64 protein-coding genes and 2 tRNA genes are annotated in these 54,545 nt (G+C 32.1%); 30 read left to right on the forward strand and 36 right to left on the reverse strand.

Annotated features, from left to right (window positions below; all coding sequences use genetic code 11):
* Window positions 1–268 (forward strand): fructose 1,6-bisphosphatase (locus MR875_07630; protein MCI6994705.1); only part of this gene is annotated, 268 nt, incomplete at its 5' end.
* Between the two features lie 47 nt (window positions 269–315).
* On the opposite strand, the gene MR875_07635 is transcribed toward MR875_07630, so the two are convergent.
* Complete coding sequence (locus MR875_07635) at window positions 316–555, reverse strand: DUF3781 domain-containing protein (protein MCI6994706.1); 240 nt, start codon at window positions 553–555, stop codon at window positions 316–318.
* 73 nt (window positions 556–628) lie between these two features.
* On the opposite strand from MR875_07635, the gene MR875_07640 reads away from it, so the two are divergent.
* On the forward strand, window positions 629–1,738 hold the full coding sequence (locus MR875_07640; protein ID MCI6994707.1) for an ABC transporter permease: 1,110 nt from the start codon (window positions 629–631) through the stop codon (window positions 1,736–1,738).
* Between the two features lie 9 nt (window positions 1,739–1,747).
* Window positions 1,748–2,446, forward strand: a complete 699-nt coding sequence (locus MR875_07645) for an ABC transporter ATP-binding protein (protein ID MCI6994708.1) — start codon at window positions 1,748–1,750, stop codon at window positions 2,444–2,446.
* Here MR875_07645 and MR875_07650 read toward each other — a convergent pair.
* Entirely contained in the window at window positions 2,443–2,685 is a 243-nt protein-coding gene (locus MR875_07650; GenBank protein ID MCI6994709.1) for a DUF357 domain-containing protein, read from the reverse strand. The two genes, MR875_07645 and MR875_07650, sit on opposite strands and share 4 nt — an antisense overlap.
* Window positions 2,678–3,247, reverse strand: a complete 570-nt coding sequence (locus MR875_07655) for a CDP-alcohol phosphatidyltransferase family protein (protein ID MCI6994710.1) — start codon at window positions 3,245–3,247, stop codon at window positions 2,678–2,680. Before MR875_07655 ends, MR875_07650 begins: the two co-directional genes overlap by 8 nt.
* A 47-nt stretch (window positions 3,248–3,294) precedes the next feature.
* On the opposite strand from MR875_07655, the gene MR875_07660 reads away from it, so the two are divergent.
* The 5 genes from MR875_07660 to MR875_07680 are packed head-to-tail and all read left to right on the forward strand — an operon-like array spanning window position 3,295 to window position 6,975.
* Window positions 3,295–3,876 (forward strand): threonylcarbamoyl-AMP synthase, encoded by a 582-nt coding sequence (locus MR875_07660; protein ID MCI6994711.1) that lies wholly within the window; start codon window positions 3,295–3,297, stop codon window positions 3,874–3,876.
* Between the two features lie 50 nt (window positions 3,877–3,926).
* The gene (gene radB / locus MR875_07665; GenBank protein MCI6994712.1) at window positions 3,927–4,631 is read left to right on the forward strand and encodes a DNA repair and recombination protein RadB; all 705 of its coding nucleotides are present in this window, start codon (window positions 3,927–3,929) and stop codon (window positions 4,629–4,631) included.
* Window positions 4,632–4,688: 57 nt separating this feature from the next.
* Window positions 4,689–5,858: a pyridoxal phosphate-dependent aminotransferase gene (locus tag MR875_07670; protein ID MCI6994713.1), complete on the forward strand. Its 1,170-nt coding sequence runs from the start codon at window positions 4,689–4,691 to the stop codon at window positions 5,856–5,858.
* A gap of 14 nt (window positions 5,859–5,872) precedes the next feature.
* A complete protein-coding gene (locus MR875_07675; GenBank protein ID MCI6994714.1) occupies window positions 5,873–6,589 on the forward strand; it encodes a 4Fe-4S binding protein in 717 nt (238 codons plus the stop codon).
* A gap of 8 nt (window positions 6,590–6,597) precedes the next feature.
* Entirely contained in the window at window positions 6,598–6,975 is a 378-nt protein-coding gene (locus tag MR875_07680) for a putative zinc-binding protein (protein MCI6994715.1), read from the forward strand.
* 35 nt (window positions 6,976–7,010) lie between these two features.
* On the opposite strand, the gene MR875_07685 is transcribed toward MR875_07680, so the two are convergent.
* Window positions 7,011–8,789 (reverse strand): ribosome biogenesis/translation initiation ATPase RLI, encoded by a 1,779-nt coding sequence (locus MR875_07685; GenBank protein ID MCI6994716.1) that lies wholly within the window; start codon window positions 8,787–8,789, stop codon window positions 7,011–7,013.
* A 114-nt stretch (window positions 8,790–8,903) separates the two neighbouring features.
* Here MR875_07685 and pth2 point away from each other — a divergent pair, with 114 nt between their 5' ends.
* The 5 genes from pth2 (at window position 8,904) to MR875_07710 (ending at window position 11,915) form a co-directional block, all read left to right on the forward strand.
* Window positions 8,904–9,242 carry an aminoacyl-tRNA hydrolase gene (pth2, locus tag MR875_07690; protein MCI6994717.1) on the forward strand — a complete coding sequence of 113 codons (339 nt, stop codon included), beginning with the start codon at window positions 8,904–8,906 and terminating at the stop codon, window positions 9,240–9,242.
* Between the two features lie 79 nt (window positions 9,243–9,321).
* The gene (locus tag MR875_07695) at window positions 9,322–9,924 is read left to right on the forward strand and encodes a delta 1-pyrroline-5-carboxylate synthetase (GenBank protein MCI6994718.1); all 603 of its coding nucleotides are present in this window, start codon (window positions 9,322–9,324) and stop codon (window positions 9,922–9,924) included.
* 2 nt (window positions 9,925–9,926) lie between these two features.
* The gene (locus MR875_07700) at window positions 9,927–10,088 is read left to right on the forward strand and encodes a zinc finger domain-containing protein (GenBank protein ID MCI6994719.1); all 162 of its coding nucleotides are present in this window, start codon (window positions 9,927–9,929) and stop codon (window positions 10,086–10,088) included.
* Window positions 10,089–10,110: 22 nt separating this feature from the next.
* Complete coding sequence (locus MR875_07705; protein MCI6994720.1) at window positions 10,111–10,380, forward strand: elongation factor 1-beta; 270 nt, start codon at window positions 10,111–10,113, stop codon at window positions 10,378–10,380.
* Window positions 10,381–10,715: 335 nt separating this feature from the next.
* On the forward strand, window positions 10,716–11,915 hold the full coding sequence (locus MR875_07710) for an ATP-binding protein (protein ID MCI6994721.1): 1,200 nt from the start codon (window positions 10,716–10,718) through the stop codon (window positions 11,913–11,915).
* A gap of 133 nt (window positions 11,916–12,048) precedes the next feature.
* On the opposite strand, the gene MR875_07715 is transcribed toward MR875_07710, so the two are convergent.
* From MR875_07715 to MR875_07730, 4 genes are all read right to left on the reverse strand, one after another.
* On the reverse strand, window positions 12,049–13,032 hold the full coding sequence (locus tag MR875_07715; protein ID MCI6994722.1) for a sensor histidine kinase: 984 nt from the start codon (window positions 13,030–13,032) through the stop codon (window positions 12,049–12,051).
* Window positions 13,033–13,142: 110 nt separating this feature from the next.
* Window positions 13,143–13,565, reverse strand: coding sequence for a hypothetical protein (locus MR875_07720; protein ID MCI6994723.1), 423 nt, complete (start codon window positions 13,563–13,565; stop codon window positions 13,143–13,145).
* An 877-nt stretch (window positions 13,566–14,442) separates the two neighbouring features.
* On the reverse strand, window positions 14,443–15,090 hold the full coding sequence (locus tag MR875_07725; GenBank protein MCI6994724.1) for a type II secretion system F family protein: 648 nt from the start codon (window positions 15,088–15,090) through the stop codon (window positions 14,443–14,445).
* A 257-nt stretch (window positions 15,091–15,347) separates the two neighbouring features.
* Complete coding sequence (locus MR875_07730; protein MCI6994725.1) at window positions 15,348–16,772, reverse strand: CpaF family protein; 1,425 nt, start codon at window positions 16,770–16,772, stop codon at window positions 15,348–15,350.
* 132 nt (window positions 16,773–16,904) lie between these two features.
* Here MR875_07730 and MR875_07735 point away from each other — a divergent pair, with 132 nt between their 5' ends.
* The gene (locus MR875_07735) at window positions 16,905–17,801 is read left to right on the forward strand and encodes an SAM-dependent methyltransferase (protein ID MCI6994726.1); all 897 of its coding nucleotides are present in this window, start codon (window positions 16,905–16,907) and stop codon (window positions 17,799–17,801) included.
* Window positions 17,802–17,804: 3 nt separating this feature from the next.
* Here the strand turns inward: MR875_07735 and MR875_07740 are convergent, their stop codons facing one another.
* Together MR875_07740 and MR875_07745 are read right to left on the reverse strand one after the other, a co-directional pair.
* Window positions 17,805–19,058 carry a tripartite tricarboxylate transporter permease gene (locus MR875_07740; GenBank protein ID MCI6994727.1) on the reverse strand — a complete coding sequence of 418 codons (1,254 nt, stop codon included), beginning with the start codon at window positions 19,056–19,058 and terminating at the stop codon, window positions 17,805–17,807.
* Between the two features lie 142 nt (window positions 19,059–19,200).
* Window positions 19,201–19,662 (reverse strand): MarR family transcriptional regulator, encoded by a 462-nt coding sequence (locus tag MR875_07745; protein ID MCI6994728.1) that lies wholly within the window; start codon window positions 19,660–19,662, stop codon window positions 19,201–19,203.
* A 95-nt stretch (window positions 19,663–19,757) separates the two neighbouring features.
* On the opposite strand from MR875_07745, the gene MR875_07750 reads away from it, so the two are divergent.
* From MR875_07750 to MR875_07765, 4 genes are all read left to right on the forward strand, one after another.
* Window positions 19,758–20,255, forward strand: coding sequence for a hypothetical protein (locus tag MR875_07750; protein ID MCI6994729.1), 498 nt, complete (start codon window positions 19,758–19,760; stop codon window positions 20,253–20,255).
* Between the two features lie 777 nt (window positions 20,256–21,032).
* The gene (gene feoB / locus MR875_07755) at window positions 21,033–23,042 is read left to right on the forward strand and encodes a ferrous iron transport protein B (GenBank protein MCI6994730.1); all 2,010 of its coding nucleotides are present in this window, start codon (window positions 21,033–21,035) and stop codon (window positions 23,040–23,042) included.
* A gap of 269 nt (window positions 23,043–23,311) precedes the next feature.
* The gene (locus MR875_07760; GenBank protein MCI6994731.1) at window positions 23,312–23,539 is read left to right on the forward strand and encodes a ferrous iron transport protein A; all 228 of its coding nucleotides are present in this window, start codon (window positions 23,312–23,314) and stop codon (window positions 23,537–23,539) included.
* Between the two features lie 46 nt (window positions 23,540–23,585).
* Entirely contained in the window at window positions 23,586–23,783 is a 198-nt protein-coding gene (locus tag MR875_07765) for a hypothetical protein (protein ID MCI6994732.1), read from the forward strand.
* A gap of 2 nt (window positions 23,784–23,785) precedes the next feature.
* On the opposite strand, the gene MR875_07770 is transcribed toward MR875_07765, so the two are convergent.
* From MR875_07770 to MR875_07800, 7 genes are all read right to left on the reverse strand, one after another.
* Window positions 23,786–24,622, reverse strand: a complete 837-nt coding sequence (locus tag MR875_07770; protein ID MCI6994733.1) for an ATP-binding cassette domain-containing protein — start codon at window positions 24,620–24,622, stop codon at window positions 23,786–23,788.
* A gap of 8 nt (window positions 24,623–24,630) precedes the next feature.
* Complete coding sequence (gene cbiQ, locus MR875_07775; GenBank protein MCI6994734.1) at window positions 24,631–25,461, reverse strand: cobalt ECF transporter T component CbiQ; 831 nt, start codon at window positions 25,459–25,461, stop codon at window positions 24,631–24,633.
* Between the two features lie 78 nt (window positions 25,462–25,539).
* Complete coding sequence (locus MR875_07780) at window positions 25,540–25,845, reverse strand: PDGLE domain-containing protein (GenBank protein ID MCI6994735.1); 306 nt, start codon at window positions 25,843–25,845, stop codon at window positions 25,540–25,542.
* A gap of 1 nt (window position 25,846) precedes the next feature.
* Window positions 25,847–26,479, reverse strand: coding sequence for a cobalt transporter CbiM (cbiM, locus tag MR875_07785; GenBank protein ID MCI6994736.1), 633 nt, complete (start codon window positions 26,477–26,479; stop codon window positions 25,847–25,849).
* Window positions 26,480–26,740: 261 nt separating this feature from the next.
* Window positions 26,741–28,015 (reverse strand): oligosaccharide repeat unit polymerase family protein, encoded by a 1,275-nt coding sequence (locus tag MR875_07790; GenBank protein ID MCI6994737.1) that lies wholly within the window; start codon window positions 28,013–28,015, stop codon window positions 26,741–26,743.
* Window positions 28,016–28,027: 12 nt separating this feature from the next.
* The gene (locus MR875_07795) at window positions 28,028–28,798 is read right to left on the reverse strand and encodes an adhesin (GenBank protein ID MCI6994738.1); all 771 of its coding nucleotides are present in this window, start codon (window positions 28,796–28,798) and stop codon (window positions 28,028–28,030) included.
* A gap of 9 nt (window positions 28,799–28,807) precedes the next feature.
* Window positions 28,808–28,975: a 4Fe-4S binding protein gene (locus MR875_07800; protein ID MCI6994739.1), complete on the reverse strand. Its 168-nt coding sequence runs from the start codon at window positions 28,973–28,975 to the stop codon at window positions 28,808–28,810.
* Between the two features lie 182 nt (window positions 28,976–29,157).
* Between MR875_07800 and MR875_07805 the strand changes: the two genes are divergently transcribed.
* Window positions 29,158–29,240, forward strand: a tRNA-Leu gene (locus MR875_07805).
* Window positions 29,241–29,280: 40 nt separating this feature from the next.
* Window positions 29,281–29,353, forward strand: a tRNA-Thr gene (locus MR875_07810).
* Window positions 29,354–29,419: 66 nt separating this feature from the next.
* Here the strand turns inward: MR875_07810 and MR875_07815 are convergent.
* From MR875_07815 to hmd, 7 genes are all read right to left on the reverse strand, one after another.
* On the reverse strand, window positions 29,420–29,980 hold the full coding sequence (locus tag MR875_07815) for a FeGP cofactor biosynthesis protein HcgF family protein (GenBank protein MCI6994740.1): 561 nt from the start codon (window positions 29,978–29,980) through the stop codon (window positions 29,420–29,422).
* Window positions 29,958–30,623, reverse strand: coding sequence for a hypothetical protein (locus MR875_07820; GenBank protein MCI6994741.1), 666 nt, complete (start codon window positions 30,621–30,623; stop codon window positions 29,958–29,960). The genes MR875_07815 and MR875_07820 overlap by 23 nt, the downstream gene beginning before the upstream one ends.
* Window positions 30,620–31,321: a Nif3-like dinuclear metal center hexameric protein gene (locus tag MR875_07825; GenBank protein ID MCI6994742.1), complete on the reverse strand. Its 702-nt coding sequence runs from the start codon at window positions 31,319–31,321 to the stop codon at window positions 30,620–30,622. Before MR875_07825 ends, MR875_07820 begins: the two co-directional genes overlap by 4 nt.
* On the reverse strand, window positions 31,311–32,102 hold the full coding sequence (locus MR875_07830; GenBank protein MCI6994743.1) for a DUF1188 domain-containing protein: 792 nt from the start codon (window positions 32,100–32,102) through the stop codon (window positions 31,311–31,313). Before MR875_07830 ends, MR875_07825 begins: the two co-directional genes overlap by 11 nt.
* A gap of 3 nt (window positions 32,103–32,105) precedes the next feature.
* Window positions 32,106–32,585 (reverse strand): DUF3236 domain-containing protein, encoded by a 480-nt coding sequence (locus MR875_07835; GenBank protein MCI6994744.1) that lies wholly within the window; start codon window positions 32,583–32,585, stop codon window positions 32,106–32,108.
* 23 nt (window positions 32,586–32,608) lie between these two features.
* Window positions 32,609–33,607 (reverse strand): 5,10-methenyltetrahydromethanopterin hydrogenase cofactor biosynthesis protein HmdB, encoded by a 999-nt coding sequence (gene hmdB, locus MR875_07840; GenBank protein MCI6994745.1) that lies wholly within the window; start codon window positions 33,605–33,607, stop codon window positions 32,609–32,611.
* A gap of 127 nt (window positions 33,608–33,734) precedes the next feature.
* The gene (gene hmd, locus MR875_07845; GenBank protein ID MCI6994746.1) at window positions 33,735–34,748 is read right to left on the reverse strand and encodes a 5,10-methenyltetrahydromethanopterin hydrogenase; all 1,014 of its coding nucleotides are present in this window, start codon (window positions 34,746–34,748) and stop codon (window positions 33,735–33,737) included.
* Between the two features lie 330 nt (window positions 34,749–35,078).
* Between hmd and hmdC the strand changes: the two genes are divergently transcribed.
* The 3 genes from hmdC (at window position 35,079) to MR875_07860 (ending at window position 38,429) form a co-directional block, all read left to right on the forward strand.
* On the forward strand, window positions 35,079–36,575 hold the full coding sequence (hmdC, locus tag MR875_07850) for a 5,10-methenyltetrahydromethanopterin hydrogenase cofactor biosynthesis protein HmdC (GenBank protein MCI6994747.1): 1,497 nt from the start codon (window positions 35,079–35,081) through the stop codon (window positions 36,573–36,575).
* Between the two features lie 92 nt (window positions 36,576–36,667).
* Window positions 36,668–37,531 (forward strand): hypothetical protein, encoded by an 864-nt coding sequence (locus MR875_07855; GenBank protein MCI6994748.1) that lies wholly within the window; start codon window positions 36,668–36,670, stop codon window positions 37,529–37,531.
* A gap of 10 nt (window positions 37,532–37,541) precedes the next feature.
* Complete coding sequence (locus tag MR875_07860) at window positions 37,542–38,429, forward strand: winged helix-turn-helix transcriptional regulator (protein ID MCI6994749.1); 888 nt, start codon at window positions 37,542–37,544, stop codon at window positions 38,427–38,429.
* A gap of 23 nt (window positions 38,430–38,452) precedes the next feature.
* Here the strand turns inward: MR875_07860 and MR875_07865 are convergent, their stop codons facing one another.
* From MR875_07865 to MR875_07895, 7 genes are read right to left on the reverse strand one after another with little or no spacing between them, the layout of a single operon-like run.
* The gene (locus MR875_07865; GenBank protein MCI6994750.1) at window positions 38,453–39,295 is read right to left on the reverse strand and encodes a fumarate hydratase; all 843 of its coding nucleotides are present in this window, start codon (window positions 39,293–39,295) and stop codon (window positions 38,453–38,455) included.
* A 50-nt stretch (window positions 39,296–39,345) separates the two neighbouring features.
* Window positions 39,346–39,582: a 4Fe-4S binding protein gene (locus tag MR875_07870; GenBank protein MCI6994751.1), complete on the reverse strand. Its 237-nt coding sequence runs from the start codon at window positions 39,580–39,582 to the stop codon at window positions 39,346–39,348.
* Window positions 39,583–39,591: 9 nt separating this feature from the next.
* Window positions 39,592–40,092 carry a 4Fe-4S dicluster domain-containing protein gene (locus MR875_07875; protein ID MCI6994752.1) on the reverse strand — a complete coding sequence of 167 codons (501 nt, stop codon included), beginning with the start codon at window positions 40,090–40,092 and terminating at the stop codon, window positions 39,592–39,594.
* Between the two features lie 11 nt (window positions 40,093–40,103).
* Window positions 40,104–40,970, reverse strand: a complete 867-nt coding sequence (porB, locus tag MR875_07880) for a pyruvate synthase subunit PorB (GenBank protein ID MCI6994753.1) — start codon at window positions 40,968–40,970, stop codon at window positions 40,104–40,106.
* 2 nt (window positions 40,971–40,972) lie between these two features.
* Complete coding sequence (gene porA / locus MR875_07885) at window positions 40,973–42,118, reverse strand: pyruvate synthase subunit PorA (GenBank protein ID MCI6994754.1); 1,146 nt, start codon at window positions 42,116–42,118, stop codon at window positions 40,973–40,975.
* 13 nt (window positions 42,119–42,131) lie between these two features.
* Entirely contained in the window at window positions 42,132–42,374 is a 243-nt protein-coding gene (gene porD, locus MR875_07890) for a pyruvate synthase subunit PorD (GenBank protein ID MCI6994755.1), read from the reverse strand.
* Window positions 42,375–42,391: 17 nt separating this feature from the next.
* Window positions 42,392–42,913: a pyruvate ferredoxin oxidoreductase subunit gamma gene (locus tag MR875_07895; GenBank protein ID MCI6994756.1), complete on the reverse strand. Its 522-nt coding sequence runs from the start codon at window positions 42,911–42,913 to the stop codon at window positions 42,392–42,394.
* 175 nt (window positions 42,914–43,088) lie between these two features.
* On the opposite strand from MR875_07895, the gene MR875_07900 reads away from it, so the two are divergent.
* The gene (locus MR875_07900) at window positions 43,089–44,693 is read left to right on the forward strand and encodes a dihydropteroate synthase-like protein (GenBank protein MCI6994757.1); all 1,605 of its coding nucleotides are present in this window, start codon (window positions 43,089–43,091) and stop codon (window positions 44,691–44,693) included.
* 2 nt (window positions 44,694–44,695) lie between these two features.
* Here the strand turns inward: MR875_07900 and MR875_07905 are convergent, their stop codons facing one another.
* Window positions 44,696–45,145 (reverse strand): hypothetical protein, encoded by a 450-nt coding sequence (locus MR875_07905; GenBank protein ID MCI6994758.1) that lies wholly within the window; start codon window positions 45,143–45,145, stop codon window positions 44,696–44,698.
* Between the two features lie 116 nt (window positions 45,146–45,261).
* Here MR875_07905 and MR875_07910 point away from each other — a divergent pair, with 116 nt between their 5' ends.
* Genes MR875_07910 through MR875_07935 form a run of 6 tightly spaced genes read left to right on the forward strand, consistent with a single transcriptional unit; the run spans window position 45,262 to window position 50,012 of the window.
* Complete coding sequence (locus MR875_07910) at window positions 45,262–46,116, forward strand: MoxR family ATPase (GenBank protein ID MCI6994759.1); 855 nt, start codon at window positions 45,262–45,264, stop codon at window positions 46,114–46,116.
* Window position 46,117: 1 nt separating this feature from the next.
* Complete coding sequence (locus MR875_07915; protein MCI6994760.1) at window positions 46,118–47,272, forward strand: VWA domain-containing protein; 1,155 nt, start codon at window positions 46,118–46,120, stop codon at window positions 47,270–47,272.
* Between the two features lie 8 nt (window positions 47,273–47,280).
* Window positions 47,281–48,198, forward strand: a complete 918-nt coding sequence (locus MR875_07920; GenBank protein MCI6994761.1) for a TIGR00269 family protein — start codon at window positions 47,281–47,283, stop codon at window positions 48,196–48,198.
* 4 nt (window positions 48,199–48,202) lie between these two features.
* Window positions 48,203–48,403, forward strand: a complete 201-nt coding sequence (locus tag MR875_07925) for a MoaD/ThiS family protein (protein MCI6994762.1) — start codon at window positions 48,203–48,205, stop codon at window positions 48,401–48,403.
* 1 nt (window position 48,404) lies between these two features.
* On the forward strand, window positions 48,405–49,265 hold the full coding sequence (locus tag MR875_07930) for an ARMT1-like domain-containing protein (protein ID MCI6994763.1): 861 nt from the start codon (window positions 48,405–48,407) through the stop codon (window positions 49,263–49,265).
* Window positions 49,266–49,277: 12 nt separating this feature from the next.
* Window positions 49,278–50,012, forward strand: coding sequence for an NAD(P)-dependent oxidoreductase (locus MR875_07935; GenBank protein ID MCI6994764.1), 735 nt, complete (start codon window positions 49,278–49,280; stop codon window positions 50,010–50,012).
* On the opposite strand, the gene MR875_07940 is transcribed toward MR875_07935, so the two are convergent.
* The 4 genes from MR875_07940 to mer form a co-directional block, all read right to left on the reverse strand.
* Window positions 50,002–51,270 carry an adenylyltransferase/cytidyltransferase family protein gene (locus MR875_07940; GenBank protein MCI6994765.1) on the reverse strand — a complete coding sequence of 423 codons (1,269 nt, stop codon included), beginning with the start codon at window positions 51,268–51,270 and terminating at the stop codon, window positions 50,002–50,004. The two genes, MR875_07935 and MR875_07940, sit on opposite strands and share 11 nt — an antisense overlap.
* A gap of 26 nt (window positions 51,271–51,296) precedes the next feature.
* On the reverse strand, window positions 51,297–51,779 hold the full coding sequence (locus tag MR875_07945) for a DUF308 domain-containing protein (GenBank protein MCI6994766.1): 483 nt from the start codon (window positions 51,777–51,779) through the stop codon (window positions 51,297–51,299).
* 38 nt (window positions 51,780–51,817) lie between these two features.
* Window positions 51,818–52,900 (reverse strand): archaeosine biosynthesis radical SAM protein RaSEA, encoded by a 1,083-nt coding sequence (locus MR875_07950; protein MCI6994767.1) that lies wholly within the window; start codon window positions 52,898–52,900, stop codon window positions 51,818–51,820.
* A gap of 142 nt (window positions 52,901–53,042) precedes the next feature.
* Entirely contained in the window at window positions 53,043–54,002 is a 960-nt protein-coding gene (gene mer, locus MR875_07955) for a 5,10-methylenetetrahydromethanopterin reductase (protein MCI6994768.1), read from the reverse strand.
* Window positions 54,003–54,545 lie beyond the last annotated feature (543 nt).

The following is a 54,545-nucleotide window of genomic DNA, read 5'->3' on the forward strand; positions in this document are numbered from 1 at the left end:
AGCAGAAGCAAACCCAATCAGATTTGACGGACCACCTAGAGTAGTTGGTTTAGGTTTCCAAGTAGCTAACGGTCAATTAATCGGTCCTGTAGACTTATTCGATGACCCTGCATTCGACCCTGCTCGTGAACAAGCAGCAAACATTGCAAGCTACCTCAGAAGACACGGTCCTTTCGAACCTCACAGATTACCTGCTGAGGAAATGGAATACACTTCATTACCTGGTGTAATGGAAAAATTAGAATCCAGATTCGAAGATATGGATTAAATTTAAAGAGATTTTAAATCTCTTCTTTTTTACTTTTTTTTAAAAAATTAGTTTTTATGAGCAGTTATTATTGTGAAACTGCTTGAATTAATAGTTATTTTACAATCATCAACTATTACATAATAGTTTTTTCCTTGTTTTTCAACAATTGACTCTTCTTTTTTTAGTTTTGAAATACAATAATTAACAGGTTCATCTGTTATTCCTAAGTTTTTCTGTATTCTTCCAATACCCATTTCTGTTGTATGAATTTTATCAATATTTTTCAATAGTTCTGATTTATGCATTTTAACACCTGATTTTTGCATCTTGGTTGATGGCATGAATAGTTATTTATATATTCTTGTTCTATTTATTATTATGTCATTTTTAAAATTTATTCTTAAAAATCCATTTAGGAGGAAAAATAGTGCAATCTTAGCTATTGTGGGAATTGCAATAGGTATTATTGTCATAGTTTCTCTTGGAGGAATTACAGATGGTCTGGTCAATACGTTTGAAGATACCATCCATGCAGGAGGTGCTGATTTTTCAATTTCAGGAAAGGAAACTGGAGATTCTGCATATGGAACAAACACAATAGATTCTGGCTGGACAGAAAAGATAGCTAATGTGTCTGGTGTGGATGAAGCTTATCCGATTTATGTTGTTTTGACTTCTGTTGGTGATGACTCTATGAATACTCTGATTGGTATTGATGCTGAAGGCAGTGAACTTGCAGACATATCAATGAAAGAAGGTAGGCTTTTTGAAAATAATGCTTCTGAAGTTATTTTAGGTGAAATCTACGCAGATGATAATGATTATTCTGTAGGAGATAACATCAAAATTAAAGATGAAACATTTGATGTAGTTGGTATTTATGAAACTGGTGATCAAAACATGGCTGGTGGAGTATTTACATCAATTTCCAAAGTAGGAGAAATAATGGATGATGAAGACTCAATTTCCAATATTTATGTTAAAGTAGAAAAAGGTGCAGATGCCCAAACAGTTGCTGATAGAATTGATGATAAATATGGAGATAATATTACTACAGTAACATCAGTTATGGAAATGACTCAAATGGCTAACATGTTAAATATGCTTCAGGCATCAACTTGGGCAATTTCACTTCTGGCAATTGTTGTTGGTGGCCTTGGTATCATTAACACAATGCTGATGTCAGTATTTGAGAGAACTCGTGAAATTGGTGTGTTGAAGGCAGTGGGTTGGTCAAATAAGAAGATTCTTACAATGATTGTCGGTGAATCATTGGTAATTACTATTGTATCTGCAATTATCGGCTCTTTGATAGGATTTGTAGCATGCACATTGTTAGGTCCTCAAATAGGAATAAGTCCATTATTTACACCAAAGATATTCATACAGGCATTTGCAATTGCAATAATTGTTGGAATAATCGGTGGAGTATATCCTGCAATTAAGGCAGTGCAGCTTCCACCAACTGAGGCATTGAGGTATGAGTGAGGTGACAAGATGAATGCTGTGGAAATAAAAGATTTGTATAAAAGCTATGAAAATGGAAAAATCAAAGCATTGAATGGGGTTGACCTCACAATTAAACAGGGTGAATTCGTATCAATTATAGGTCCATCAGGTTCTGGTAAGTCAACATTGTTAAATATGCTTGGAGCATTGGATGTGCCCGATTCAGGAAGTATTTATGTTGCTGGTGAGGACTTAAAAAGTTCTAAAAATCTAAACAAGTTCAGGGCAGAAAAAATTGGATTCATATTCCAGTTGCATAATTTGATTCCAAACATTTCTGTTGTTGAAAACATTGAAATTCCAATGTATACTCAAAAAATGTCATCAAAAGAAATGAGATCTCGTGCACTTAAGTTGTTGGATGATGTTGGCCTTGGAGATAAGGCAAAGATTTTGCCGAACAAATTGTCTGGTGGTGAACGTCAAAGAGTAGCTATTGCTCGTGCACTAGCAAACAACCCCTCAATAATATTGGCAGATGAACCAACAGGATCACTAGATTCTAAAACAAGTAGTAAAATTCTTAAGCAATTAATCAATTTACACGAAGATAAAAATGTAACATTAATAATTGTAACTCATGATATGGATGTAGCCAAACTAGCTGATAGAGTTATTGAAGTTTTGGATGGTGAAATAATCTCAACAGGTGATGATTCTTTAATAAATAGCAAAATTGATGTTTAGATGATTCCATGAATCATCCTTAAAGCATCAAGTAAACCGTGACTGTATTCAATACAACCGAATGCAGTCCTCATATCTTCTTTTTCGAGATAATATTTGGAATCATTCCAGTAATCAATAGCTCGGTCATAAACTTCTTTTTCTTTTCCTTCAAAAGTGATGTCAGCTACCTGATTTAAATTTCTCTCTAATTTTGCAATGTCTTTTGCTATCTTTTCAGGACTTTCAAGTTCAGTCATTTAATTGCCTCCAAACGTGTAATATTCTTTGTCCAACAGTAAAGTAAGATAATATTACTAATATGTAAATGATGTATGTAAAGTAGATATCTCCTGCGAAGTATCCGATTATTGCCCCGACCATTAATATAATCATACGAACGGCACGTTCTGCAATTCCAATATTGCATTCAGCCCCCTGTGATTCTGCTCTTGCTCTTACATAACTCACACATATTGCGGAATGAATTGCGAGAACTCCAACAAACCAGTCACAGTATCCACCAAATATTATTCCAATGTAGATTATTGCATCTGCAAACCTGTCCATTGTAGAGTCAAGGAAAGCACCAAATTTGGAAGATCTATTATGATATCTTGCAACAGCACCGTCAACAACATCTAAAAATCCGGAAAGTAAAATTGCCACGGTTCCTAAAATCAATAATTTATTTGCAAATCCATAAGCTGCAAGAAGAGCAACAAATGGTGAAATTACTGTCACAATATTTGGATTTACATTTAATCTCTTAGCGACAGGGTTCAATATTCTTGTTAATAATGGTCTTAAACTTTGAAGCATAATTTATATATAAAGATTTTATCTAATATAATTGTTAGGTAGTTTAAATGAAAATTTTAAAAACAAGTATTGACTGTATTGATGAAAAAATAATTAATGAAGCTATTAATGTATTGGCTGATGGTGGGGTGGTATTATATCCTACAGATACTGTTTATGGTTTGGGAGCTAATATTTTTGATAAAAAAGCAGTTAGAAGAGTTTATGACATTAAACAGAGAAGTTTTCTAAAGCCTTTTTCAATACTTGTTAAAGACATTGAAGCTATTGATTTGGTTGCAAAGGTCTCATTAAATCAAAAAAAACTTTTTTATAAATACTTGCCGGGACCATATACATTTATTTTAGGCAAACGCAGCATAGTTCCACGTTCAGTTACAAGTGGATTGAATAATGTTGGTGTTAGGGTTCCTGATTGTGGAATCGCATGTAATTTAGCAAGAATTTTCCCAATTACCACAACCAGTGCAAATCTTTCTGATGATGAAATGTTATCAAATCCTAAAGAGATATTGGAACAGTTGGATTGTGATGTTGATTTGGTGATTGATGTTGGAGATTTGGATTCAAATGACCCGTCATCTATTGTTGATTTATCCGGATTCAAGCCAAGAATCATCAGAAAATAAAAATAAATTTATTCTTAAATTATATATTTTATAAAATACAACATTGTATTATGAAAGTATTAGCTAATTTTGAAGATAATCACAAAATTCCATCAAATTCTGCTCTTGATGTAATGTTAAGTGGTGGATTTGAAAAAGGAACAATTACTCAGATATTTGGACCACCTAGCTCAGGTAAAAGTAATATAAGTTTATCTGTAGCAGTTAATGTTGCCAAATCTCATAAAAAAGTGATTTATATTGATACTGAAGGGGGAATCTCAATTGATAGGATCAAACAAATTTCAGGTGATGACTTTTCAAATGTTGCTAATAATATAATTGTTTTTGAACCGACAAGCTTTTTGGAACAGAATGATACTGTCAAGTCAATTGAAGTATGGCTTAGAAAAAACCATCGGGATGTCGATTTAATTGTTTTGGACTCTGCTGTTGCATTATATAGGGTAGATGATATGAAATCATCAAGATTAAATAAGGAATTAGGTAAGCAGATGGGTCTTTTATCCAAAATCGCCAGACAATATGATGTTGCAGTAATTTTGACAAATCAGATTTATAGTTCCTTTGATGATGAAGGAAACAATGATGTTAAAGCAGTTGGTGGAACTATTCTACAGTATTGGAGTAAAGTAATAATTCAACTTGAACGTGGTGATGAAATCAATCAAAGAATTGCCACATTAAAACGTCATAGAAGCATTCCTGAAGGAAAACAAGCAATTTTTTCAATTACTTCAAGAGGGATTATTTAGGTACTTTTATTAATAATTAATAATATATATTTATTTTGGAATTGTTGAGTGGTATTTATGAGGACTAATTTTGATATTAAAAACCCAAAGAAAAAGTTTAAAAAAACTGAAAGGGTGCCTCCAAAAGGTTATGATAACGCAAATGACTTTTTTGAAGATATGTATATGGACGAAGATATGATTTGGATGGGTCAAAACACCAACCATTTACATGATGATACAATAGCTAATGCTATGATTGATGCTATTCGTATGAAAACCTATTGCAGATATCCTGCCCCAGAAGGATTTTCAGAACTCAAAAAATTAGTTTTAGAAGACTTAGGTTTTGAAGGTAAAGAAGTTTTATTAACATCTGGTGCAACTGAATCATTATACTTATGTATGCAAGCGTTACTCGCACCTGAAGATAATGTGGTTTTATCAGATCCGGGATACTTTATTATTGGGGACTTTGCAAACAGATTTGCAAATGAAGTAAGATATGTCCCTATTTATGATGAAAAATACAATTATAAATTAACTCCTGATCTCTTAAGAGAAAATATGGATGAAAATACTCGTATGGTTATTTTAATCGATCCATTAAATCCTTTAGGTTCCTCATACACTGAAGATGAATTAAAAGAATTTGCAGAAATCGCAAAGGAAAATGATATTTACCTTTTACATGATGTTACTTACAAAGACTTTGCAAGAGAACATTTCTTAGTTGAAAATTATGCTCCTGGCCAAACCTTGACCATTTACAGTTTCTCAAAAATATTTGGAATGGCTGGTTTAAGAATTGGCGGAGTTATTTCTTCAAAACCAATAATTGATGCTATTAAAAATGCTGTTGTAAACGATTTAGGTGTAAACATTATTTCTCAATATGGTGCTATTGCAGGTCTCAAATCAAAAGATGCTTGGTTTGAAGACATGAGACAAACCTGTTTTGAGAATCAAAGATTAATCAAAGAAATGGTTGATACAGTTGATGGTATTTTCTTACCAGTATATCCGTCTGATGCAAACATGATGGTTATTGATGTTTACGAAACTGGAATCAATCCAAAAGATTTATCAAATTATCTAATTAAAAAAGGACTTTTCACAAGAGAAGGAGAATACACTTCTGATGAATATGGTGACAGATACTTACGTATAAGTTTCTCCATTCCAACAGAAGAAATTGAAGTATTCTGTGAAGAGTTCCCTAAAGCTATTGAAACTTTAAGAAAATGATTAATGTAGATTTTATGGGGTTTAAATATCATAAACCTCTTCCTAATTTTTATAAAACTGATAATCCAACTAATCCTAAAAGAGAAATATCAGATGAACTGCTTTTTGAATTAAATGAACTGGCTAAAAAATATAATTTTACTGGAATTAGCTATTCTAAATTGTCTGATAATTTTAAAAAGGATTTGAATATAAATTTTGATAATGTAATTATTTTTAAATTTCTCATTGGGGAAGAATTAATAAATATGGAACCTTCTCAAAAGAAAGGAAAATTGATGGATAAGGAATTCCAGAACTATGGAGTTCATGTTTATGAGTTTGCAGATTTTTTAAGGGAAAATGGATTTCAAGCAGATTTGTTGCATCCTTTAGATGACAACTTAAGTTTAAGGGCAATAGCTATGCAGTCAAGAGATTGTATAATTACTAGAAGCAACATATGTTTATTTAAAGATGGGTTGAACAACAGTTTTTTCATGGTTCATACTTCAATCGATAATCTTCCTGTCAAGGATGAAAATGATATGTTGTGGGTTAAAGAATTCTGTTCAACCTGTGGTGTTTGCATCGAACGATGTCCTAATGATGCATTTGATGATAATGAAAAAATTTTAAGGAAAGTTTGCACTGCCCATAGGGAAGGCTGTAATGAATGTATTCTAAAATGTCCTTTCTTTAAAAGAGGTTATGATAAAGTTAAAAGAAGATATGATCGGATGAATAAGTAGGTGTAAAAATGAGTGATAAAATAGCTTTAGTTTCATGTAGTGGTTTAAGTCCATTAGGATTAGTTGTAAGAGCTGCAAGTGTTGAGCTTGCTTTAGAAAATGATAATATTGTTGCAGCATGCATTACTGAATATTCTGCTCAACCAAACAATTGTTCTCCAATTTTGGATGATGCAAAAATTGTTACAATAACTGGTTGTGCTGATGACTGTGCTTCTGTTATATTGAAAGAAAAAGAAGTGGATTCAGTTAAAAATATTTCAGCAGATTCTGTTGTAAAAGCTTATGATTTAAATCCATTGGATGCGGTTCGTTTAGATGAAGATGGTGAAAAAGCAGTTATTGTTTTGAAAAAATACATCTTAAAAGAACTTGAAAACATCTAAAAATTTTTAAAAAAATAAATAAAAAAAGAGAATATTTAATCAGATAAGTAATAATATTCTCCTTTCTCTTTTTGTTCACGATCTTTATAACTGTCAAGTTTGTTTACTCTTGGTCTTTTTGTTTCTTTATCTCTTCTGAATGTAATGTTGAGATTTCCTAAGAATTCGTTCATTGCATTTCTAAGGTCTGTTGGTTTTGATGCATGACCGTTTAAACCAGGAGTTCCGTTGAATACCATTGCCCTATCTGAAATGTAATCGATAAATACGATATCGTGGTCAACAATAAGTGAAGCAGCATTTCTACTTTCAACCATCTTACGGATAACTCTTGCAGCAATCAATCTTTGTTCTACATCTAAGAATGCTGTAGGTTCGTCGAAAAGATAGATTTCAGCATCTTTTGATAATGTTGCAGCAATAGCTAATCTTTGAAGTTCTCCACCACTCAATCCTTTAACTGGTTTATCTAACATTTCATCCAATGTTAATGGTTTCATGATTTCACTTTCAAAGATTTTACTACCAAAACTAGGAGCATTCATATATAAGAAGTCACTTACAGTTCCTTCAAAGTTGGAAACTATGTATTGTGGTTTGTATGCAATTTTAACTTCTTCATCAACTTCTCCGTTGGTTGGTTCTTCAACTCCTGCGAGTATTTTAGCAAAAGTGGTTTTACCAATACCGTTTGAACCGAATGCAGTTACGATTTCATCATAGAATATTTCACCAGCATCTGCAGATAATTTAAATCCGTCATAATCTTTGTTTAAATCGGAATAGCTTGCAAGTGCATCTCCTTCATCTTCAGGAGTTGGTGGTCTTATAGTAAATTCAATAGGGTTTCTTCTGATTCTTACATTTTCTTCAGCTAAGAAACCATTGATGTAAGCATTAATTCCTAAACGAACACCTTTTCTTCCAGATACGACTCCATATCCTCCAGGTTGGCCATATAAAATATGGATGTTGTCGGATAATGCATCTAATGTAGCAAGGTCGTGCTCAATAACAAGAACGCTTTTTCCTTCTTCTGCAAGTGAACGGATTACTTTTACAGCATTTAATCTTTGAGATACGTCAAGCCAGGAAGTAGGTTCGTCGAAGTAATAGAAATCTCCTTCTCTTAAAACAGTTGCAGCTATTGCAACTCTTTGAAGTTCCCCACCACTTAGGTTTTCCATTTTTCTGTCCAATACATTTTCAAGCTGTAATTCTTCGGTAACATACTCGAGTTTGTCTCTTTCATTTACTTGAGTGAGCAAGTCTCTTACTTTTCCTTTTACAACTTTTGGAAGCTGGTCGACCATTTGTGGTTTGAGGATTGTTTTGATGTTTCCTTCAGATAAATCCTTGAAGTATTTTTGAAGGGATGATCCTTTGTAGAATTCAATTACATCGTCCCAGTTTTCAGGTTTGTTTTCATAATCTCCGAAGTTAGGAATTAAGTTTCCTGATAAAATATTCATGATTGTGGATTTACCAATACCGTTTTGCCCAAGAAGACCTAAAACTGTTCCTTCTTCAAGGGTTGGAATTCCAAACAATTCGAATTGGTTTTGACCAAATCTGTGAATTGGTTCTCCTGCAGCTTCTGGTAAGTTGATAATTGTAATAGCATCGAAAGGACATCTATTTGTACAAATACCGCATCCTTCACATAATTCTTCAGATATCAACGGTTTTTTGGTATCTTCGTCAATTATGATGGTGTCTTCATCCATTCTAACACCTGGACAGTAATTGATACAAAGATAATCACATTTTTTTGGTTGACATCTATCTTTGTCTAAAATTGAAATACGAGTCATTATAATCACATAATAAATATAATCATTAATAGTTTTGTATATTATTATAATTAAATTTTACAATAAATAGGTTAATTTTTTAATATACAAATTAAATATTTAATATTGATATTTATGAAACAAGTGATGATTGTAAGAACTGATTTAAAAATGGGTAAAGGAAAAATAGCTGCTCAATGTTGTCATGGGTCTATTGGTTCATATAAAAAAGCTTCTCCTGAAAAGATTAGAAAATGGGAGAGTGAAGCTTATGCTAAGGTTGTTTTAAAGGTTAAAACTTTGGATGAAATAACTGAGCTTAAAAAATTGGCGGATATCAATAAAATTCCTAATTATTTGGTTGTTGATGCTGGAAGAACTCAGATACCTTCGTCAAGTGTTACAGTTTTAGCGCTTGGTCCTGATGAAGATGAAAAGATTGATAAGATAACTGGTGATTTGAAACTATTATAGTTTTTAGAAGGTTGTAATCATGAGTATAAAACAGGTTGTTAAGATTGGTGGGAGTTTATTTCCGAATTATGCAATAGATTTGGCAAAACAGCTAAAAGGAACAGATTCTCTCATTGTTCTTGGTGGAGGAGAATTTGCAAACCTTATTCGTAAATATGACTCTGAAATTAGTTTTTCACAAGAAACTAATCACTGGACTGCTATTGACTGTATGGATATAATAGCTAAACTTGTCAATGATAAGGTGGACTCTACAAAATTGGCATATAGTATAGATGAGGCTAAAAAGATTTCTGATGATGGTTTTACACCAATATTCATTGTTTCAGAATTTTTAAGAAGTGAAGATCCATTTGAATGTTCATGGGATGTAACTTCAGATTCCATTGCAGCTTATGTTTCTCACCTTCTAAATGCAAACCTTTTAATAGTAACAAATGTAAATGGTATATATACCCAAGAACCTAAAGAGCCAGGTTCAACATTCATAAGTAAAATCGATGCAAAAACTATGCTAAATTTTCAAGAGTCATCGATTGATGTAATGTTACCATCTCTTTTATTGAAGTTCGGGACTAATTGTTATGTTGTGAATGGGAAGTGCCCTGAAAGGGTTTTATCTTTAATAGATGATAATATAAATGATTATAACTTCGATTACACACAAATAATAGGTGATTAAAAATGAAAACTGTAGAATGCATTTCATGTAAACAAGAAATTCCATTAACTGGTACATTTGTTGAATTCGAATGTCCTATTTGTGGAGCAAAAATCGCAAGATGTGAAAAATGTCGTACCTTTGGTCACGCTTACAAATGTGAATGTGGTTTCGAAGGACCATAGATTTTAAATTGGAGGAATTAGAATGGGTGAAGTATTAACTACTATGAAAATCATGCCTGACAGTCCAGATGTAGATTTAGATGCTATTAAAGCTACTATCGAAAGTTCCATGCCTGAAGGAGCAAAACTCCACAGTATGGCTGAAGAACCTATCGCTTTTGGTTTAGTTGCTATTATCTTACAATTCATCACTGATGATGGTGAAGGTGGATCTGAACCTGTTGAAGAAATGGTTCAAGCTATCGAAGGCGTAGCTAGTATCGAAATTACTGGTGTCGGAAGATTAATGTAGAGATAAAACTGTGTTATGGGAAGATAAAGTTAATTTTCCCATTTTAATAATTTTAATTACTAATCGCTACATTAATTTCAAGTTATTTGTTCGATAATTCTCATTACTTATTTTTTAATTAGTTTACTTTTAATATCGGTTTTTATTGATTCATTTTTTCAAGTATTGCTTTGTTTATATTGGATTTTTCATGTTTTCATTGGGGTGATATTTTTTATTAATTTTTTATTTACTTTTCATTTAAATGAAAACAATATTCATTTTTAAGTATAGTTTTTAGTTAACTGAAAATATTTATATTGAAGTTCAGATAAAAGTTGTATTAAGTGATTTTAATGATTATTCAAAGACAGGATTATATTGAAAAGATCAAGCCATTTATTAATAAGCATATTATTAAAGTTTTAATTGGAACCAGGCGTTCCGGAAAATCAACAATGCTAAAACAAATAATTGATTTATTATTAAATGATGGAATTCCTCAAGAAAATATTGTATGGATAAACTTTGAATTAAGTGATTATTTTGAAATAACTGATATTGAAAAGCTTGAGGAGTATATTTCTTGCCAAATTGAAAATGTGGTTGGTAAAATTTATCTTTTCTTTGATGAAATACAGGTTGTTCCTCAATGGGAGAAATTGATTAATTCCTATTTTGCGAAAGAAAATTTTGACATATATATAACTGGATCAAATTCAAAATTGTTATCAGGTGAATTTGCAACTTATTTGTCTGGCAGGTATGTTGAATTAAATATTTATCCATTCTCTTTTCGAGAATATATTGAATATAATGGAATAACTGATGATTTCAGATCTCATTTTTATAAGTATCTGGAGGATGGGGGAATGCCTTCAACTTATGATTATGGGGGTGATGGCAAAAAATTGATTATAATGGATTTATATAATTCTATTGTTTTAAAAGATATTATTCAAAGGAATAATATTAAGAATGTTGATTTGTTGGATCGAATCATGAGATTTGTAATGTATAATATCAGTCAATCCTTTTCAGCTAATAAGGTCTATAAAAGATTAAAACAGAATATGGTGAATTTATCGGTTAATACTATCTATAACTATTTGAAATTCTTTGAAAATGCATGTCTGATTTATCAGGTAAAACGTGAAGATTTACAAGGTAAAAAAATACTTAAATATGATGAAAAATACTATTTATGTGATTTAGGATTTCGCCAGGCAATAATTGGAAATAATCAAAGGGACATTACTCGTGTAATTGAGAATATTGTTTACATGGAGCTTTTAAGAAGAGGTTATGAAATCACAATAGGTAAAGTGGGCGATTTAGAAGTTGATTTTGTATGTAAAAAACAAAATAAGCCAATTTATATTCAGGTATCTTATTTGTTGACTAATGAGGAAACAATTGAAAGGGAATTCAGACCATTAAAGAATATTTTAGATAATTATCCTAAGTATGTAGTTACTATGGATGATGTGGACATGTCTCATGATGGAATAGAACATTTAAATCTTGTTGATTTCTTGTTGGGTGATGAAATTTAAATTGTTTTAAAAAATAAATATCTTTTTTCATTTTCCCAATGTATAATATGAGATTAATGTAATTTTTTTAGTAGGATTTTGATTTAATTATTTATTTTTACTATTTTTTGAATTTTATTGTTGTTTTTTTTAACTAGTTTATTGGAAATATTAAAATAAATCCAATGCCCTTTTTATTAGTTATTTCATAGTTTCCATCCATTTGGTTTACTAAGGAATTAATTATTTGCCAACCCAATCCTTTGCTATTTAAAATTTTTTCAATGTTTTCTACTCCTGTTCTATTGTCTTTATATTCGAAACGACAAAATATTTTATGGTTTTTCTGGAATGTGTTTAAAGATTTATAAATAGTTTTATGATCTATATTTTCATCAAATGCATGTTTGATTGTGTTTACTGTCAGTTCATTGATAATTAAAGATAATGGGGTTACAATATTGATGGAGAAAGTTAAGTCATCATCAAGTTTTCGAATAAATTCAATATCCTTAACTGATGAATGATTGATTAATTGCTTGTCTAAATCAGCTAAAAACTTTGCAATATTCATATAATTCATATTTTCATCTTTATAAATTCGCTCATGGATTAAAGCAAGGGATGTGATTCGTCTTTCAGTAATATCAAGAATTTTTTCATATTCTCCTTTATGGAATCTTTTTTCTAAATTAATGAAACTCATGATAAGTTGAAGATTATTTTTCACGCGATGATGAATTTCTTGCAGTAAAACTGTTTTTTCACGGTCAGTTTTTATCAAATGGTTGGTGTAATCTTTTTCTGTTGTAATATCTTGTGCAGACATACTTAAACGAAGGTATTTATTGTTATTGTCATAGATTTTACGTGCTGTGCCTCGTAAATGTTTGACTGTGTTGTTTTCAGTTTTAATTGTAAATTCCCACATGATGAATTCATTAGCTTTTAAATTATTAAGTTCCTCCTTGATATTTTCTCTTGTATTTATAGTCACCTCCTCGAATATGTTATGGTCAATGTCAGTTAAGCGGGGTTTGCGTTCTAAAATCCTATATGCTTCTTCAAACCAGTGATAGTTTCCCCCAGCATCTTTATAATAAATGGATAAGGATGTTGAACGTTTTACATCTTTCACTACTGAATTAAGAACTTTTAATTCTTGATTTTTAACTGTGTCTTCAGTGATATCTTCACAAATTAATAAATGGCCAATTAGCTTATCTTTTCTGTATACTGTACTTTTATTTAATTTATACCAATGATTTTAGATTCATATAAGTATTTTATTTCATATTTGTCTGAATAAAAGAAATTCAATAATTCCCGGTGGTTATTTAACATGTCTTCTACTTTTTGGCCAATATATGTTTCATTAATTGTAGATGTCGTTTCTACAAATTTATTGAATTCAATTAGTTTATTTTCTTCATTGAAAAATAACATTCCTACATTTGCAGAATCAATAAATTCTTGATGGATGATGGTTGAATCTAAAAGATCATAGCCTGAAATGGCCCACCAAACTAAAATTAAGTCAAACATGTATATTAAGGGAATAAATGATGTGTCGATAAATAAGATTCCAATGGATGTAATAAGATATGCAAAAAATAATAAAATGTATGGCTTGATTGAATTTTTGTGGTTGGCCATTCCAATAACAAGCAATACTGTGGAACCTCCGATAATTAGATATTGGTAAATTAAAAAGGATGTGTAAATTGGTGTGTAAGTAAATTCACTAAATCCATTAGGTAATATTGTTATTGTATATAAAATTGGAATAACAATTTAGGAAGAATCCAATTGTCATAACTGTGGGGATAATGAGAAATAAATGCATATGTTTTGATTTTATGTATTTTTCCCCGGCTAATAAATATAATGAAAAATTTAAAGCAATAACAGGCATTATTGTATATGTCATTTCTGATACTGCTGAAGCAAATAAACGATAATGTAGGTCTATTGTAAAAATTTGTAATGCTTCAGATAAAAACAACAGTAGGTATATGAAAATATTGAATGAAAGTAATCTATAACCTAAGTTTTGTGTTTTAATGTGGAAACAAAAAATTCCACTGAAATAAACAAGAATATTACTAAAATTAATCCGTAAATTAACGATTCGTTAAACATAAAATCCCCTCAAATTCAATAAAAATGTATTTGGATGACTTTGTATTTTCCAGTTATTTTTTATAGTGTAATGTAACTTTAAGCATAGTTTAAATCTTAAAATAATGTGTATGGAATTATCAATTTGGATTCTAATACTTATTAACAAATATTAAACAATTTATAAATTTATTGTATAAATTTAAGATATTTATATAGTATGTTGTAGAATATATTGATGTAATTAAAAATTAGGTTCACCTAAATTTTTAATATTTGGATTAATTTATTGCTACAGGAGGTTATAATCATGGCAAATAAATCTGAATGTTGTGAAGTTAATGATAAAAAAGAGAAAAAAAGCATTCTTAAAAGATTATGGTGCTTTTTTCGGATGTAATTGTCATTAAACACTTTTTTCTTTTTTTTAAATCTTAGGCTCTAATTTTTTAATAAATGCTCCCATAAAAATTACAATTGATGGGAAGAACAAACCATAGATTACAAACAGTAGGCTTGATGAAACCACATCACCCATAACGGTTGACCCTGCCATCAGCATTATAAGTCCAATTACTGGTGTTAAAATGGCAATGAATGTATAAATCAAAATGAATGAGTTTAGTTTTTGAGAATATTCTTTTAATTTGATTTGCATATCAAAAGAAATATCTTTGGCTATTATATCTAAACTGTTGGACAGGTTGCCTCCTACTCTTAATGTGCTGATGATTTGATGTATTGCTCTTGTTAGACCTTCGGATTTGACTCTTTCGGACATTTCAAGTAAGGATTCTTCAGTTGAACTTCCAAATTTGATTTCTTCCAAAACTCTATTAAATTCTTGTGAAATGGATCCGTAATTTGCATTCTTGATTGTAACTAATGTGTCATGAAGCCCTTTTCCTGATTTCAATTCAATTCCCATGTGTCTTAATGCATGGGGCAGTTCCTGATTTATATCTGAGTAATTTCTCTTCTGTTTGATTTGAGGATAATAAAATACAAATATGTATGTCATTAAAACAGATACAAAAAATATTCCAGAAAGCTCTAAACTTGTTAAAATTGTCAAGGATATGAAAACCAAAACCAGGAATGCTATTGTAGGTTTTGATATTAAATGGGGAATTAAAAATTCTCTAAGTTCATTAATATGGTTATATTCACTTTTTGGGATTTTTACATTAGATTGTAAATTTAATTTTTTAGCTATTTCTGCATTTATTTCAGGTGTTTTTTTAATTTCATTAAATGAAATATATCTAAATGAATTGAGGAAATTTAGTGTTATTTCACCTATTGCTATAAAAAAGTTTCTTAAAATAAAAATCACCTGCTTAGGATTTTACTTAAAACTTCTTCTGGACTTTTATAATATGATTCTAAAACAAAATTGACATCTTCAACGGATCTAATGCCATTTTCATGCATATATCTTAAAACTAATTCTCTTTTTTCAATTTCATGATATAATTCGTTAATGGAATTTCCACTTAAATTTGCAATTTGAGATAGTGTTCTGCTGCTTATGCTGATATTTTCAATTGTATCTGTTTCAGGATTCCATTGGAAAATCTTGTTTAACTGAACAACTCCATCTTCCATTCCAACCACTTCTGCCACTTCACTGATTCTTCTAAATGATACTCCTGATGAAGTATAAATCCTGTTTTGCATTATGATAAAATCAATTGCTTGAATCATTATTTCTGGTACGGACATGGGTTTATTTGTTAATCTTGTTATGGTTTCTCTTGCATCATTTGAATGTAATGTTCCAAATCCTGAATGTCCTGTATTTAATGCGGTAAATAATGTTATTGCCTCTTCGGCTCTTACTTCACCAACAATTATTCTGTCTGGACGTTGCCTAAGTGAATTCTTAACCAGATCATTCATTGTCAATTCTCCTTTGTTTTCAACATTTGCTGGTCTGGTTTCCATTCTAATTACATGTTCATGGGGTATTTGCAGTTCTAATGTGTCTTCAATGGTGATTATTCTCTCGGATGGGTTGATGAAGGCTGAAAGAGCATTGAGTGTTGTGGTTTTTCCTGAACTTGTTCCTCCAGATATGATTGCATTGGCAGATTTGACTCCTAATCCGTCAAAACATAACCAGAAGAATGCTGCAAGTTCAATGGATATTGTTTTTGAATTTATCAAATCAATAATCGTAAAGGGGTCTTTTCTAAATTTTCGTATTGTAAGTGATGGGCCATCTGCTGAGATTGGGGGTATTGTGGCGTTTATTCTGGATCCGTCAAGTAATCTACCATCTAAAATCGGAGATTCCTGATCAATACGTCTGTTTATTTGTCTTGCAATTCCATCTATCAGGTCAATTAACTCTTGTTCATCTTTAAATGTTATGTTTGTTTTCATCATTCCATATTTGCGATGATAGACAAACACTGGTTTATTTATTCCAATTATCATGATTTCCTCAAGGTCGTCATCTTGAATTAATGGATCAATTTCTCCATATCCTGTTATATCTCTGAGTAGCTTTCGAGATAAGTTATCTAAATATTCATTTGAGACATCATTATTCTCTAAAGTTTCTTCAATTCTTTCAAATAAAAAGCTCTTGATGTTATTTAATAACTTCTCATCATTTTCCTGAAATGTTTCTCCAGTTGATATAGCTAAATCAACTAAGTTTTCCCTAATTTCTTTAAGAAGTATTTTTTCTTCAGATGTGTAATTTTGATTTATGATTTCGTATTGTGGTATTATGTCATTATTGTTCATATTTTCACCAATGGCGATTTTAGTTACAGTTAGTGATTAGTAATACTAATTAATATAGTTTTTATTACTTTTGATGTCAAAATAGTTATTAAAAAGCAATAATAAAACATTAGTATAACTGTGGTGTTTTATATGATTGATTTAGATGAGCAAATTAAGACATTGGACTACTGTGAAAACTGTAGGGATATTCAAATAAAAAAATTCAATCCTCTAAAAGAATTAATAGACTTCGATGAGCTTGATGGGGAATATATGAAATGTGACTGTGGAAAAAGACCATTGGACATTGTAATGAGCCATATCTTAAAAATAATGATTGAAGGAAAAATTGTTCCTGAAAAAGCATCTCTAAGACGTAATTCTCCGGTGCCATTGTCAAGTTTCTATTACAGTAATCTTAATCATCAATTCATTGGTGAAAATGAATTGATATTGCTTCATCCAGATTTTACTTCTGAAGTGGCTTTAAGATTATTCGAAGATGTTCCTGAAGTTAAATGTGTGCTAAAAGGAAGTCCTCAAAGTCATATTGGTCAATTTGACAAAGATGCTCAAATTAATCATTTTGAAATACTTGTTGGGGATGATGAACAGATTAATGTGATGAGAACATTGATTCAGGATAAAATTGTTTTAATTAAAAACCAATCTAAACACCATATTGAAGTGGCAATGACCACAGAACAGAAATTATTGAGATTGCATAATTACCTTGACAATAATGGAATCGAAAAAGGCATAGCTATTGATGGTATGTGTGGTCTTGGAGCTTTGGGAATCTATTTGCTTAAATATGGGTTTGAAAAAGTAATATTCAATGATATAAATCCTGAAATGATTGAAAACTTAAGAAAAAATTTGGACCTTAATGGTATAACTGATGGATTTGAAATATTCAATGAATCATTTGAAGATTTGGATATTGAACATGTGGATTTATGTGTAATTGATGCATTTCCTGGTGTAGATACATCAGAAATCATTAAAAAAGCAGAAAAAATAGCTGATAATGTGGTAATTATCTAGCTACTAAATAAACATCTTCATATATATCACAATTGCTGGAATTATTAAAACACCCATCAGATGGGACTTTCCAACACCAATGTAATGGGGTAGCATCCCGAGGGCTGTTGAGGTAATAAGTGCTATTGTCATATATGCAATTGGGGCTTTATAATAAAATATGAATATGTACAATATTAAAATTTGAAGTAAAATTACTCCAATTGATAATTTTTTATAATCAACCATCCCCATTAGTCTGGAAAATGAATCTCCTAATTTTAATGACACTGCCAGTGAAACTGATACTGCAAGCAATGATGCAAATATAAAAATTATCAGATGATTCATGTTCATTTCTGAAATTAGATAAGACATGTAAACTGCAATTCCACTTCTGGGATTTCCAATAATGTATATTGCCATTAGTGAAAATAGGCAATCTGAAATATTGAGTCCTGATGTTGCAAGCAGGAAATTAACTGTATCATCATCATTATTGTCGTTAGTTCCACTTACTGCTTGCGCTATAACTGTTCCCTGTGCTGGTCCAAAGCCTGGAAGAAAACCTAAAATTGCTCCTGTTATTCCTCCTGCAAAGATGCTCTTGAACTTATTGTAATCTATGTTTAGTTCATAAAATGGGTTTTGGTGAGGTAGTGTGGAGGAGTCATTTAAACTAAATAATATTGTGCTTATTCCAAAAAGTCCTGAGAATGTGCACATTAATGTAACTCCTGAGGTGATGGGTGTCTGAAACAAGATCCATCCTAGAATTCCGGATAGTATAAATAAAAGCATTGACCACAGGAAATCTCTAAAATTTGCTGTTAAACTATATGTTAAGTAAACTGATGCAACAAGAAGAATCATCCATGTGTACGGTTTTATTGTATCATGAAGAATGGGTAGGGCTATTGAAAAGAGTGGAAGCATTATGATTGTCACAATTATTGCTCCAAAACCTCCGACAGATACTATTCTTATAACTTCCTTTGCTCTACCTTCCAATACCATTCGGTGTCCTGGAAGTATTGATGTTGCTGTTCCTTCCTGTGGAACTCCTAAAAGCATTGAGGGTACAAATTCAATCAATGCATGTGCAATTGACATGGAAACCATCAACACACAAAGAAATTCTGGTGAAACTTGGGTTAACAATGCTCCTGACGATGCAAACAATATTGCTCCTGCAGTATTGACATGGATTCCGGGAATAATTCCTGTTGTTGTTCCAATTAATATGCCTATAAAACATGCTATAACTAATTCTATCATAGCTATTCATTAATCAAACTATAATTTAAACTTTGTTTAAGTAATTGCCCAATATTGTTGTATTTTTTAAATATTTATTTTGTTCTAATTAGTTTAAACATAATTATTATGTTGATGATGATTGAGAATCTGAATGTTATGGTTAGAACTGATTTCTATTGAATTCTAATGATTTCAAGGACACTTTTGATAATATTTTTAACAAATCTTCACGGGATATGTCCAGCTCTTCACAAATCATATTGTCCCATTCTTTTTCTTTCTGGATTAAAAACTCAGCAGTTTCGATGCCTTTTTCAGTTAATTTTATCTTATATGCTCTTTTGTTGTCTTCGTTAACCTTTCTTTCAATAAGTCCTTTGCATTCAAAATCTTTAAAAGCTCTTGAAACTCCGCTTCTATCCATCAAACAAGCTTTTGCAATATCTGATTGTGTGGTTCCCATTTCATAATATAAGAACATTAGCATATAATATTGGCTTGGTAATATTTCAGTTCCATTTTTAATGTGTTTATTCATGTAAAAATCATGAGTTTTATTCAATGTAATTAAATGATTTGCGAGAAATGGTGACTCTTTAATTATATCGTCATATTCAATCATTGTTTTCACCTAAAATAATTACTAATATTTTTATGGTTAATATTTAAATAGTATTTGTAACAAATTATACACAAAAATATTATTTGTGTGGTATCATGAATAAGAAACAGATTATAATTATTTTGTCGATTATTGTTGTTTGTTTTGTATTGGCAGGACCTGCATTTGCAAAAGAAAAGGTTAAAGTAAAGATTACTACTGATGATTATCCATTGAATAATAAGGGTTTTATTGTTATATCTCTTGTAGACAGTCATGATAATGAAATCAAAAGTAAAGGAACTATTCATTATAACATTACTGATGAATATGGAAATTATAATTGGGCATATAAGTCTTATGATGGTGAACTTAGGCTAAAATACACTGTTGGAAAATATAAAGTTAAAGTTAAGTTTGATGGTGATTCCAAGTATAAATCAGCTAAAAAGACCAAATCAGTGCTGGTAAAAACTGAGAAGTTTGATCCTTATACTTATTATGATGACCATAATTGGGGTTTAAATCAGGAAATCGATGATTATATTGAATATAATTATTGGGATGAAGATATTTATGATGATCCTTATACTTATGATGGGGAAGGACCTTGAAAATAAGTTTTTAAGAAAAGAGAGATAATTGGTGTTAATTGAGGTTGAAAACACCAATTCGTTTTTTTTAGAAAATTTTGGCAGATAAATTTTCTATGTATTAAATTAGAAAATTGTGTAAAGCTAATTTAATACGGAAAGATATGTATTTTTTTGGAGATTACATTATTTTTTGGCTAATAATGTTTTGAAGTGATGAATTTAGTCTTACCTAAATGTATGTCATTTGTATTAAACTTTGTTTTTATAGTATATAATGGTTTGTATTTTTTTAGGTAAACCTAAAATTTACTATTTCATTAAAATAATTTTTTTTAAAAAAGAGAGATAATTGGTGTTTGGCTATAACACCAATCAGTTTTTCAGGGAATTTTTTGGCAGAATAAATTCCATGTGTATTAAATTAGAAAATTGTGTAAAGCTAATTCAATACGAGATATATATTTTTGGAGATTTCATTATTATTTGGATAATAATGTTTTGAAGTGATGAATTTAGTCTTACCTAAATGTATGTCACTTGTATTAAAGTTTGTTTTTATAGTATATAAAGGTTTGTATTTTTTTAGGTAAACCTAAACTTTTACTCTCCATTGTTTTTGAGTGAGAAATAGATATATAACGATTGTTATTATTTATATATAAATGTTTTGGTATGGATAAATATTTAAATACAATGAAATATTGATAGATTAGTGTTAAGGTTAGCCTAAATTAGCATTTGATAAAATTTTTTAGGCTAACATAAAAATATGTTATTTAATTAAGGAGTTTGTTAATGAAAAAATTAATTGTGGGATTAGCAGGGAACCCTAATGTGGGTAAAACTACTGTTTTCAATCAATTAACTGGTATGCGTCAACATGTAGGTAACTGGCCGGGTAAAACTGTTGAAAGAGCAGAAGGTCACTTTGAACATGGTGATTATGGATATGATCTTGTTGACTTGCCAGGGAATTATGCATTGAGTGCTCATACTATGGAAGAAATCGTCTCAAGAGATTTCATTGTAGATGATGACTCTGATGTGATTGTTAATGTGGTTGATGCTGCAAATCTTGAACGTAATTTATATTTAACAGTTCAAATGATGGAATTAGGTGCTAACTTAGTTTTAGCAGTTAATATGAATGATTTTGCAAGAAAAAAGGATCACATCATTGATATGGAATTGATGAGTGAGCTTTTAGGATTTCCGGTTATTGAAATTAATGCTAAAACAAAGGATGGTTTTGAAGAATTATTGAATACTGTCGAAGAAGTAGCTGAAAATCCTAATGATTCAAGTGAAAAACTGTCATACAGTAATGATATTAAGGGCCATTTAGCAGAACTTCAGGAAGTCATTGAACAGGATGATGACTTATTGAAGGTTCCTTCAGTTTGGACTGCTGTTAAATTATTAGAAAAAGATACAATAGTCATAGACAAAGTTCAACATTCTCCTCAAGGATCAAAAATCATGGTTGAAGTTGATAAGGTAAGTAAACATTTGTATGATGTTTACAGAGATGGTCCTGAGGAAGTTATTGCAAGTGCAAGATATGCATTCATTGATGGTTTGGTGGCTGAAGCAGTTAGCAAGCCGGCTGTTGAAAAAGAAACTATGACTGATAAAATTGATAAAGTTGTAACCGATCGTATTTTGGCTCCATTTATATTTCTTATAATAATGTGGTTAATGTTTCAGGTAACATTTACTGTTGGAGCTCCATTCCAAGATTTGATTAGTCAATTGTTTGATTCATTGAGTGCATGGGTAGGTACATTCCTTGGCGGTGGCCTACTTGAATCATTTGTATGTGATGGTATCATTGGGGGAGTAGGTGGTGTTCTTACTTTCTTGCCGATTATTATTTTAATGTTCTTGTTCCTAAGTATATTGGAGGACTGTGGTTATCTTGCAAGAGCTGCATTTACATTGGATAAGATTATGCACAAGATTGTCGGTCTTCATGGTAAGGCATTCATTCCTATGATTTTAGGATTTGGGTGTGGTGTACCTGCTATTATGGCAACAAGAACCATGGAAAATGAAGGGGACCGTATGCTTGCTATGATGCTTGTTCCATTCATGTCATGTACTGCAAGATTACCTATTTATGCAATATTTGTTGCAGCATTCTTCTCAGATAATGGTGGTAACGTATTGCTTGCAATTTACTTGTTGGGTATTGTTGTAGCACTTGTTGTGGCAGCTATTCTTAAAAGAACAATGTTTAAAGGATTGTCAACTCCATTTGTTATGGAACTTCCGACATACAAAGTGCCTTCCGTAAAAGGAGCATTATTGCATACTTGGGAAAAGGTAAAAGGATTCTTAAGAAAAGCAGGAACAATCATTCTTGTCTGTTCCATCATATTGTGGGCATTGCAGAACATATATCCTTGGGGAGGAAACGATCCTCAAATGAGTCTTTTGGGAATGATTGGTACAACAATCGCTCCAATATTTGCACCATTAGGATTTGGAACATGGCAAGCTGCTGTGGCTATTCTCGCAGGATTATCTGCTAAAGAAGTGGTTGTATCTACATTCGGTACTCTTGCAGGAATGGAAGGGGATGATGAGGCAGGAATCACTCATTTGATTCAAAATTCATTTACACCATTGTCCGGATTTTCATTCATGGCTTTTACTTTGCTTTATACTCCATGTATTGCAGTTATCGGTGCGATTAAAAATGAAACCAATGGTTACAGATGGGCGTTAACTATGTGCGGTATTACTGTAGTGACTGCTTATATTGTTTCATTCCTGATTTACAACATTGGTCTTTTCAAATAATTAGAATTTGATTGCTGAAATCTAAAAATAATGATTATTTTATTATTTTTTTTAAAAATTTTAAATATTTATGTATGCCTAAATTAAAAACAGTATGTTGGAATCATGAGCAGTGCAATGGATTTTTCTGTGGTTTGTGTTCCTAAAGTATGGATGGAATTATAAAAGTAAATTTTTAGACGCAACTAAAAATATTTATATATTCCTTATGATAAAATATCAATTAAGAAATTTTTAGTATGCCTAAAAATTATCATTTTGGTGAGATTATGAAAACCTTAAAAGATGCAAAACCTGGTGAAACAGTAACTTTAGTTAGATACCATAACACTGGGGATGTAGATTTAAGAAGACATTTATTAGGTATGGGTTTCGTTAAAGGAGCTAAGATTACCCTTAAAAAAGTAGCTACTTTAGGTGATCCTATTGAAATGAGTATCAAAGGCTATGATATATGTCTTCGTAAAGAAGAAGCTGCAAATATTGAAGTTGAATAGCTTCAATGTTTCTTATTTTTTATAACTTTTTTTTATGGTGTTTTTTATGAAATGTCGAATGTGTGGTTTTGAATTCGATGAAACTCAACTTGAAAACAGAGGATGTACTAGTTGTGGAAAACATAATTGTAATCAAATTCACTGTCCAAATTGTGGATTTGGCAATTCTCCAGAATTAGATCAGGAATTTGAGTTTATAACAAAACTTAAAAATAGATTTAAAAAGAAAGAATCAAGAGATTGATTCTATTTTATTTTATTTAATATTTCTTCAACTGTCTCATCGACGGTTATCTTATGTGTATCAACATCAAATCCATTTTCTTTTAATTTATAAAGAATTTCAGTTGTTATTGGTGCTTTTAGGTGGGCTGTTTTTAATAATTCTTTATCGGAAAAAATTTCGTGTTTATCTCCTTGAGCAATTATCTCTCCATGATGTAGAACAAATATTTTGTCTGCAAAATGGTTTACCATTTCAATATCGTGTGATGAAATTACAATACTCATTCCTTTGGAGTTGAGGTCATTTAAAATATTTAATACTTTATCAACACCTTCAGGGTCAAGACCTGCAGTTGGTTCATCTAGAATCATTATTTCGGGCCTCATTGCAATAATTCCTGCAATAGCCACTCTTTTTTGTTGACCTCCACTTAAATGGTGTGGTGTTTTCTCTTCAAAACCGCTCATTCCAACCATTTCAAGTGCTTCTGTAATTCTGTTTTTGACTTCATCATAATCAAGGCCTAAATTCATGGGTCCAAAGGCAACATCTTCTTTAACAGTTGGTGCAAATAACTGATCATTAGGGTCCTGAAATACGATTCCTACTTTTTGTCTTACTTTAAGTAGTTCTTCACGGTTATAAACTATCTTTTCTCCATCAATTTCAATGTGTCCTGATGTAGGTTCTGTTAAACCGTTAAAATGTGAAAAGAGTGTTGATTTACCGGCACCGTTAGCACCTATGATTGCAATTTTTTCTCCTTTTTTAATTTGAATATTGACATTTTTTAAAGCTTTAGTTCCATCAGGATAAGTAAAAGATAAGTTTTTTGTCTCTAAATGAATTTGTTCCATTTTGCCACCTAATTAATTGATAAATTTTGACCAATGTAACCTAATTGACCACTATATTTGAATAAGATAATTTCGAGTATTATTACTATAATTATGATTGAAATAATAAATATATAATCGCTTTTCTCAGGGGATTTCTTTTCATTGAACATTTCTGATGCATCTGAAAATCCACGGCTCACCATACTTTTATGAACACGTTCTCCTTGTTCGTAAGATTTTAAAAACATCATTCCTATTGTGTATCCGACCTGTTTTACTCTCCATTTGTAAGGTGTGTTATCTGAATGGATGCTGAAGTTTCTTGATTTTTGGCTTTTTCTGATTGCTGCGAGTTCATCAACAAACAAAAATAAAAATCTGACCATGATTGAAAGAATCATTGCAAGATCTCTTGGCATTTTTAACTTTCTAAATGAACTGGCCATTTCCTGCAATGGTGTTGTTGATGAGTATATGATAATTGCAGTTAAACATACAATCATACGAACAAGCAATAATATTGCCCAATTGAGTCCAAAATCAGTAATATGTAACCATGAATAACTCCAGATTATAGTTCCTGGTTGTATAAATGGTTGAAATATGATTATTGCTCCTCCAAATGGAAGTAACATTAATAATCTTTTTGCAGAATCAATATATGATAAATTGGCCATTTTTAAGATAAATAATAACATTATTTCTAAGATTATTGGTATAAAAAGTTCTTTTGAAATAACACATGCAAGAATAATAAAAATAGTTGCGATTAATTTAATACGTCCTCCTAGATTATGTATGGGACTATCCTTTGATGCTAATTCATCAAATCTCATAATTTGTGTTATGTCTACCATATTAATTCACTATTATAATATTAAAAAAAGTAAGTTATATATTTTGTTTATAAGGGAAAAAGAAGAAATTAAAATGATTTAATTTCTACTTCTTAAAATTGCTGCAACTCCATATCCTACACCGAGAGTTACAATGGCACCTATTACTAGGGCAACAACTTGTAATGCTTGGTTGTCTGGAGCGCTTGCAAATGCGTAATCTGGGAAGATTGCATCAGGAATTCCATTAATTTCTTCAATTTGGAAGTCTTCTGCAAGTCCAGAATCTTCTGCAGATTTTTCAAGTCCGTCTGGGTTACCAGATGCAATGTATGGTGAAAGACAACTGATCACGATACAAATGACTACTGCAACAACGATTAAAGACATGTCTTTTTTATCCATATTATGCATCTCCTTTGTTCCATGCGAGTAAGTCTGGTCTGAATTTGTCTAATGCTGCAAGAACGATTACAGTTAAAACAGCTTCGATTACTCCAATGAAGAAGTGGTATAATACCATTGATGGGATACCAATGTTCACTGGGAATGTACCAGCAATACCCATTTCAATAGCACATGCTAATGCAGCAAGTACTGTTGCTAACCATGCAGCAATTCCTGCTGCTGGGTAATTTCCTATTTTTCCGTTTAATGCTTTAAATGTGTATAAACCTGTAAAACCTCCAACTATAGCCATGTTTAATACGTTTGCTCCTAAAGCAGTAATTCCTCCGTCTCCGAAGATTAATGCTTGGATGAGTAAAACAACGGTAAATACTAAAACAGCAGCTTCAGGTGCTAAGAATACGATAGCAACTAATGCACCTCCAACCATGTGTCCACTGGTACCAAATGGGATTGGCATGTTCATGGACATGATTGCGAAGATACCTGCTGCAAGTACTGCTAAAAGAGGTATACGTTTTTCATCTAAATTGGATCTAGCCCATTTTACAGAGAAGTATAATGCAACAATTAAAATTACATAGTATATGAGGCATTGTACGATTGGGATAAATCCGTCAGGTATATGCAAATTAATTCCTCCAATAATTAAAAGTAATACTTTTTTGTATTTCATTTATATGGTGTGTATTACTTAAAGTGTATTTTATTTGTTTAATTTAATAAATATCAAGGTTTTATGGATGTTTATTAAGTATGAAGATTAATAAATCCTTTTTTTACCTTGACATTTTATAATTTAGGTTAAAATTAATATATAAATGTTATTAAAGTAATACTTTTTTGTATTATTTTTTAATTTTTGTAATACTTAATGTAAAAAAAGTTGTCACTATGTGGATTTTTTCATGTTAATTAAATAGATGAAAAGGGCTATTGCAAAGTATAATAAAACTTGAATATCCAAAATTCCAGTTTCTATGCCTAAAATTGCATATGTTAAAATCAATGAGTAAATAGCAATATAGAAATAATTTTTAGTCTTTTGCATTATTTTAAATCCAATGCCCAAAATGAATCCTAATATGCACATTTCCACTGCCACACCTATCTTACCGAAGTCAACTACCATCTGTCCAATCAGGGTAGGAGTCACTGTAACTTCTGTTCTCCATGCTATGAGCTTTCCAACAAGCATTCTTGGTCCTAAATCGCTTCCTGGAATTGAACTTGCCAGTAACTGTCCGTGGGTTAGACCGAAAGTGCCTCCAATAAAATCAAGCAGATTTAGAACATGCAATGTAAAGTCTGCTCTGGATTGTAATGTGTAGAGGGGGTTTGTTGATGATGTTATTGTCATCTCACTAAGTGATCTAAAATAACCAATTCCTATAATTGCACCTACACCAATTAATCCTCCCATCACAACTTCCCAAAGAGAAATGATATTTCCATAGAAACCTATGATAATTATGATAAGAAATACGGCAAGTAGTGGTGTCCTATAACCTAGAAGCAATAATAATGCACTGTCCATTGCAAGCAAAAATAGGAATCTGAATCTTGTCTGTGAACGGGTGATGTTTTTTGATTGAAAATCGTTTAGGTAAGCACTAGCAACTAAACATGTTCCAGGAATTATCAAAAACACAGGCATTGTAAATATTGGTTTCAATAAATATCTTATTGATGGTTTTAAAAGAGGAATTCCTCCAACAGATGCAATACATATTCCAAAAAACACTATGCTGACTAAAATTAAACAGAATCCGATGGAATAAATGTCTTTTCTGTTAAATTCAACAAGTTTGATGTTTTTATTTAGGAATCTTCTTGGGATTATTGTTGATCCTATAAAAAATGCAATAAATCCGATGAGTAATGTAATAACCAAACTTGTAGAGGGATTGTTCATTGATAAAATTAAAAAGAATGAAAATAATACAATCACAATTAATGGGTTGAACAAATGATTTTTTAGAATGTTGCTTTTATTTAAAAAGTTTAAAAAGTCTTCATCTGGGTATAACTTCTTGAAATAACTGTTGACCCACTGGTTTTCAATAAATGATAAAATTGAAAAAATTGTGGTAAACAGGAATGATTTGTGAAACTCATCACTAATCTTGTTTATCACTGAAGTTAACTTGGAATAAATAACGCTCATTATTTACACAACTTAAAAGGTTCTTATGTTTGTAACATTGTAGTTATTCTTAATTTGGTCTAATTGACTTTCACTGCAATTGTATATCCTAATGGTAATTTCATCTGTAATTCCATTAATGTTTCCCAAAACTGAATTCGCATCATCAAGGCTCTGTTGGTTAGCATATTCTAATATTAAGCTATTTCCAAGACCTGTAGTAGGTGTCTTAATGGCTACTCTTTTATCATGGGAATTTATTTTGTTTGTTATTTCCTGAATTTTCATTAAATCAAATGAATCGAGTGAGATTGTGGTGGATATTTCAAAATCTCCAGATAAATTCTTATTTAAATCATTTATTGATGAAATGTTTTCTGGATTTACTTTAATTTCCACTAAATTTGGATATTTGCTGCCATTTGTTTCAAGTGAAATCTTATCTATGTAAACATCTGCTTCTGGAATGCTTTTGTATAAACCAACAAGATAATTTGTGTTGTTTGATTCAATCAATATCTTAACGTCGGTTCCACCATCATTTCCAATCCATTTTACAGTACCGTTCAATGATGTTTCATTGCCTGTTGTTGCATTAAAACCCTCAACACTGGCTTTTACAATATATCCGTCTTTATAATAGTTAGAATAAGTATCTGGAATTTTATTGATTGTTGATGCATCAAATGCGGTTTTCTGTATTTCTGAAGAATCATCAGTTGTGATGTGTATGAATGCAAATGCAATTGCACACACAACTAAAATGATTATTATATAGTCAACTAAAGTAAATTTTATTTTCATAATTTATACCTATTCGTCGTAGATAGCGCCCACTGGGCAGACATCAACACATTCACCGCAGTTATCGCATTTTTCAGGATCAATAGTTACAGTATAAGCTTTTCTTTGAATTGCTTCTTCTACACATACGTCAATACAGTCTTCACAAACTCCGCATTCTTCCATATCAATTTTCAATTATTACACCAGTTTTAATTAATTTTAAAAAATATATTTTATTAGTATTATTTAATATAATATGTAATATTTAAATAGTTTGTTGACAAATATTATTTTGTAGTTTTAAAATTTTCGATAGTGTTTGGTCAAAAAAACATAATATTTATATACTATGAAGACTAACATTATTATTGTTGTATGCAAGGGTGCCCGAGCGGCCAAAGGGGGAGGACTTAAGATCCTCTGGTATAGGCCTTCGAGGGTTCGAATCCCTTCCCTTGCACTATTTTATGATTTTTTCAAATTATTAGTTTCCTGACAATGCCTTAGTGGCTCAGCCGGTAGAGCGCCACCTTGGTAAGGTGGAAGTCGGGGGTTCGAATCCCCCCTAAGGCTTTCTAACTATTTTTATATAATTTTAACATCTTTAAAGATATTATTTCATTTAAAAAAAGAATTTTCTTATATTTTTTTAATTTCAACATTTTCTAAAGAGTTTATTCTGTTGAAATCATTATTTAAAAGAAACATTAGTATTTCTAAAGCTTTTTTAATTCCAGCTTCTGATCGTTCATACAATTTATCACTGTCTAGTTCATTTAAATCTGCATAAACATTTGTGGTGGTGGTTATTTCATATTCATTATTAATGATTGTTATTCCTCCACGACCAACACCGGCAGTAGTTCCGATTGCTATATCGCAATCACTTAAATGTTTAACGGCTTTGGCCATTATTTTACTAACTTCTTTATCTCCAGGTTCATCATAAACCTTTATTCCCTTAATTAAAGTGTTAGGTTTGGGAGGATTCTTAACATTCAATATTTTTTTAACAGCTTCAATGGTGGGAATAAATAGGCTACATGTCACACTAAGTTGATTGTAATCAAAATCACTGTATTCATTAAGGTTTTCAATGTAATCAAATCCAAAGTCACCTTCGTAACTTTGTGCTAATGCATGTAGTTCTCTGCCTATTTTTCCCTGAGTAAAACACTCAGCAGTCGCTATTTTTATCATTTATATCTCTTAATTCCTTTAATGCAGTCATGGTTATGATTTTTGCAACTTCATCTAAAGTATATGGGGTTACAGGTTCTCTATCTCTAATTAATTTATTTGTTGTAATTACTAAATGATCTTTTGTAATTCCTTGTGCCCTTAATTCTTCAACAGCAGGATTGTTGTCATCATATTCAGAAATGTCTTTTATTTCAATATTTTCGTTTCCAAATCCAAATATTCCTGCAGTTCCGATTGTCACTGCTCCTCTTTCCTGTGCCTTTTTAATGATTTTTGCTGCAGTAGGTATTGTATTTCCTCCAGCTATAACGATGATTACTACATCTCCTTGAACTAAATCCAAGTTATTTTCATCAATGTATTCAGTATAACTGTCCACACGTCTGAATTCTTCATTGTGAGTACATAGTTGTTTTAAGAAATCGGTTTTGTTTTGGCCAATCTCAGCACCTAACATTGTGAATATTACGTCTCCACCATCAATTTTTTGCCCATCAAATGCACCAATGATTTTTGGTCCTCCTCTATGAGCCTGCATTATGTTTATTCCAATTCTTAATCCTAATCTTCCGCATCCTATTAAATCAATTCTACCTTTAGGGACTCTGCTGTCTTCTATTTTTTGTATTTCATCAGTCATTTTATCACTGTTTTTATAGGTTTTATGTTTATAATTTCAACATCTATGTCTAATTCTTCTACGAGGTTGCTAAGTCTGATTAAACCTGGAACTTCACTTTCATGATGCCCTAAATCTATGAGAGTTATTTGTAAATTTTTTGCAAGAATTGCTGTCTCTTGACATAAATCTCCTGAAATTAGCGCATCTAGTTTTTTTTCTTTAGCTAATTCTATATATTCTGGATTTTTTAAACCAAAACCTGATATTACGCCGATATCTTCAAGTTTTTTTTCAGAATCTAATCTATTAACTATTTTAATTTCTTCAAAATTATCTAAGATGATTTCTTCTAGTTCTTTGAAGGTATATTCTGATTTACAAATTCTCCCAATCTTTGTAGTAGTATCAAAATAATCGTTAACTTCTAATTTTAATATTTCTGCTAATGTTTCATTAGCTCCACCATCAATTATGTCCCAATTTGAATGAATTGTATATGTTGGGGTTTTTGGAGTGAATAATGGTGGATGATGAGTAATTATTAATGTATTTTCATTAAATGAATCATATTCAGGTAACAAATCCATAAAAATTTTAATTGAGTTGATGTCTGAATCTAAATTGTAATTTCCCATTAATCCAACTTTGTCAAATTCTAAAGCTAGATTAACAGGTATTTTTTCTTCTAAAAATGCAATAATCTTTTTAAGTTTCATTTAAATCAGTTTTTATTTTTGAAATTTCAGTTGCAATCAGCTCATCGCAGTTGAATGGTTCAATTGTTGATATTTTAAGTGCTTGCTTATCAACTAATTTTATGAATTTGGCAATGTTTTGTTCTTTAAAAATCACTTCTTCAAAGAATCCCATTTCACATGCACTATAAAGGACTCCTTCTCTTTCAAGACATTTATTCAATACATTTGTTAAAATACCAATAGTCAGGGTCATTGTTCCTGATGTTTTTGTATTTATGCCTTTTGTTTTAATGATTGCCTTATTTTTGGCTTTAACTGCATTCAATCTTTCATAAATATTATTTTTGTTTGATAAAATCTTATCATTGTCTTCTGCAACAGGATCTTCAATAATGAATGTATCAACATCAAATTCTGAGGATTGTTTGATATTGATGCCTCCAAAACCAGTAGTGTCAATGACAACTTCACCTGTATAGATTAAATCCAAGTCAGATGAAAAACTAATTGTATTTTTAACAGTTCCTCCAATTTGTGTATCTAACAATTCTTTTAAGTGTGGATAAATGTCTATTAATAAAATATTTTCATATTCTTCACTTAATTTTTTCACAATGCCTATTCCTGTAAAGTAAGTTCCAATAACAACTATTTTTGCATCTTTCCTGATGTCTAGTTTATTAATGTAATTAAAAACTGCATTGGACTTTTCATTTATTATTTTATTAAAAATATCTATTAATTTAGTTTTAGATTTTATTGTAAGTACTTCAGATGTGATTCCAGTATCAATATCCATTATTCAACCTTCTTTGTTAAATCCAATCTTTTCAAGTGCTTCACATGCTTCTTCATATACTGCTTCTTCAATACTTTTTTTATGAATTGCGTGAGATGGTGAAGTTCCACAAGTCAATATTCTTCCTTTGTTATCTATAAAAATAAGCAATGATCCTGAACCTGGAATTCCTAATCTACCTCTTGCTATGATTAAATCGGCATCACTTTGGTCTAATGCCATGTAAGCCTTTGCAAGAGCAGGTATTCTGCTTGTATCTGCAGTATTTGTATTAATTTGAAGTATTTCTGCTTGATGTAAATTATATTCTCTTAAAACTTTATTCAATACTTCTACTTTGATACCATTCTTATTTGGAACACATACTTTTTTAGCATTATTTATGTATTCCTGAATTTCATGTATTTCTTCAAGAGTATCTCCAAATCTACAGTTATTTCTAGATTCTTCAAATGCATTATGTATCATCTTTTCAAATGCCATAATATCATATTCTTAAATGAAAATTAAATAGTTTGAGGTATTAATCCTAATTTTTCAATTACATTAACTACTTCATTATAATTACCATATTCTGGTGATCCAACCCCTTTTACTTCATGAGGGTAATTATCTGCAATTACAGTAGCTAAATTATTTGCCCCTGCTTTTAATGAGAATTCAACGTTTTCAGGTCCAACTGTTGGTGTTGGCATTGTAATTCTAATTGTAGGATACATTATGCGTGTAACTGCAACAATTTTCAATTGTTCTTTTAATGGGAATGGGGGATAATCTGCCATTGCAGTATCAGGGTATGGATTAAAGCCCATTATAGGAATTTCTTCAAGTGTTTTGAAGTTAGATAAAAAGCGTAAATGTTTTAATCTGTCTTCAATACTTTCTCCAATTCCCAAAAGTAGTCCTGAGGATAGGCCGATTCCAGCTTCACTTACTCTTTTACAAGTTAAAATTCTCTGTTCAAGTGAATCTCCTGGTTTTCTTTCATAAAATATTTCTTCGTTGATGGTTTCAAGGTTACAGCATACTGTATCTGCACCTAATTCTGCTAGCTCATTAACGGATTTTTCGGTTAAGTCTCCACCAACATTAACTAATATCTCTAAATTAGAATACTCTTTTACGATTCTGCAGGCATTTACAGCCTGTTTGCCTTTATAACCATATCCTCCTGAACAACTTACTCGAGGAATATGTGCTTCTTCAATGGAGGTAACTGCATTTAAAATCTCTTCATTTGATTTATAAAATGCATTATAGTATCCATTTCTAGAAGTTTTTTCTGCAAAACCACAGTATTCGCATCTAGGTTGAATTTGGCATTTATTTGTGATGTGGACTGTTGATGTTAATTTTATTTCTTTGGATTGATTGTCTCGGATATAACGAGCTATTGAAAACAATTTCTCTAAATCTTCATCATTATTTATCTTTAATAATTCTAAAAATTCTTCGTCAGTTAATTCTTTTCCTAATTTTGCTTTGTTTAAAATATTATCAATCATGTAACATCAATCCTCATTGCTTTTTTTGAAAATTAGTTTAACTTATTTTTTAATAGCTACTTTTGATAATTATTAAGAAATAAGTTAAAAATTGTTGGATTAATCCAACAATTGTTTAACATGTGGTTTATTGATCTTTACCTAAGTAATCTAATACAGTAGGAACGATTTCTGCTAAGTTACCAAAGTTCATGGAGTCAGCAGTACCGAGTAATGCAGCTGGGTTTAAAGCTTCGTCCATTTTGTCGATTCCCTCGTTTTGCATTAATGCAGTTACTTGAGTTAAAGCTTCGTTAGCCATAGATTGTGCAAATCCTGCAGGAGCACCTAAGATTTGGGTTACGGTGTCTCTGTATGCTAAAATACCTGCGTAGGTAATAGCAGTTACTGCAGAACACATGTCACATACAGGACCTACCATGTTAGCAGGTAAAGTGAATGCAGATCCTCTTGCTTTTTGACCTAAATCCATTAAAGTGTCGATGGAAGCTTGGTCAGCAAAACCTTCAGCGATGTAAACTTGTCCTTTCATTTCAGGTACAGCACCTGGGTGGTAGGAAGCTACGTTTACGTTAGTTCCAAGATCTTCGAAGATTTTGTTTAATCCAGTGGTTGGAATAGTGCATGCGTGAGTTACGATTGCACCTTCTTTGATGTTATCAGCGAATTTTTCGATGATAGCAGGTTGCATTCCACCTTCTGGTAACCAGGTCATTACCCAGTCAGCGTCAGCTACAGCTTCACGGTCATCGGTAGTAACTTTCATTCCTAAATCTTCTGGGTGGGTGAAGTGAATTGCACCTTTGGATGGTTTTGGAACAGTTTCAGCTAATTCAGCAACTTTTGCTCTGATTGCAGGCATTACTTCTTCAGGGTTTCCAGCTTTGTGTGCTGCCATTACTTCGGCATAATCGAAATCATCAACTACAGTAAAGTCACCATCAAAAGTTGGGTCAGATACAACAACTTCATCTACGCCAGCTAATTCTAATAATTCTGCACCCATTTCAATAGTTGAGTGTGTCATTGAAATGTTTTCTTTTCCAGTTGCTTCTGCAACTTCACAAGCTCTTGCGAAGTTGGTGATTCCACTTGCAGCATGAGTTCTGTAACATCCTGCACCTAAAATTGCTACTTTCATTTTTTAGTCTCTCCTTTTAAGTTTCTTAATTTCTAATTTTTTTTTGAAAGATTCTTACTACAATGTTATAATAAAAAAAGGGTATGATTTTTTTTGGTAGTTAAAACATATTGTAGTAATAAGGTTTATTAAGTTTGTGCTACTATTTAAATCTTTATATATTTCTCTAAATTAGTATTTCTTATTTTAAATATAATTATTTTTAGTAATACTCGTATTACTTTTTTATTTTTGATATAACTAATTTTAATTAAAAATAAATCAAAAAGTTTTTATCTAATATTGGTATTAAATATATCTAGAATTTTATTAATTGGAGGAATTTTTATCATGTATGATTTAATCAAGGAAGCAGTTCATGATGATGCGGCAGCAATTGAAATATCAAAAATGAAAAAAGATGTAGGTTCTGTTGTAGATGCAATTTCAGAACTTTCATTAGAAGAGACTATGAAGTTAGGAATGAGTTTTAAAAGATTTCCATTAGGTTGTGATTTGACTGAAGTTGTTGTAGGTACTTGTGCTTCTGATTTGGAATTGGTGGACTTGCTTGGGAATTGCCGTCTATCAGATATGATTGGAGCTCCGATTCATATATGTGCTTATGCTTTTTCTGATATTGGTGAAAAATTTGGAATGACTGGGCTTGAAGTAATGAAAAAGGTTCATGAAATTGTTGATGTTCCTCTTGACTTGGATCATTTTGGTGAAAATGGTGCTATGAGACTTCCAAGAAATATTTCTGGATGTGGTGGAGACTGCTATAATGATGGTCCAGCATTTACTGAATGTCCTCGTGGAAGGATACATGAAAGATTGATTGACAAAGAATTGGAACAAAAAGATGATAAGGAAGAATGGGTAAAATTATCTTCTTCTGTTGCAGTTAACGTTTCCTCTGAACAAACTGGTGAAGCTCATGCAGCTCCATTAAGGGAGGCTCGTGATGTTGCAGATTTAGCTAAAAAATATGGAAAAGGTTTGGAATCCATCATGTTTGTCGGTGATGGTTATGATGAAGTGATAACTGGTTTTGAAAAATCCATTGAACTTGGTGCTGATGTTATTGTAGTTGAAGGAGGACCATTCAATAGATGTGAAAATACAACAGAATCATTTGCAAAAACAATTGCAGCTGCAAGGATATTGTCTCCTGGAAAAGTTGTAGCTACCAATGGTGCTTATGAACATGAAGTTAGGGCAGGTCTTAGATCTGGTTTGAACATGGTTATTACAGGATTTCCTAAAAACCATCATGGATATATGTGTGGATATGAACCTGGTACTGCAAGAAGAGGTAAATTTGGTCTTCCGAGAGTAATTCAGATAATCAATGAAGAGTTTCCAAATAGGGGCCTTCCTGCTCAAAAGCATGATTTGCTTGCAATAGCTACTGCAGTTAAACTTGCAGGACCTGAATATATTTATCCTAATAAGATTGGCTCATATTATGTTGGTGATGCTCACTGGGCAACTCTAGTTAACTCAAGAATGTATCAAAATATTCAATTAAAACATACTTTAAATGATATTGTTAATTTAACAGAAGGAAACACTGTTTCTTTACATGGTGGAAGATTTATATCATGGGTTCTTGCCAAGGAACTTGACAAGCAAGTGGATGAAATTATCATCTCTGATGTTGATAAATGGGTACTGGACAATACAATTAATAATCTGCAGGATGAATTGAATGCTACAATCATTGCTGAAAGTGATGATAAAGTTGCAGCTAGTCAATCAGACTTTTCTATAGCTTCAACAACTATGATTCCTATTAAAGATAACATTTTAAAGAAAGTTCCTAATGCATTAACTATTGTTTAGATTTTCCTTAAAGTTTAAATTTATAAAAATAAATAATATTAAATATCATTAATTATATTATTTTATTTTTAATTAAATTTTTAAGGTGAATTATGAACTATAAAAAACTTATATTAGTTGGTTGTATTTCTGCATTTGTTGCTCTTTTAACTTCAGTAATGGGTGTTGCAGGTACAATTATTGGTTCAGTAATTTCTTCTGTTCTTTATAATATGCTTACAGAAGTTTTAGAAAGTCCTATAGAGAAAAAAACTTTTAGTTCTAATTTTGAATGGGAAATAGCTTATGCTTTTCCACTTATTGTAATTGCAATAATTCAATTCATTTTAATTACAGCATTATTGTCTGAATTTGGCATTTTGCCTTACACATTTTTAAAAGTATATTTGTCACTTCAGGATTTCGCTAACAATAATCTATATCGTATTTTAGGTTTGGCATTGCTCGTTATGAGTATATATCCATTTGCATTGAAAAGAGGAATAATAAAAAGGTCATATGGTGCAGTCATTGCATTTGTCGGACTTATCTTTTTAGCACGTGGTTTTGTCGATTTGGGAAATACTATTACAAATCTTTATGATAAAGTGTTTATGTATTTTGATTTACCTATTGCTGTTGTTGCTTTTGTATTGTTGGTATTTGTAATAATAAACATACTCATTTCTGCTAATGCTGAAAATGAATTTAATGTAACAAAACACTCTGTTAATGAAGATTACTTTGCTAATCAGAAAGTTCATCATCATTCTAGAAAACATAATGATTTTGACTATGCTGAAAAAAGAGACAGGTTAAGACAACCTCCTCAAAGGGTAAATAAACCAGTATGTAATGTCAAAAAGGCTCCTGATGTAACATTCAAAAAGGATCTTAATCAGGAATCTGTAGGAATAAATCAATCATCTGATAATATTCAGTTTGAATCCAATGATTTGTTGGATGATTATAAATAATCGTGATATCATGAGCAAAAAAGATAAAACATTGAAAGATATTTTAGATCTTATCTTATATGAGAATCTTTCAACTCAAGATGAAATAGCTGAAAAGTTGGGAATAACTCGTAGATATGTTACTCAGTTATTGCAGCCTCTTGTTAAAGATGGAACTGTAAAAAGAGCATATATGATTGATTTGAAAAGCTATGAAAAAGTTGCTGAATCTTTAAGCGATTATGCCGGAACTCCTGAAACAAAAGGTAATGTAATTGTCAATGATATGATTGCAAATATGGCAAAGCATGTTCACTCACAAATAGAAGTTTCATTTGATGCAGTTTTGGAATATGATGAGGATAAGGCAAATAAAGCTTTGGAGATGGATTATGCAACAAACAATATGGTTGAAAAGATAAGAACTTCTGTTGAAACTATTGTTAATATGAATAAGCATTCTGAAATTTCAAAATCAATGCTTTACAATGAAATTGCTTATGATTTGGAACGTATTGGTGATTACTGTGGGCATATTGCTAAATTTGTAATAAATGATGTTTATGAAATTGACGAGAATGTCTTGAAGAAACTAAAAAAGATGTATAAAATAGCTCAGAAAATGATTCGTCTGGCCATTACTTCATTCATTGAAGGAAAAACAGAGCTCAAGGATGATTTGATGGAGCTTGAGGAATCAATCCATATTCTTCAAACCAAAGCAATTAACCTTATTGCAGAGCAGATGGCAGAAAATTCATTTGATGAAAAAGAGCGTTCAAATTATTTTATTTATTTATTTAGAGTTGTTAAAGCATTTGAAAGAATGGGAGATATTTCTGTTGAAATGATGGACGTTTCAGTTGAATTCCATCAAAATATTCCAAGATCAACTACTCCGAGAACTTTCAGATATTAAAAAAGTAATTAGATTATTATAATCTAATTATCATATATTTTTGTTGTTGCGTGCCTATCGGCCCAACATTGGATACATACGCCAATAGGTAAACCTGCTGTATGGGTATGTGCTTTTAAGATTTTAACATCCAAACAGGTTGTTTTTCCACCAAGTCCCATTGGTCCGATTCCAGAATTATTGATTTCAGTCAAGATTTCTTCTTCTAGTTCTGCTATTTGTGGGTCAGGGTTACGTTCACCTACTTTTCCAAGAAGTGCTTTTTTACCGAGTTTTAAACATAAATCGGATGTTCCACCAATTCCGACACCGACGACAGTTGGAGGACATGGTTTTCCTTTAGCTTTAAGAACGGATTCGATTACAAATTCTTTTATTCCTTCGATTCCTTCAGCAGGAAGAGCCATTTTTAAAGCATTGTTGTTTTCAGAACCAAATCCTTTTGGTAATATTGTTATTTCAAGATAATCTTCGTCAATAAATTCAATATCTATTGGAGGGATGTAATCTCCAACGTTGACGATGGTATTTTCTCTTGTTAATGGATCTACGATATTTGGTCTGATTGGGATTTCTTTAGTTGCTTTTTTAATCCCTTCTTCAATGCCTTCGCGCAAGTTTTCAACTTCAACATTACCTATTTTAACAAAAACCACTGGCAGACCTGTATCTTGGCACATTGGAATTTGTTTTTCTTCAGCAAGTTTAATATTTTTTAAGATAGCTTCAATATTTAACCTTGCAAGGTCATGTTCTTCATTTTTAAGAGCATCTTCAAGTGATTTTCTTACATCATCACCAAGAACGATAACCGCTTTCTTGTAGAGCTCATAAACAGTTTCTTTAATAGTATCTTTAGTAATCAAAATAAAACCTTGTAAAAATTAATTAATACTATTTTTTCATTTCAAAATATTTAAATTTTAATTACTTTAATTGGGCAGACTTCAACACAATCTCTGCATTTGGTACATTTATCACCATCAATAGTTATGGCTCCGCCTAATACTTTGATTGCATTTTCCCTACAAGCTTTTAAACATGGTGCATCTGATGGTTGGCAGTGCATACAAAATAAGATTGGAGTGTCAACATTTGGTGATTGTTGACAACTTCCACAGGTTGTACAATTTGTACAGTTTCCTGAATACATAATTCTCGATTATTCGTCTAAAACAAGTCTTGCTCTTGCTTGACCTGTTAATACGTGGACAATTCCACCTTTTTTGCTGTCAGGTTCGTACATTCCAGACATTTTAGCAAGGAATTTTTCTTGGTTTTTAGCACGAACTTTTTCAGGATCTGCAATACTAATAGCTCTTTTGGTACATGCTTTGATACAAGCAGGACCTTCTTCCCTATCAGCACAGAGATCACATTTTTCAGCAACTTTGGATTGGAAAGTCATTGCACCGAATGGACAAACCATTACACATAATCCACATCCGATACATTTTTCAGTATCTACACCTTCATCGGTGATTGCTTCAGTCGGACAGATTTTGATACATGGTGCACTTTCACAGTGTTGACATACAATGGAATAAAAGGAAGAATCGTGTTCAATAATTTTTATCCTACTAGCATTATGGACTGATGCACACATGTTTTCACAGTTCATACATCCGTCACATAAGTTGCTATTTACAAGAATACTTTCCATTGATATTCCTCCTATAATCCTAATTCTTTACAGTGTGCGTCAACGTATTTTTGGATTTTTTCAACGTGTTCTTCGTCTAAGTGTTTGAATCTTTTTTGTACAGATAAGTAGTCTTTAACTGGTTTTTTCTCATCTGGTCTGTATGTAATTTCAAAGTTACCGTTTTCAATTTCATATAATACCCAAGATCCAGTTTCTACTGCTAATCTTCCCATTTCAATGGTTTTTTCAGATGGGAATCCCCAACCGGTAGTACATGGTTGTTGTAAGTGTATGTAAGCAGGACCATCGATTGCAGCTGCTTTTTTAACTTTTTTGACGTAATCTTCAGGGTATGCGATAGATGCAGTAGCTACGTATGGAATTCCGTGTGCAGCCATAATCATAGGCATGTTTTTCTTAGGTTTGTCTTCCCCGAAACTTGCGCTTCCTTTTGGTGAAGTAGTGGTACTTGCACCGTAAGGGGTAGCTCCACTTCTTTGAATACCTGTGTTCATGTATGCTTCGTTATCGTAACAGATGTAAAGCATGTTGTGTCCTCTTTCCATAGCTCCGGATAAGGATTGTAAACCGATATCTACAGTTCCTCCGTCACCACCGAAAGCGACTACATTAACATCATCTTTTCCTTGAATTCTTAATGCACTTTCTACACCGGATGCTACTGCACCGGAGTTTTCAAATGCAACGTGAATGAATGGTACTTCCCATGAAGTTTCTGGGTATGGGGTAGTCATTACTTCAAGACAACCTGTAGCAGAAATAGCTACAGTGTTTTTTCCTAATGCGTTGAGAGCTAATTTTACAGCAATTGATGCTCCACAACCAGCACAACCTCTGTGTCCTGGTGCTAATAAATCTTTATCAGGTATATCCATATCTATTCCTCCTCGAGTCCAATCCATGTAACGTCTTGTACTGGTTCTTTGGTTTTTTCGTAAACTTCAATGATTGAATCAGGTGTGATGTCTCTTCCACCTAAACCTACGATGAATCCGTAGATGTCTTTGTCAATTTTAACTTTCATGTCGGAGTATAATGCTCCACCAATTCCGAATGTGAAGTTTTTATCAAGAACAGCAATTTTATCACAATTTTTGACTGCTTCTTTGATTTCTTCAACTGGGAATGGTCTGTATGCTCTAATTTTGAGTAAACCTACTTTTTCGCCTTGTTCTCTTAATTGGTCTACAATTACTCTGATGGTACTGCAGAGAGAACCCATTGCAACAAGAATGATGTCTGCATCTTCGGTTTTGTATGGTTCAACAAGACCATATTTTCTTCCGAATATTTCAGCAAATTCATCACAAGTGTTTTTGATGACTTCAAGTGAGTTTGTCATTGCAACGTCCATATCGTGTCTTGCTTCAGTATAGAATCTGGTGTCAGCAAAACTACCAAGGGTCATTGGTTCGTTAGGGTCAAGAAATGCATGTTCTGGAACATATGGAGGTAAGAACTTGTCCACGCTTTCTTGATCTGGAATTTCTACAGGTTCTACGGTGTGAGTTAAAATAAATCCGTCTAAACATACCATTGTTGGGAGTAATACGTTAGGATTTTCTGAAACTTTGTAAGCCATTAAAGTAGTATCTAATGCTTCTTGTGCATTTTCAACATAAATTTGTAACCATCCTGCGTCTCTTTGTGCAATGGAATCTTGTTGGTCGTTCCAAATGTTTAATGGTGCAGAAATTGCTCTGTTTGCATCTGCTAAAACGATAGGTACTCTCATACCTGCTGCTGCAAATAAAATTTCGTGCATTAACATTAATCCTTGGGAAGATGTTGCTGTAAATACTCTTACTCCAGCACCACTTGCTCCAACAGCAGCACTTATTGCACTGTGTTCTGATTCTACTTTAACATATTTAGCATCAATTTTTTCATCAGCGACATATTGTGCTAAGTATTCAGAAATTGTAGTTTGTGGAGTAATTGGATAAACGGGAATAACTTGTGGTTTAGCTAATCTTACAGCTTCTGCAACTGCTTTGTTTGCGGTCATTACTTCTTTTATCATTAAATCACTCTCTTTATTCTTTTACCATTTGAATTGCATCGGAAGGACATTCATTTGCACAAATTCCACATCCTTTGCAGTAATCATAATCAATGTCATGTTGTTTATTTACACTGGAATCTGGACAGAAAATAATACAATTGTCACAGTCAATACATTTTTCTTTGTCTAAAATTGGTTTGAAAGTTCTCCAACTTCCAGTTTTGTTAATTCTACTATTACCTGGTGTTTTAATTACACAGCCTATATTTACCATTCTATTCACCCTTCTTTTTATCCCATATCATAAGCTTTTTTAGTAGCTTCTACATTCAATTCTCCAACTTTACCTGGGAATGTTTCTCTAATTACTTCGAGTAAGGATTCAATAGTTACGATTCCGGTTTTTTTAGCAAAGTATCCTAAAATAATAGTATTTACAATATTACGTCCTAACATATCTAATGCAACAGCGGTTGCATCAATTTGGTTTACGATATGTTCTCCACTACCTTCAAAACTTGTAGTATTAATTATAACTTCTGCATTGTCTTTAATTCCTGAAAATACGTCCACTACATTTAATAAACCATCGTCTAAAACTAAAACATGGTCTGGGTTGTAGATTTGGTATCTTAAAGCTATTGGCTCACTGTCAATTCTTGTGAATGCCATAACTGGAGCTCCTCTACGTTCAACTCCAAAGAATGGAAAAGCTTGGGAATATTTGCCGTCTTTGAATGCTGCTTTAGCTAAAATTTCAGCAGCAGTTACAGCTCCTTGTCCGCCTCTTCCATGAAAACGAATTTCGATCATTATTTTTTCCTCCATATATTTATCATGTATAATCATTATAAATTCCAAAATATATAAAGTTTTATGTTACTTTTTAAATGGTTATATTTTATTGTATAATTCGAATTTTTTTAAAAGGTTTTAACTATAATGTATAATAATATAATATATAGAAAAATCTTATTGGAATGTTATTATGAAAGTTTTGATTATCACAGGGGAGTTGGCATATCCTCTAATAAAAGATGTTGTTTCAGATTCAAAGGAAGATATTATTGTACACATTGCTGACAATACTCAGGTTGCAGCATTCCTTACTCCTAGACAAATAATTAAAGAAGTGAAAACCTGCTTTTCAGAACAGCTGGATGAAATTGACATGATTCTAGTTCCAGGTTTAATCAAAAAGGGAACAAAGGAAATTACAAAAGAACTTGGAATCCCTACATTCAAGGGATCAACCGATGGGGCAGACCTTGCAATGGTATTGAATCTTGTGGGCAGCATTGAACTGTCTGAAGACAAGCCTGCCGACAAATTAATCGATGAGGAAAAAAGGAAAAAGGCTTTTGAATTCATTGAGGAATTTGAAAATGATACTGAAAACATTGAAAGACTTCTCAAAAAACCAAATAACATTTTAATCAAAAATCTTCCTGTAGGTGAAGATTTCCCAATGAGAGTATTATCTGAAATAGCTAATGCACCATTTTTATCAAAAGAAGCATTAATCAACAAATGCCAGTACTTCGTTGATTCCGGAGCGGACATGATTGATATAGGAATGGCTGCAGGTGAAGACTTTTCTGATAAAATTCCAGAACTTATAGATACATTACGTCCTATTGTTGGTGACAGGCCATTAAGTATCGACACATTAAATGTCAATGAGATAAGGATTGCAGCGGAACATGGGATTGACTTTGTTTTAAGTCTTGATTTGGGTAACAACTCAGAAGTTCAGGAAATTCTAAAAGAAAAAGGAATTCCTGCAGTATTGCTTCCAACTAACTTCTCACAGGGAAAATCTCCAAAGTCTCCTTCTGAAAGAGTTGAGGCAATGCACCAATTGATTAAGGATACTGAAGGATTGAAATATGTTGCAGATTTGATTTTAGATCCTGTAAATAGTTCAAGTATTGTGGAATCCATAATTGCATGCCATGAATTCCATAAAGTAAATCCTGCACCAATGTTTTTCGGAGTAGGTAATGTTACTGAACTTATGGATGCAGATTCCGGGGGAGTAAATGTTCTGCTTGCAGGAATTGGTATGGAACTGGGTGTAAGCATACTGTTCACTCCTGAAGAAAGTGGAAAGACAAGAGGGAGTGTATATGAATTGTCCACAGCATCCAAAATGATGTTTCTTGCAAAACACAGAAAATCCATTCCAAAGGATTTGGGTATTAATTTAGTTGCATTCAAGGACAAACACAAAAGAAATGATGTCATATTGAATGAAAGGGACGGTATTCCAGAAACCAAACAGGCAAAACCTATGAAGTTCATCAGGGACAAGGCAGGAAGTTTCAAAATTAATGTGGATTATGGAACTACTGTGCGAGAGAGTAAGATTACTGCCACTCATTTCAAGAAAAACAGTCCTGATATGGTAATTGTAGGACATTCTGCCCGTGAAATATATGAAGAAATAATTGAAAAAGAACTAGTTACCAGAATGGAACATGCAGCATATTTGGGTGCTGAATTAAAAAAAGCAGAAATCGCAATGATTACTGGAAAAGAATATGTGCAGGATTTTGAACTGTTCAAAAATCCTGACCAATTTAAAAAATAGTTTTAGTTGAAGTCTGTTTCACTTGAAGTACCTTCACTTTGACCTGCAGATTCACTTGAACTGGATCCTGAGCCAGATTCACTTGATCCGGAACTTGAACTTGATCCGCTGTCACTTGAACCAGAATCAGAACTACTACTGTAGGAACCGCTGCCGCTACTGTAACTGCTACTGTAGGAACCGCTGCTACTTGAACTGTATCCACTGCTACTTGAACTGTAACTGCTGTCACTAGAATCTGAAGCTACAAGCCCAGTATCACGAGTTGCACCTGAATCAGATGTTGTAGTATCGTTAGCAGTTATATTAGTTGTTGTATTTGTTGTATTGTTCATTACTGGGTCAGTTTCTTTGTTAAATGAAATACCATTGTTTGCAATAACAAAAGCAGCTGCTCCAGCAATTATAATTAACACTACTAAAACGATTATGATAGCATTTTCAGCTTTCATATTTTACCTCCTATATTTTATAATATTATATTATTACTACTTATATTGTTACACAAACTTTAAATAAATTTAGATTAAATCTTATCTTATAACAAATTATTATGAAGGTTTATGAATTGCAAGTTGAAAATATTACTATTAAAGATATTGATGAAAGTCTTTTAGATGCAAATTACGTTTCAAACAATGAAATTTCAACCACTTTATACTTATCCTTTTTACTTGGAAAACCAATGCTTATTGAAGGACCGCCTGGTGTTGGAAAAACAGAACTGGCAAAGGTTGTTGCAAAAACATTCGACAGAGACTTTTTCAGGATACAATGTTATGAAGGAATCACCTTTGAACAGATTGTCGGTGAATGGAATTACCAAAAGCAATTGCTTCACCTTGAAGCTGCAAAAAATGATTCAAACAGTGAAGATAAAATATTTGATGAAGAATATTTCATAAGAAGATCTCTTCTCAATGCATTCTTAAATGAAAAGGATTCTGTATTGTTGATTGATGAAATCGACAAGGCTGATGAGGAAGTTGAAAGTTTCTTGCTTCAGGCATTAGGTGAACAGGAAATCACAATCAACGATTTGGGAACTTTCCAATTGCAAAATGATTTGGTTGTTATATTAACATCCAACTCTCAAAGATCATTGCTTGATGAAACAAAGGACAGATGTTTGTTCTTATACATTCCATATCCTAGCGTTGAACGTGAAGTTGAGATTGTAAAATCAAAATTACCTGAAGCTGATGATGAAACAGTATCTTACATTGTTAAGTTGGTTCATGATATACGTAATCTTAATTTGATGAAAAAGCCGTCTGTAAGAGGTACTGTTGACTGGGTTCAGTCAGTAATTAACTTGGGAACTAAAGATATTGACCAATCCTTGAAGGACAGTGTTGGTGTTGCAATCAAAACAGAAAGCGATAAGAAAAGAGTTATGAAAGATATTCTTAATAAAAGATAAAATGATAACTAAGATAGCGACTTTGTCAGCTCAGCTAAGGGAAAAGGATTTGCCCGTAAGTGTCAGAAGTACTCAGGCAGCTGTGGAGATATATAGGGATTTGGGTGAAAGAGATAGGAATCTCCTAAAAACAGCATTGATGGCAATTTATGTTAAAGACCGATATGATATTCCAAAATTCAACAAGGTTTTTGATGAAGTTTTTGCCGCTGTCAAAAATGACGACTTGCCTAAACAGCTTCAGCAAGGCAAAGCGTATAATGGTGCAGGACCCAAATCTAACAAATATGTCATTAAAAAACAGGGGGATATGGCAAGTAAAGTCAGAAAGGAAAAAATTTCAAATGAACAGTTGAAAATGCTTTCCGGCCAGCCTTTACTTGAAGAAGCTAAAAAACTTGAGCGTGATGGGGAACTGATGAACAAGGATTTGACAAAATTGAATCGTTTCGATCCTCGTATGCTTGAAATCTGCCAAAGATTGGGTAAAAGAATTGCAAATAAACGTTCAAGAAGAAAGGTCAAAACAAGTTCCAATAAGATTGACATTAGAAGAACATTAAGGGCAAACCTTAAATACGGCGGAGTTCCATTTGAGCTTGTAAAGGCAAAGCCAAGGCCTCACAAAAATGAGCATTTGTTCTTGAATGACATTAGCGGTTCATGTGAATGGATTAGTAGCTGGTTTTTCATGCTCATGTTTTCAGCACAGACAGCATTCAAACGCTCAAGAACTTTTGAATTTGACAATAAAGTAATAGAGACAACTGATGCTCTAAAAGAAGAATATCTTATTGATTCATTTGTAAAAGTTAAGGACATGCGTATCAAAAATATGATGGTGCACGGTACATCCGATATGTACTCATCATTTAAGAGCTTTCAAGAACAAGCTAATATTAACAATAAATCTTATGTGATTATTTTATCCGACTGCAGGGACTGGGCAGGACCTAAGGTAAATGGTGTTCCGGCCAGTGTTGAACTTGTTGAGGAAATGGTAAGAGACTCAAAAAAACTCGTAATTTTAAATCCTGAAGATAAAAATAAATGGGATGTTGTGGACAGTTGTGTTTCACTGTATGGGGATGCAGGTGCACAGGTATTTGAAGTTAACACTTTAAACCAACTCGCACAATTTGTAGAACAGATGTAGGTAGTAATATGCAATGTAGTAAATGTGGTAATCCTAAAGTCATTATTAAAAAGGAACAATCCGGTCAGTTATTGTGTAAAGATTGTTTCATTGAATCAGTTGAGAAAAAAGCTATTAAAACAGTCAGAAAAGAAAAACTGCTAGATAATGGAGATAAGGTTTTAGTTGCACTTTCCGGTGGTAAGGATAGTGTAACAACACTCGAAATATTAAATACATTTCGTGAAATGCACATCATTGACCTTTGTGCAGTAACTGTTGATGAAGGAATTGACAATTACAGGCAGGACGGTGTTGATATAGCTATTAGACATGCCGAAAGATTGGGCATTGAACATAAGGTAGTTTCACTAAAAGACGAATATGGCATTACATTAGATGAGATAATGCAGAGGGATAATCATAAGGGGTCATGCACATACTGCGGAGTATTCAGGAGAACAATCATCAACAAGGCTGCTCGTGAAATGGGTGCAACAAAAATCGCTACAGGACATAACCTTGATGATGAGGTTCAGGGAATATTGATGAACTATCTTGAAGGAAACACTGACAACCTGACTAAATTGGGTGCAAAGACAGAATCCAAGGCGGAAGAATTCACTGTTAAAATCAAACCTTTACGTGAAATCCCTGAACGTGAAATTGGATTGTACGTCGTTGCAAAAGAACTTGAAGTTCACTTTGACAGCTGTCCTTATGCAATGCAGTCATTTAGGGGAGAAGTCTCTGAAGCCATCAACCAATTGGCAGAAAAGCATCCGACTATTAAATATTCCACACTCAGAGGATATGACAAAATTAAAAATGTCTTGAAAAAGGAAATGCAAAAGGAGTTCAACCATGGAAGATGCAGTAGGTGTGGTGAACCTGCAGCTAATGAATTGTGCAAAGCATGCTCCTTTTTAGAAGAATTAGGATTGTGATAAAATGCAATTTACATTAAAATACAAATCAATCGATGAAAAAAGAGAATTGTCTGACAATTATACAATTAAAGATTTGCTTTCAGATTTGGAATTGTCCGCTCAAACAGTAGTATCCAAACAGAACGGTGAACTTGTAATTGAAGATACAGTAATTGAAGATGGCGATGAAATTCAATTAGTTCAAATCATATATGGTGGTTAATTTGGATATCAGCTATGAATGTGGGCCTTGTTTTTTAAGACAGGCTCGTGAAGCTTTAGACTTGTCAACAGATGATGAAAGCGTTAAAATGGAAGCTATGGGTGAAATTTTTAAATATTTAAGCACTATCTTTAAAGAGGGAACCAACTCAAACAGCACAGGCTCCGCAATGCATAAGATCATTAAAGAGAAAACAGGCTGTATGGATCCTTATTATAATGAAAAAGTCGAAGGTAATGAAATAGCACTTAAATATTTAACTGATGTCAAAAAAATATTGGATGAGGATGACAGTCTAGAAAACTATGTCAAGATAGCCATCATAGGAAACATTTTAGACTTCGGTGCATTCACATTGGATGATGATATTGAAAGTGTAATCAAAAATTCACTTAAAAAAGATTTGGCAGTTAAGGATATTGAAGAGTTTGAAAACGCTTTAAAAACTCATGACAAAGTATTGTATCTTGTAGATAATACTGGTGAAATAGTATTTGACAAATTGCTTTTAGCTAAAATCAGAGAATATGGATTGGATATTACAATTGCTGTTAAATCAGAACCTATTCTAAATGATGCAACAATGGTCGAGGCATTGGATGTGGGTCTTGACGAATTCGGTGAACTTGTTGAAATAGGTGCAGGTACTGTAGGTTATGTAGACAGTGAAATCTCAGATGAATTTAGGGAAATATTCAACAGCCATGAATTTGTAATCTCAAAGGGTATGGGAAATTATGAAGGATTGACTGAAATAGATTTGTCCAGTAAAGATATTTACTTCTTGTTTTGTGTAAAATGCAATACCATTGCAAGGCATGTCGGTGCAAATTTACATGATATGCTTCTTTTTAAAAAATAAATATGTGATATTATGATCATCGGTTTAATTGGATTTGGAAAAGTTTCAAAAAATCTCATAAATTTGATTAAATCAGATGACATTACATTTGTAACTTCAATGGATGGCAGGTCTAATAAAACCATTGGATCCATTGAAAAATTAGAAATCGATGTTTTGGATACATTTAAGGATGTAGCTATTGTATCAGACATTTTAATTTCTGCAAACTCTCCGAAAAATGCAATAGATGCTGCAAAAAATTATGGGAAATTTACAAAAGGAATCTATCTTGACTTAAACAATATTTCTCCGGAAACAACTCTTGAAATAAATAATTATGTTGAGAATCTTGTTGATGGTGCAATAATTGGAAAAGTAGATTCTGATAATCCTGTTTTATATTTATCCGGTGCAAAATCAGATGAATTGCTATTTTTAGATAAGTTCATTCAAACTAAAAAGATCAGCGATAGCGTTGGGGATGTAGCTATTTTGAAACTGCTTAGAAGCAGTTATACAAAGACATTATCTGCTCTTTTGATTGAATCAGCTCAAATAGCTAACGAATATGATTTGGAAAAAGAGTTTTTTGATATTTTATCCCTGACTGAAGGAGATGATTTTAGGGAAAAATCCACATCAAGAATAAATAATACATTGAATAATTCAAAAAGAAAAGCTGAAGAGCTTGAAGAAATAATTAATTGTTTTGATAAAAATGAGTTGATAATGGTTAAGGCAGCCTTAGAAAAGCTTAACCAATAACCACTTTAACTTTAAATCCTTTTTTAGCTTCTTTTATATGTCCGTTAACTGGAATGAAGTGTGCATCCATGATGTATCTTAGGTATGTAACTTCTTTTGCTGGAAGCCTTAAGTTTGTTTTAATCTTTTTACCTTCACTTTTGAACTGAACTGAAATCTTCCCGTTCTTGTCAACATACAAGTCTGTTTTAAGACCTTCTTTTGTAATTTTTGTCTCAAATTTAGTTAGATTCAAACCAGCTTCCAAGCTTAATGGAGCATCAACATCAATCTTTTCGCTTCTGAACTTGTCATTTGCTTCACGGGCATCCAAATCACTACTTGCAACATACCATGCCCTGTCAATGACTCTTTGAACTTTCTGGTTGTCAGGAATAACACCCTGAGATTCATAACTTTTCATCAAATCCATTACTTCTTTTTTTGTAACTTCCATTTCAATCGCACTGATTGCAAGCCTGGTCATTACCGGACCATAGTCGGACCTTCTAAATACGGCCCATATGGATTCTGGGTCTCTATAAACTCTTCTTTTGATGATTTCATTAATTGTATTCCCATTGAGGTAAGCTATTTTTTCAAGATTTCCTCTGGAATAAGTGTTCATTCTTTTGTAAATATCAGCCCAATTCCTGTCTCCAGGAACTCTTCCAGCATCGATTTCGCGCTGGAGAATCTCAACAGTTGTTTCTGGAAGCAAATCTTTAACTTCATCAGTGATTACCATTCCATTATCAATAATTGACTGTCTGATGAGCCTTCCGGAATATTTGTCTTTGTTGAATTCCTTAACTACATGGTAATTGAGTTTGGATCCAAGAAAATGATTGATTGCATACCAGCGTATTTCGTTTCTGTTTGTGTAGCTTTTTGGCATTCCGACAAAGTTTCCTTCATCAATGAATTTCTGTGCTTTTGATTTTATTTCATCAAGTGAGATTTTCGCTGAAGTAATGTAGTCAGTCACTCCATCATCAATCATTTGTTTAAGTCTAATAGGTACACTGTAGGATAATACTAATCTATGATGTAATCCTTCAAAAGATTTAACATCATCAGCACCCAATGCCAATGCCATATCTCTACGGGCTTCAAAATTAACGAAAAATGGAGCATGATTTGCGCTGAATCCCTTATTTAAATAAACAACTACTTTCTTATCTTCCTTATCAGCTAGTTTTCTAGCCTCTTTAATTAATTTTTCATGACCTTTATGAACAGGGTCAAAATCTGCACTAATTCCAATCAATATTAACACCAAAAAAAAGAAAAAATTTGGATAGACTATCTATCCATTAATTTTAAAATACCACTTATCACTAACCAAATTCCGATTAAAGTACCAAGAATAATTGGGTTTGAGAGATAAGTTCCAATAATTATATATAATAAACCAAGAACAATTCCAATGATTCCAATATAAAAACCATATCTTGAATTACGGTTGTTGATCAATGAAGCAACAGCAACAATGATTAACATTATTCCTGCGAAATACATTGAAATTTCAGTTAGGAATCCAAGTAATGCTGGATTGAATATCAAACAAATACTTAAGAATAAAAGTATAAGTCCTAAAACTAAATCAAGTATTGCACCACTACTATTATAGTCTATAATTGTTACTCCAACAATAAGCAAGTAAATAGACATTAATAATACGGATAAACCAATTAAGGAACTAACTCCAATAACTCCCATTATTGGAAAAATGATAATTATTAATCCGAGAAGTATGGATAGTAAACTAACAAATTTAGTTTTCATAATTTCCTCCTACTAATTAATTAATATTTCAAATTATATTAATATAATGGGATATGCTTAATCTCAACAGTTGAGCTATTCATATCTGAATTATTAATTTCAGCTAACCATTCACTTTTGCATTCACAGTCATATTCGATTTTAGTCTGTGTTAAATTGTTAGCTATAATCATATGTTTTAAGTCTTTATTACATTTTTTACAGTTGTATGGTCCACGTCTTGATCCAAATCCTGATGTATCTAAAAGTGCAGGTATATCTAATTCGTCACGTACGGTGTTTATGATTTCAATACATGACCAGATCCAAGGTGGCTGATAAGCTCCTTTTCTCCAGAATCTTTCAATTACTGTTCCACCATGTATTGTTGCAGGACAGAATGAAAGTCTATCTACATTAATGGAATCACAATATCTTGCAGTTTCTATTGCTTCATCTATTGCCTGTTTTTCGGATACAAGAATAGGTTTTACAAAAATATATGCCTTTGTCTTTAAATTGTATCCTTTTGTATCTCTTAGATGTTGCATTAATTTTGTAGCATTTTCAAAATCATCACGGGTAAAACCCTTGTTGATTTTTTTAAGTCTTGTATAATCATTGGATGTTTCAAGACCGATACTTACTTCAAATAATGTGTCTCCAATAATTTCATGAATTTCATCCAAGTATTCCTCTTTAACATATTCCGGTCTGGACTCAACAATAATCTCAGTAACATTACCTAAGTTCATTAATGTTTTTAGGATTTCATCACGAGCATCTTTTGGAAGTTCGTATGGATTAAGAAAACTTCCTGATGCGAATAGTTTTACAGAAATCTTTTCTTCTTCAGCTATTGGATGTCTTTCCAAATGTTGATGGAATATTCTGAGGATAGTTTCTGTATCAATTGGTTCCAAAGTACAATCGGATACGTAACTACACATAGTACATCCTCCGCTGTCACCAAGTGCCCATGAACATCCTGGTGTTGGAAGGATTATGAATAATGTTTTTGCAATTCCATCATAAGTCAAGTCATTATTATACCAACTTGCTCCAACTTGCTCTGGAGTTTTTGGATCTTTTCTCTCAAAAGCTCTAGTTCTTATATCTTTTGTTAAATTTTCAATTTCCATTATAATACCTGCAATAATATTAATGTAATATTATACTATTAGGTTGTTTTTGTAATTAAAAATTATTGTTGAAAAAAATAGTTTTGTTAATAAGTTGTGTATATTGAATTTAAAAAAATAAAAAAAGAAAAAGTAAGCAAGTTTAGAAACTTGCAATTACGTCTCCTAATAATTTGATGGATTCTTCTACGTTTTTACCAACAGGGGATCCTGCTACGTATTGGGTTACACCCATTTCTTTTAATCCTTCTATTTTAGGGATGAACTCATCAGGAGTACCACATACGGAGAATGCATCGAGAGCTTCGTCAGTTACAGCACCAATAGCTCCACCGAAGTCACCTTTAGCTAAGAAAGCACCCATTTTTTCGTTGAATCCTTCAGGTAATCCGTGTCTTTCGATTACTTGTGGAGGGGATCCTGCTGCAATGAATGCAACTACGATTTTAGCTGCGTTTTTAGCTGCTGCGGAATCAGGTCCGATGGAAGTTGCAGTGTATGCACCTACGTCGAATTCTTTTTCTCCAGCTGATTCAATTCCTTTTTTGATCATTGGCATTGCTGCTTCGTAATCTTTAGGGTTGGAAGCGTTAATTAATACACCGTCAGCGATTGCTCCAGCGGTTTCTAACATTTTAGGTCCTTGTGCACCCATGTAAATAGGGATGTGTTCTTGGACTGCTTTTACTCCACCTAATGCTGCTCCAGCTTCGGTTTTTCCACCAGCTAATAAAGTGTTAATGTCAGCAATAGCTGATTTGATAGTGGATACAGGTTTAGTCCATTCAATTCCTAAAGCATCGAAAGTTGCTTTGTCACCAGGACCAATACCGAAAGTTGCTCTTCCTTCTGAAATTTCATCAATGGTTGCGATTGCAGAAGCTGCGATTGCAGGGCTTCTTACGTATGGGTTGGTTACACCAGGTCCCATTTTAATAGTTTCAGTGTTAGCAGCGAGTAATGCTAAAGTTTCGTATACGTTTTTGTTGTTGTAGTGATCAGTGATCCATGCGTATTCAAAACCGACATCTTCTGCTAATTTTACTAATTTTACAATTTCATCCAAAGGTTTATCTGGTACGAATTCTATACCGAACTTCATATTTTATCACCAATACTAACTTTGGTTAGTAATATATAAAGTAATTTTTATTTGAATTAGATAGAAAATTTTATATATTAATCATGTTTTTCAATCTTGGGGTATTGTATTAAATTACTATTTATTATATATTTTATTTTTTGTAATACTTGCTTTATTATAGTATTATTATTATAGGCTCTAAAATTTTTCAATATATTTCTTTATTATTATATTCTATTTTGATGATATAATCTGTTATTTCTAATTAATTTTTTAAAATTAGTTTTTAATATCTTATTTTTATTTTTTGTTTATTTTTGCAATATTTTTTAATTGATTTTGTTGGTATAATTATTGCATCTATAAGATGTGCTATGTGTTTATGGCGATGGTCTAAGTTTATTGCATTGAGCAATGTTGACTATGATGACTGCTTTTCCACATGTAGCTATAATTTATCATGTTTATTAGATTATTAATGAATGTGCTTGTGAGTACCTGAGTTTTTTTCGGGTATGATGTACGTTTTGTAGATGTGGTGAAATTTGATTATAGAAACTT

Origin of the sequence: Methanobrevibacter sp. (assembly GCA_022775905.1) — an archaeon.
In the GTDB taxonomy this organism is placed as follows: Archaea; Methanobacteriota; Methanobacteria; order Methanobacteriales; family Methanobacteriaceae; genus Methanocatella.

Coding starts and splice junctions, on each gene's coding strand:
- MR875_07635 (MCI6994706.1), bottom strand. CDS start 555: ATGCATAAATCAGAACTATTGAAAAATATTGATAAAATTCATACAACA.
- MR875_07950 (MCI6994767.1), bottom strand. CDS start 52,900: ATGGAAATTGAAAATTTAACAAAAGATATAAGAACTAGAGCTTTTGAG.
- MR875_07735 (MCI6994726.1), top strand. CDS start 16,905: ATGATTGATTTAGATGAGCAAATTAAGACATTGGACTACTGTGAAAAC.
- MR875_07730 (MCI6994725.1), bottom strand. CDS start 16,772: ATGAACAATAATGACATAATACCACAATACGAAATCATAAATCAAAAT.
- MR875_07900 (MCI6994757.1), top strand. CDS start 43,089: ATGAAAGTTTTGATTATCACAGGGGAGTTGGCATATCCTCTAATAAAA.
- MR875_07905 (MCI6994758.1), bottom strand. CDS start 45,145: ATGAAAGCTGAAAATGCTATCATAATCGTTTTAGTAGTGTTAATTATA.
- MR875_07680 (MCI6994715.1), top strand. CDS start 6,598: ATGAGTGATAAAATAGCTTTAGTTTCATGTAGTGGTTTAAGTCCATTA.
- MR875_07710 (MCI6994721.1), top strand. CDS start 10,716: ATGATTATTCAAAGACAGGATTATATTGAAAAGATCAAGCCATTTATT.
- hmdC (MCI6994747.1), top strand. CDS start 35,079: ATGTATGATTTAATCAAGGAAGCAGTTCATGATGATGCGGCAGCAATT.
- radB (MCI6994712.1), top strand. CDS start 3,927: ATGAAAGTATTAGCTAATTTTGAAGATAATCACAAAATTCCATCAAAT.
- MR875_07835 (MCI6994744.1), bottom strand. CDS start 32,585: ATGGCATTTGAAAAGATGATACATAATGCATTTGAAGAATCTAGAAAT.
- MR875_07685 (MCI6994716.1), bottom strand. CDS start 8,789: ATGACTCGTATTTCAATTTTAGACAAAGATAGATGTCAACCAAAAAAA.
- cbiQ (MCI6994734.1), bottom strand. CDS start 25,461: ATGGTAGACATAACACAAATTATGAGATTTGATGAATTAGCATCAAAG.
- MR875_07945 (MCI6994766.1), bottom strand. CDS start 51,779: ATGAAAACTAAATTTGTTAGTTTACTATCCATACTTCTCGGATTAATA.
- MR875_07935 (MCI6994764.1), top strand. CDS start 49,278: ATGATCATCGGTTTAATTGGATTTGGAAAAGTTTCAAAAAATCTCATA.
- MR875_07870 (MCI6994751.1), bottom strand. CDS start 39,582: ATGTATTCAGGAAACTGTACAAATTGTACAACCTGTGGAAGTTGTCAA.
- MR875_07860 (MCI6994749.1), top strand. CDS start 37,542: ATGAGCAAAAAAGATAAAACATTGAAAGATATTTTAGATCTTATCTTA.
- hmd (MCI6994746.1), bottom strand. CDS start 34,748: ATGAAAGTAGCAATTTTAGGTGCAGGATGTTACAGAACTCATGCTGCA.
- MR875_07745 (MCI6994728.1), bottom strand. CDS start 19,662: ATGATTGAATATGACGATATAATTAAAGAGTCACCATTTCTCGCAAAT.
- MR875_07875 (MCI6994752.1), bottom strand. CDS start 40,092: ATGGAAAGTATTCTTGTAAATAGCAACTTATGTGACGGATGTATGAAC.
- MR875_07790 (MCI6994737.1), bottom strand. CDS start 28,015: ATGAGCGTTATTTATTCCAAGTTAACTTCAGTGATAAACAAGATTAGT.
- MR875_07925 (MCI6994762.1), top strand. CDS start 48,203: ATGCAATTTACATTAAAATACAAATCAATCGATGAAAAAAGAGAATTG.
- MR875_07795 (MCI6994738.1), bottom strand. CDS start 28,798: ATGAAAATAAAATTTACTTTAGTTGACTATATAATAATCATTTTAGTT.
- MR875_07830 (MCI6994743.1), bottom strand. CDS start 32,102: ATGGATATTGATACTGGAATCACATCTGAAGTACTTACAATAAAATCT.
- MR875_07825 (MCI6994742.1), bottom strand. CDS start 31,321: ATGAAACTTAAAAAGATTATTGCATTTTTAGAAGAAAAAATACCTGTT.
- MR875_07815 (MCI6994740.1), bottom strand. CDS start 29,980: ATGATAAAAATAGCGACTGCTGAGTGTTTTACTCAGGGAAAAATAGGC.
- MR875_07750 (MCI6994729.1), top strand. CDS start 19,758: ATGAATAAGAAACAGATTATAATTATTTTGTCGATTATTGTTGTTTGT.
- MR875_07820 (MCI6994741.1), bottom strand. CDS start 30,623: ATGACTGATGAAATACAAAAAATAGAAGACAGCAGAGTCCCTAAAGGT.
- MR875_07705 (MCI6994720.1), top strand. CDS start 10,111: ATGGGTGAAGTATTAACTACTATGAAAATCATGCCTGACAGTCCAGAT.
- MR875_07760 (MCI6994731.1), top strand. CDS start 23,312: ATGAAAACCTTAAAAGATGCAAAACCTGGTGAAACAGTAACTTTAGTT.
- MR875_07895 (MCI6994756.1), bottom strand. CDS start 42,913: ATGATCGAAATTCGTTTTCATGGAAGAGGCGGACAAGGAGCTGTAACT.
- MR875_07915 (MCI6994760.1), top strand. CDS start 46,118: ATGATAACTAAGATAGCGACTTTGTCAGCTCAGCTAAGGGAAAAGGAT.
- MR875_07700 (MCI6994719.1), top strand. CDS start 9,927: ATGAAAACTGTAGAATGCATTTCATGTAAACAAGAAATTCCATTAACT.
- MR875_07655 (MCI6994710.1), bottom strand. CDS start 3,247: ATGCTTCAAAGTTTAAGACCATTATTAACAAGAATATTGAACCCTGTC.
- pth2 (MCI6994717.1), top strand. CDS start 8,904: ATGAAACAAGTGATGATTGTAAGAACTGATTTAAAAATGGGTAAAGGA.
- MR875_07670 (MCI6994713.1), top strand. CDS start 4,689: ATGAGGACTAATTTTGATATTAAAAACCCAAAGAAAAAGTTTAAAAAA.
- MR875_07645 (MCI6994708.1), top strand. CDS start 1,748: ATGAATGCTGTGGAAATAAAAGATTTGTATAAAAGCTATGAAAATGGA.
- porA (MCI6994754.1), bottom strand. CDS start 42,118: ATGATAAAAGAAGTAATGACCGCAAACAAAGCAGTTGCAGAAGCTGTA.
- porD (MCI6994755.1), bottom strand. CDS start 42,374: ATGGTAAATATAGGCTGTGTAATTAAAACACCAGGTAATAGTAGAATT.
- MR875_07855 (MCI6994748.1), top strand. CDS start 36,668: ATGAACTATAAAAAACTTATATTAGTTGGTTGTATTTCTGCATTTGTT.
- MR875_07740 (MCI6994727.1), bottom strand. CDS start 19,058: ATGATAGAATTAGTTATAGCATGTTTTATAGGCATATTAATTGGAACA.
- MR875_07640 (MCI6994707.1), top strand. CDS start 629: ATGTCATTTTTAAAATTTATTCTTAAAAATCCATTTAGGAGGAAAAAT.
- feoB (MCI6994730.1), top strand. CDS start 21,033: ATGAAAAAATTAATTGTGGGATTAGCAGGGAACCCTAATGTGGGTAAA.
- MR875_07650 (MCI6994709.1), bottom strand. CDS start 2,685: ATGACTGAACTTGAAAGTCCTGAAAAGATAGCAAAAGACATTGCAAAA.
- MR875_07770 (MCI6994733.1), bottom strand. CDS start 24,622: ATGGAACAAATTCATTTAGAGACAAAAAACTTATCTTTTACTTATCCT.
- MR875_07920 (MCI6994761.1), top strand. CDS start 47,281: ATGCAATGTAGTAAATGTGGTAATCCTAAAGTCATTATTAAAAAGGAA.
- MR875_07765 (MCI6994732.1), top strand. CDS start 23,586: ATGAAATGTCGAATGTGTGGTTTTGAATTCGATGAAACTCAACTTGAA.
- mer (MCI6994768.1), bottom strand. CDS start 54,002: ATGAAGTTCGGTATAGAATTCGTACCAGATAAACCTTTGGATGAAATT.
- MR875_07660 (MCI6994711.1), top strand. CDS start 3,295: ATGAAAATTTTAAAAACAAGTATTGACTGTATTGATGAAAAAATAATT.
- MR875_07675 (MCI6994714.1), top strand. CDS start 5,873: ATGGGGTTTAAATATCATAAACCTCTTCCTAATTTTTATAAAACTGAT.
- MR875_07780 (MCI6994735.1), bottom strand. CDS start 25,845: ATGGATAAAAAAGACATGTCTTTAATCGTTGTTGCAGTAGTCATTTGT.
- hmdB (MCI6994745.1), bottom strand. CDS start 33,607: ATGATTGATAATATTTTAAACAAAGCAAAATTAGGAAAAGAATTAACT.
- porB (MCI6994753.1), bottom strand. CDS start 40,970: ATGGATATACCTGATAAAGATTTATTAGCACCAGGACACAGAGGTTGT.